Source organism: Sulfurimonas sp. (assembly GCF_041563035.1).
Taxonomy (GTDB): Bacteria; Campylobacterota; Campylobacteria; order Campylobacterales; family Sulfurimonadaceae; genus Sulfurimonas.
Genome location: NZ_JBFFNS010000001.1, coordinates 230,687 through 288,357, shown reverse-complemented (window position 1 = coordinate 288,357; position 57,671 = coordinate 230,687). Strand labels below are relative to the sequence as shown.

Annotated in this window: 52 protein-coding genes (1 of these 52 cut by a window edge); 3 read left to right on the top strand and 49 right to left on the bottom strand. The window is 29.6% G+C overall.

Features of this window, described 5'->3' with window-relative positions:
- From ABZC13_RS01375 to ABZC13_RS01135, 49 genes are all read right to left on the bottom strand, one after another.
- On the bottom strand, positions 1–215 hold the start of the coding sequence (locus ABZC13_RS01375; RefSeq protein ID WP_372998883.1) for a hypothetical protein. It extends 745 nt beyond the left edge of the window; 215 of the gene's 960 nt are visible here — the first part of the coding sequence; the start codon lies at positions 213–215; the stop codon falls past the left edge of the window.
- A 9-nt stretch (positions 216–224) separates the two neighbouring features.
- Entirely contained in the window at positions 225–983 is a 759-nt protein-coding gene (locus ABZC13_RS01370; protein WP_372998880.1) for a glycosyltransferase family 2 protein, read from the bottom strand.
- A complete protein-coding gene (locus ABZC13_RS01365) occupies positions 976–1,911 on the bottom strand; it encodes an NAD-dependent epimerase/dehydratase family protein (RefSeq protein WP_372998877.1) in 936 nt (311 codons plus the stop codon). The genes ABZC13_RS01370 and ABZC13_RS01365 overlap by 8 nt, the downstream gene beginning before the upstream one ends.
- 74 nt (positions 1,912–1,985) lie before the next feature.
- Positions 1,986–2,828 carry an NAD-dependent epimerase/dehydratase family protein gene (locus tag ABZC13_RS01360; RefSeq protein ID WP_372998874.1) on the bottom strand — a complete coding sequence of 281 codons (843 nt, stop codon included), beginning with the start codon at positions 2,826–2,828 and terminating at the stop codon, positions 1,986–1,988.
- Positions 2,829–2,903: 75 nt separating this feature from the next.
- Entirely contained in the window at positions 2,904–3,311 is a 408-nt protein-coding gene (locus tag ABZC13_RS01355; protein WP_372998871.1) for a WxcM-like domain-containing protein, read from the bottom strand.
- Positions 3,299–4,399, bottom strand: coding sequence for a CDP-glucose 4,6-dehydratase (rfbG, locus tag ABZC13_RS01350; protein WP_372998868.1), 1,101 nt, complete (start codon positions 4,397–4,399; stop codon positions 3,299–3,301). The genes ABZC13_RS01355 and rfbG overlap by 13 nt, the downstream gene beginning before the upstream one ends.
- Positions 4,399–5,178 (bottom strand): glucose-1-phosphate cytidylyltransferase, encoded by a 780-nt coding sequence (rfbF, locus tag ABZC13_RS01345; protein ID WP_372998865.1) that lies wholly within the window; start codon positions 5,176–5,178, stop codon positions 4,399–4,401. Before rfbF ends, rfbG begins: the two co-directional genes overlap by 1 nt.
- A gap of 20 nt (positions 5,179–5,198) precedes the next feature.
- Positions 5,199–6,371, bottom strand: coding sequence for a glycosyltransferase (locus ABZC13_RS01340; RefSeq protein ID WP_372998862.1), 1,173 nt, complete (start codon positions 6,369–6,371; stop codon positions 5,199–5,201).
- Positions 6,364–7,131, bottom strand: coding sequence for a class I SAM-dependent methyltransferase (locus ABZC13_RS01335; RefSeq protein ID WP_372998859.1), 768 nt, complete (start codon positions 7,129–7,131; stop codon positions 6,364–6,366). The genes ABZC13_RS01340 and ABZC13_RS01335 overlap by 8 nt, the downstream gene beginning before the upstream one ends.
- Before the next feature lie 59 nt (positions 7,132–7,190).
- Entirely contained in the window at positions 7,191–8,336 is a 1,146-nt protein-coding gene (locus tag ABZC13_RS01330) for a hypothetical protein (RefSeq protein WP_372998856.1), read from the bottom strand.
- A gap of 52 nt (positions 8,337–8,388) precedes the next feature.
- A complete protein-coding gene (locus tag ABZC13_RS01325; protein ID WP_372998853.1) occupies positions 8,389–9,195 on the bottom strand; it encodes a class I SAM-dependent methyltransferase in 807 nt (268 codons plus the stop codon).
- Between the two features lie 3 nt (positions 9,196–9,198).
- Positions 9,199–10,161: a hypothetical protein gene (locus ABZC13_RS01320; RefSeq protein ID WP_372998850.1), complete on the bottom strand. Its 963-nt coding sequence runs from the start codon at positions 10,159–10,161 to the stop codon at positions 9,199–9,201.
- Positions 10,148–11,434 (bottom strand): DegT/DnrJ/EryC1/StrS family aminotransferase, encoded by a 1,287-nt coding sequence (locus ABZC13_RS01315; protein ID WP_372998847.1) that lies wholly within the window; start codon positions 11,432–11,434, stop codon positions 10,148–10,150. The genes ABZC13_RS01320 and ABZC13_RS01315 overlap by 14 nt, the downstream gene beginning before the upstream one ends.
- Positions 11,422–12,399 carry a Gfo/Idh/MocA family oxidoreductase gene (locus ABZC13_RS01310; RefSeq protein ID WP_372998845.1) on the bottom strand — a complete coding sequence of 326 codons (978 nt, stop codon included), beginning with the start codon at positions 12,397–12,399 and terminating at the stop codon, positions 11,422–11,424. The genes ABZC13_RS01315 and ABZC13_RS01310 overlap by 13 nt, the downstream gene beginning before the upstream one ends.
- A complete protein-coding gene (locus ABZC13_RS01305; protein ID WP_372998842.1) occupies positions 12,396–13,124 on the bottom strand; it encodes a cytidylyltransferase domain-containing protein in 729 nt (242 codons plus the stop codon). Before ABZC13_RS01305 ends, ABZC13_RS01310 begins: the two co-directional genes overlap by 4 nt.
- Positions 13,125–13,134: 10 nt before the next feature.
- On the bottom strand, positions 13,135–14,445 hold the full coding sequence (locus ABZC13_RS01300) for an aminotransferase class III-fold pyridoxal phosphate-dependent enzyme (protein WP_372998839.1): 1,311 nt from the start codon (positions 14,443–14,445) through the stop codon (positions 13,135–13,137).
- On the bottom strand, positions 14,445–15,215 hold the full coding sequence (locus tag ABZC13_RS01295; protein WP_372998835.1) for a cytidylyltransferase domain-containing protein: 771 nt from the start codon (positions 15,213–15,215) through the stop codon (positions 14,445–14,447). The genes ABZC13_RS01300 and ABZC13_RS01295 overlap by 1 nt, the downstream gene beginning before the upstream one ends.
- A complete protein-coding gene (locus ABZC13_RS01290) occupies positions 15,215–16,132 on the bottom strand; it encodes an aldo/keto reductase (RefSeq protein ID WP_372998832.1) in 918 nt (305 codons plus the stop codon). The genes ABZC13_RS01295 and ABZC13_RS01290 overlap by 1 nt, the downstream gene beginning before the upstream one ends.
- Positions 16,119–16,649 carry a GNAT family N-acetyltransferase gene (locus tag ABZC13_RS01285; protein ID WP_372998829.1) on the bottom strand — a complete coding sequence of 177 codons (531 nt, stop codon included), beginning with the start codon at positions 16,647–16,649 and terminating at the stop codon, positions 16,119–16,121. The genes ABZC13_RS01290 and ABZC13_RS01285 overlap by 14 nt, the downstream gene beginning before the upstream one ends.
- Positions 16,642–17,721 carry an N-acetylneuraminate synthase family protein gene (locus ABZC13_RS01280; protein ID WP_372998826.1) on the bottom strand — a complete coding sequence of 360 codons (1,080 nt, stop codon included), beginning with the start codon at positions 17,719–17,721 and terminating at the stop codon, positions 16,642–16,644. Before ABZC13_RS01280 ends, ABZC13_RS01285 begins: the two co-directional genes overlap by 8 nt.
- A complete protein-coding gene (locus tag ABZC13_RS01275) occupies positions 17,721–18,614 on the bottom strand; it encodes an NAD(P)-dependent oxidoreductase (protein WP_372998823.1) in 894 nt (297 codons plus the stop codon). The genes ABZC13_RS01280 and ABZC13_RS01275 overlap by 1 nt, the downstream gene beginning before the upstream one ends.
- Positions 18,604–19,608, bottom strand: a complete 1,005-nt coding sequence (gene pseB, locus ABZC13_RS01270) for a UDP-N-acetylglucosamine 4,6-dehydratase (inverting) (protein WP_372998820.1) — start codon at positions 19,606–19,608, stop codon at positions 18,604–18,606. The genes ABZC13_RS01275 and pseB overlap by 11 nt, the downstream gene beginning before the upstream one ends.
- 75 nt (positions 19,609–19,683) lie before the next feature.
- Positions 19,684–21,189 carry a hypothetical protein gene (locus ABZC13_RS01265; RefSeq protein WP_372998817.1) on the bottom strand — a complete coding sequence of 502 codons (1,506 nt, stop codon included), beginning with the start codon at positions 21,187–21,189 and terminating at the stop codon, positions 19,684–19,686.
- 1 nt (position 21,190) lies between these two features.
- Positions 21,191–22,198: a class I SAM-dependent methyltransferase gene (locus ABZC13_RS01260; protein ID WP_372998814.1), complete on the bottom strand. Its 1,008-nt coding sequence runs from the start codon at positions 22,196–22,198 to the stop codon at positions 21,191–21,193.
- On the bottom strand, positions 22,199–22,852 hold the full coding sequence (locus tag ABZC13_RS01255) for a PIG-L deacetylase family protein (protein WP_372998811.1): 654 nt from the start codon (positions 22,850–22,852) through the stop codon (positions 22,199–22,201). It abuts the gene before it with no gap.
- Positions 22,845–23,852, bottom strand: coding sequence for a hypothetical protein (locus ABZC13_RS01250; RefSeq protein ID WP_372998808.1), 1,008 nt, complete (start codon positions 23,850–23,852; stop codon positions 22,845–22,847). Before ABZC13_RS01250 ends, ABZC13_RS01255 begins: the two co-directional genes overlap by 8 nt.
- The gene (locus ABZC13_RS01245) at positions 23,849–24,898 is read right to left on the bottom strand and encodes an N-acetylneuraminate synthase family protein (protein ID WP_372998805.1); all 1,050 of its coding nucleotides are present in this window, start codon (positions 24,896–24,898) and stop codon (positions 23,849–23,851) included. The genes ABZC13_RS01250 and ABZC13_RS01245 overlap by 4 nt, the downstream gene beginning before the upstream one ends.
- Positions 24,891–25,616 carry a WbqC family protein gene (locus ABZC13_RS01240; RefSeq protein WP_372998802.1) on the bottom strand — a complete coding sequence of 242 codons (726 nt, stop codon included), beginning with the start codon at positions 25,614–25,616 and terminating at the stop codon, positions 24,891–24,893. Before ABZC13_RS01240 ends, ABZC13_RS01245 begins: the two co-directional genes overlap by 8 nt.
- Positions 25,609–26,286: a cytidylyltransferase domain-containing protein gene (locus tag ABZC13_RS01235; RefSeq protein ID WP_372998799.1), complete on the bottom strand. Its 678-nt coding sequence runs from the start codon at positions 26,284–26,286 to the stop codon at positions 25,609–25,611. The genes ABZC13_RS01240 and ABZC13_RS01235 overlap by 8 nt, the downstream gene beginning before the upstream one ends.
- Positions 26,286–27,359 carry a radical SAM/SPASM domain-containing protein gene (locus ABZC13_RS01230; RefSeq protein ID WP_372998796.1) on the bottom strand — a complete coding sequence of 358 codons (1,074 nt, stop codon included), beginning with the start codon at positions 27,357–27,359 and terminating at the stop codon, positions 26,286–26,288. The genes ABZC13_RS01235 and ABZC13_RS01230 overlap by 1 nt, the downstream gene beginning before the upstream one ends.
- Positions 27,359–29,041 carry an asparagine synthase (glutamine-hydrolyzing) gene (gene asnB, locus ABZC13_RS01225; RefSeq protein WP_372998793.1) on the bottom strand — a complete coding sequence of 561 codons (1,683 nt, stop codon included), beginning with the start codon at positions 29,039–29,041 and terminating at the stop codon, positions 27,359–27,361. The genes ABZC13_RS01230 and asnB overlap by 1 nt, the downstream gene beginning before the upstream one ends.
- 3 nt (positions 29,042–29,044) lie before the next feature.
- The gene (locus ABZC13_RS01220) at positions 29,045–30,340 is read right to left on the bottom strand and encodes a UDP binding domain-containing protein (protein WP_372998789.1); all 1,296 of its coding nucleotides are present in this window, start codon (positions 30,338–30,340) and stop codon (positions 29,045–29,047) included.
- Positions 30,341–30,436: 96 nt separating this feature from the next.
- Positions 30,437–31,516: a hypothetical protein gene (locus tag ABZC13_RS01215; protein WP_372998786.1), complete on the bottom strand. Its 1,080-nt coding sequence runs from the start codon at positions 31,514–31,516 to the stop codon at positions 30,437–30,439.
- A gap of 11 nt (positions 31,517–31,527) precedes the next feature.
- Complete coding sequence (locus ABZC13_RS01210; protein ID WP_372998783.1) at positions 31,528–32,988, bottom strand: MBOAT family protein; 1,461 nt, start codon at positions 32,986–32,988, stop codon at positions 31,528–31,530.
- Positions 32,978–34,672, bottom strand: coding sequence for an ATP-binding cassette domain-containing protein (locus tag ABZC13_RS01205; protein WP_372998780.1), 1,695 nt, complete (start codon positions 34,670–34,672; stop codon positions 32,978–32,980). Before ABZC13_RS01205 ends, ABZC13_RS01210 begins: the two co-directional genes overlap by 11 nt.
- Entirely contained in the window at positions 34,673–35,926 is a 1,254-nt protein-coding gene (gene tviB, locus ABZC13_RS01200) for a Vi polysaccharide biosynthesis UDP-N-acetylglucosamine C-6 dehydrogenase TviB (RefSeq protein WP_372998777.1), read from the bottom strand.
- Between the two features lie 4 nt (positions 35,927–35,930).
- Positions 35,931–36,968 carry an SDR family oxidoreductase gene (locus ABZC13_RS01195; RefSeq protein WP_372998774.1) on the bottom strand — a complete coding sequence of 346 codons (1,038 nt, stop codon included), beginning with the start codon at positions 36,966–36,968 and terminating at the stop codon, positions 35,931–35,933.
- Between the two features lie 2 nt (positions 36,969–36,970).
- Entirely contained in the window at positions 36,971–38,173 is a 1,203-nt protein-coding gene (locus ABZC13_RS01190) for a glucose-6-phosphate isomerase (RefSeq protein WP_372998772.1), read from the bottom strand.
- Between the two features lie 11 nt (positions 38,174–38,184).
- Positions 38,185–38,976, bottom strand: coding sequence for a DNA ligase (locus tag ABZC13_RS01185; RefSeq protein ID WP_372998769.1), 792 nt, complete (start codon positions 38,974–38,976; stop codon positions 38,185–38,187).
- A gap of 4 nt (positions 38,977–38,980) precedes the next feature.
- Positions 38,981–41,110, bottom strand: a complete 2,130-nt coding sequence (locus ABZC13_RS01180) for an STT3 domain-containing protein (protein ID WP_372998766.1) — start codon at positions 41,108–41,110, stop codon at positions 38,981–38,983.
- Positions 41,107–41,916, bottom strand: coding sequence for a glycosyltransferase family 2 protein (locus ABZC13_RS01175; RefSeq protein ID WP_372998763.1), 810 nt, complete (start codon positions 41,914–41,916; stop codon positions 41,107–41,109). The genes ABZC13_RS01180 and ABZC13_RS01175 overlap by 4 nt, the downstream gene beginning before the upstream one ends.
- A 3-nt stretch (positions 41,917–41,919) precedes the next feature.
- Positions 41,920–42,981 carry an aminofutalosine synthase MqnE gene (gene mqnE, locus ABZC13_RS01170; protein WP_372998761.1) on the bottom strand — a complete coding sequence of 354 codons (1,062 nt, stop codon included), beginning with the start codon at positions 42,979–42,981 and terminating at the stop codon, positions 41,920–41,922.
- Positions 42,982–44,943, bottom strand: a complete 1,962-nt coding sequence (locus ABZC13_RS01165) for a bifunctional aldolase/short-chain dehydrogenase (protein ID WP_372998758.1) — start codon at positions 44,941–44,943, stop codon at positions 42,982–42,984.
- 61 nt (positions 44,944–45,004) lie between these two features.
- Positions 45,005–45,652: a hypothetical protein gene (locus ABZC13_RS01160; protein ID WP_372998755.1), complete on the bottom strand. Its 648-nt coding sequence runs from the start codon at positions 45,650–45,652 to the stop codon at positions 45,005–45,007.
- A gap of 3 nt (positions 45,653–45,655) precedes the next feature.
- Complete coding sequence (mtnA, locus tag ABZC13_RS01155; protein ID WP_372998752.1) at positions 45,656–46,729, bottom strand: S-methyl-5-thioribose-1-phosphate isomerase; 1,074 nt, start codon at positions 46,727–46,729, stop codon at positions 45,656–45,658.
- Positions 46,719–47,945, bottom strand: a complete 1,227-nt coding sequence (gene mtnK, locus ABZC13_RS01150; protein ID WP_372998749.1) for an S-methyl-5-thioribose kinase — start codon at positions 47,943–47,945, stop codon at positions 46,719–46,721. The genes mtnA and mtnK overlap by 11 nt, the downstream gene beginning before the upstream one ends.
- A 14-nt stretch (positions 47,946–47,959) precedes the next feature.
- Positions 47,960–49,159: a methionine adenosyltransferase gene (gene metK, locus ABZC13_RS01145; protein WP_372998746.1), complete on the bottom strand. Its 1,200-nt coding sequence runs from the start codon at positions 49,157–49,159 to the stop codon at positions 47,960–47,962.
- A gap of 75 nt (positions 49,160–49,234) precedes the next feature.
- Positions 49,235–50,797, bottom strand: coding sequence for an autoinducer-2 kinase (lsrK, locus tag ABZC13_RS01140; protein ID WP_372998743.1), 1,563 nt, complete (start codon positions 50,795–50,797; stop codon positions 49,235–49,237).
- A 4-nt stretch (positions 50,798–50,801) separates the two neighbouring features.
- Positions 50,802–51,089: a putative quinol monooxygenase gene (locus ABZC13_RS01135; protein ID WP_372998740.1), complete on the bottom strand. Its 288-nt coding sequence runs from the start codon at positions 51,087–51,089 to the stop codon at positions 50,802–50,804.
- 225 nt (positions 51,090–51,314) lie between these two features.
- On the opposite strand from ABZC13_RS01135, the gene ABZC13_RS01130 reads away from it, so the two are divergent.
- From ABZC13_RS01130 to ABZC13_RS01120, 3 genes are all read left to right on the top strand, one after another.
- On the top strand, positions 51,315–53,825 hold the full coding sequence (locus ABZC13_RS01130) for an HD domain-containing protein (protein ID WP_372998736.1): 2,511 nt from the start codon (positions 51,315–51,317) through the stop codon (positions 53,823–53,825).
- On the top strand, positions 53,826–55,640 hold the full coding sequence (gene glmS / locus ABZC13_RS01125) for a glutamine--fructose-6-phosphate transaminase (isomerizing) (protein WP_372998733.1): 1,815 nt from the start codon (positions 53,826–53,828) through the stop codon (positions 55,638–55,640). It abuts the gene before it with no gap.
- Between the two features lie 122 nt (positions 55,641–55,762).
- A complete protein-coding gene (locus tag ABZC13_RS01120) occupies positions 55,763–57,616 on the top strand; it encodes a GGDEF domain-containing protein (RefSeq protein WP_372998730.1) in 1,854 nt (617 codons plus the stop codon).
- Positions 57,617–57,671 lie beyond the last annotated feature (55 nt).

Genomic DNA, 57,671 nt, shown 5'->3' with positions numbered 1-57,671 from the left:
GAAACAGAGTAAAAATTAACGCCAGAAGTAAATCTAAACTCAGTACCTCTAAGCGATTCATTATAAAAAATCAATTGATCTCCCCAAGCGAGCAAGGATTCAAAGTATGTAGTATTACTAAAATCTCCATTAATAATAAAATAAATAATCATATTAGTACTAAAAATAAATACAAAAATAATAACAGTAATGTATTTGGAATAATTTATTTTCATTAAGTTGCCTTATTTGTTTTTTAGTAACTTTAATAAATCATACCTATTATTATCTATAATAAATTTCAAACTATAATACATAGATTTTGCGTCTTGTTTACCAATAATATTTCTATCTGAGGCTGAATTTACAACAATCCTATACATTAATAATTCTTTATGTAAAAAGTCGAATCTAATATTTTCATTATTTAATAATTGCAACCACAAATAATAATCTTCAACAGATATACAGTCTTCTTCTTCATTAAACTTTTGAAATATTTTTTTTACTAATATCACAGAGGATGTATATATAAATTTATACTGCAGTAATGCTTCCAAGTTATATTTTCGAGATTTTTTTAAATAATTTTTTAAATAATTTAATTTGTTAATACTCTTAGAATTTTCATCAATATTAGTCGCGCTTGTGCTACTAATATTTAAATTATTTTTATTCATAAAATCAAGTTGAATATCCAATTTGGTAGGTTTCCAGATATCGTCTGCATCCAAAAAAGCAATATATTTGCCCTTGGATTTTTCCACACCAATATTTCTAGGTCTTGCAGGCCCTCCACTATTATAATCTAGTTTTATTAATTTTATTCGTTTATCATTAATAGCTTCAACTACTTTAACACTATGATCAGTAGAATAATTATCTACTATAATCATTTCCCAGTTTTGGTATGTTTGATTAAGAACACTTTGTATAGCTTCAACAATAAAAACTTCAGCATTATACATAGGTGTAATTATTGAAACAAGTACTTCATTATTCATTGATGTTTTCCAGTAAATCAAATATTTTATTAACTTCTTCACTCATATTATCAATTATAGTAAAGTTTACTATAGATTTTAATTTGTCATTTTTAACAAAAATATCATCATAACTCATATCATCATTTTCATTTGTCTCTATTTTTATATCTATTTCATATCTTTTTTCATACTCATTTTTGACTAAATTAGCCAATGCTAGTATTTCATAGCTTCTATTTGATGATAAGTTATATATATCATTTGTAGCCTCTTTTTTAAGAACTTTATCTACTATATTAGCCACATCACCCATATATATAAAATCTCTTTTTGCTTTACCATTACTTTTTATAACTATTTTACCATTATCATAAGCTGATTTAGTTAAATCATTTAGTACCAAATACCACTTATTAGTATCTATAAAAGTTGGTGCTCCATAACTATTAGTAACCCTTAATATTGAATATTTTAAATTATTCATATACCCAAATTGCTTAACATAATATTCTGCAAACAAATGTGTAGAAGCATAATCGTTTTTTGGGTTTAGTTCACTACTTTCTGTAACAATTCCACTACTTATTCCATAAACATGAAATGTACTGAAATATATAAAATTTTTTATGTTCTTTTGACTTAAAATTTCCAGTAAATTTCTAGTACCAAGCGTATTTATCTCTAATGCATTTTTTGGATAATCTAATAAATAAAATTCATTAAAACTTGCTGTATGTACACAAAAATCTATATCAAAGTCAAGTTTTTCTTTTAATTCATCTAAATTTGTTATATCAGCTTCAATAAGTTGATATTCAATATTTTTTATTTTATTTTTTGCTTTTCTTGAGAGGATATACACTTCATAACCAAAATTGTATAAATATATACTAATCCAACTGCCCAAGTTTCCAAGGCCACCTGTTATTAAAACTTTACCACTCATTAGGAATACTTCCCTTTGGTATATTTTTATAATCACGAAGTGTAGATATCTTAATAAGTTCAATATTTATAGTACTAATTATAGTTTTCATCTATTTTAAGCTCATTAATTAAAAAAGTTTCAACATCTGTAAAGTTATTTATATCAATAATTTCATTTAATAGTGTTATATCTGCTATTGAAACACTTATTTCATCATTTTGTATATTATTAATTTCAAGGACAATTCCAGCACTCTTTAAAATACTTAAAAAATCAATAACCCTTCTCCCATTTCCGTTAGCAATATTTAAAATATTTGGTAAATTATCCACTGTATAAATTAAATTTTTATACACATTTACTACATCATCTATGTAAATGTAATCTCTAATAGCTTTACCACCATTTATAATATTTAATGCTTTATTACTTAAATAACAATTTTTAATCTTGTTGATTATTGAAAACTTATCATCTCCACCATACATATTAAATACTCTCGCGATTGTATAATTTATTTTATACTCTTTACAAATTCTTTTTATCAACTCTTCATTAGAAACTTTTAATGCACCTTGTAAATTCATGGGTTTAACTTGATCATTTTCTGAACAAAATTTATTATTTCCATATACTGAACTACTACTAGTATAAATAAGCTTATTTATTATTATGTTATTGCTGATGAAGAATGATAATATTCGAGAAGTATTTAAAATAGATTTTGTTATATAATTATCAAAATCTTGATTATCATTTAAGAATGTAGAGGCTTGAAAATTATTTAAAATAACATTTACTCTATTGTCTTGGCAATATTTTAAAAGAGAATCCAAATTATTTTCAATTTCTGATGAAGAAATCAACACACAATCATTAAATTGTTCAGATATTTTGTTCGAAAGATTACTTCTTTTTCCTATAATTAATGTCAATTTAATTCCTTTTGAACATGTTGAAATATGGAATTTTATAGCAATTATTATTTCTTTTATAGATTATCATTTCATCTACCATTTATATATAATATCATCCAGCTTAATGCTATCAGCTTCATTAATATTATGTTCAATTGAGGCCAAGTTTAATAACATATTATTCTTTCCGACACCTTCAAATGCCATCCATAAGTTAGGTTTAATTGTAAGTCTTTGATAGTTATTTTGAGAAAGTTTTACACTAAAAAACTCATTTGTGGAATCATCATAGATAACAAACTTAATTTCACCAAAAGGTACTACTAAATTTAAAACCATTTTTTTATGTTTTTTCCAACCTTTGATATCACCTTTATTAATTGTTGAAAAGTAAGCCTCTCCAAACCCATCAAATCCAATATCACTTTTTTTCATGGCATGAAATACATTACCTTTAGGATTATATATTTGTTTCAGAGGTGTTAAAATTACTCCGTCCAATTTAGCTCTTTATCTTTTGCCATATTTTCATATTCGGAAATCTGTTCTAAAGTTTTTTCTAAAATATTTTTATCTAAATTGTAGAAGTCATAATACCACTCACTCGTAAATCTGACAGTATCCTTGTACTCCAAATTTGCTTGCCATTTCATAAAGTAAAGTGCCTTATCACAATTTAATTTTAATAATCCTGCTTCATGAAATGGAATATTATCAGTAACTATAAAGGCATTATTGATATCTTTATGGTGCCAATACTTGCTCAAATCTTCAAGTAACTCTATCACATTATGATTTTGCTCTGCTCTTGGTCCAAAATTAAAAGCTTCTCCATTCAAAGAATCATCTTCATACAATAATTCTCCTAAATTAAGATATCCGCTTAAAGGTTCCAATACATGTTGCCAAGGTCTAGTAGATTTTGGACTTCTAATCTCTACACTACACTTTTTACTCCATGCTTTCATACAATCAACAACTATTCTATCTCTAGCCCAGTCTCCACCACCAATAACATTACCGGCTCTGCCAATAGATAGTTTTATGTTAGAATCTTTATGTTTAAAAAATGAGTGATAATATGATTTTATTATTAATTCTGCAGCGCCTTTCGAACCACTGTAAATATCCTTTCCACCCATTTTATCATCTTCTTTATATCCCCAAACCTGTTCAACATTATCATAAGCTTTATCGCTAGTTATCATAATCGCAGTACATTTATGATTTGAAGCTTTAAGTGCCTCTAAAATATTTGCAGTACCCATTACATTTGATGATATTGTATCTATTGGATCACTATATGAAGTTGACACAATTGGTTGTGCCGCAAGATGAAATAAAAATTCTGGCTGTTCTGATAATATGATTTCAATAATTTTTGATAAATCTCTAATATCTTCTCTATAATCTTTTATTTCATCTTTTAATCCTAGCTCTTCAAACATGGAAGGAGTTGTTGGAATATCTTTAGAAATACCAATAACATTAGCTCCTAATTTTAAAAGCCATGTAGTTAGCCAGGTTCCTTTAAAACCTGTATGCCCTGTAACTAATACTTTCTTGCCATTATAAATATTATTAAACACTATTTACTCCACACTTTCCAAGGAGCCTTGTTTTCATTCCAAAGTTCATTTAAATCGTTTTTATCTTTTAGGCTATCCATTGGTTTCCAAAAACCTTCATGTTTATATGTAAATACTTCCCCATCTCTTGCTAAATTCTGAAGAGGAGTTTGTTCAAATATTACACTAGGATCATCAGTAATATATTCAAATACTTTTGGCTCACATACAAAAAAACCCGCGTTAATCCAACCTCCATCACCTTTTGGCTTTTCTAGAAAATTTGTAACTTGATTATTATCTTCAATATTTAATGCACCAAATCTACCATCAGGCTGAGCTGATGTCATTGTCATTAGTTTACCATGTGATTTATGAAATTTCACTAACTCTTCTATATTAATATCAGACACACCATCTCCATATGTAAGCATGAAAGGTTCATTTCCAATATAATCTTGTGCTTGTTTAATCCTTCCACCAGTCATAGTATTTAGACCTGTATCAAGTAAAGTTACCTTCCAAGGTTCACTTGAATTATTTAATACTTCCATCTTATTGTTTTTCATGTCAATCGTCACATCACTCTGATGAAGAAAATAATTTGCAAAATACTCTTTTATATAGTAACCTTTATATCCCAGAAGAACCACAAACTCATCAAATCCATATATTGAATATATTTTCATAATATGCCAAAGAATTGGTTTACCCCCTATTTCAATCATAGGTTTAGGTCTAATCTCTGTTTCTTCACTAAGCCTAGTTCCAAAACCACCCGCTAGTAATAATACTTTCATGTTTTTTAATTCCTTCTACTCTATTTATATAAAGTGAAAATTTTATTATTCATAACTTCAATAGAAAATAAATTTTTCAATTTATTAAATGAATAATCTGTAAAATTTTCTTGCGTAATCTGATTTTCTATTAGATAATTTATTTGTTTTACAATTTCATCAATATTGTCGTTGGAAACCAATAATCCACCTTTACTGTTCTCAATTTGTTCAGGAATTCCACCAATACAGCTTGCAATAACTGGAACTTTATATGACATTGCCTCACTTATAACATATGGCAAACCTTCTTGATCAGAAAGAAATACTAACAAGTCAGAAAATTGATACACCTGTGCAATATCTTCCATCCAGCCAATAAATACTACTCTTTTATCAATATTTAATAATTTTGCCTTTTTTTCTAACATTATCCTACTCGGACCATCTCCAACTAATAACAAATTAATATTACTGTCCAGCTTTGTCATAGCATCAAGTAACAAATCTTGCCTTTTTGTTGATCCCAGTAACCCAACCATCGTAATCCATATATTATTATCTTTTTTAATCAATATATTATGACATTTTAACATATTTATTTTATTTATATTTTTTGGGACATTTACTCCTGTATAAATAACATTGATTTTTTTAGATCTAATCTTTGCATTTTGAACTAGTTCTAACTTTATTTTGTTAGAATTTGGCATATAGAAATCAATATACTTATCAGTAAAAAAATCTATTTTTGATTGAATAAAACTAAATATTTTATTGCTATACAAAGGTGTTGTTGAACTTAAAATTGACATACCAATTTTCTCAAATCCCATTCTTCTTGCTGCTATTGCAATTGAAAATGAGCTTAAAGCTCCAGGATATCCTCCATTTACTATCATTAAATTATTGTACTCACGTAGATTATTCAAAATCTTTTTTAATATAAAATAATTTACTAGTATTGAAAAATAATATGTTATAAAATTAAATATTTTAATTATATTATTAGATTTTAATTTTGTATATTCAAAAGAATAAAGTTTTACAACACTATACGTTAAATTATTTTTTTTTGCAAAATCAATAATACGATTATTTTCGCTATTTATTATTATATGAACATCAAATAAATTAAATTTTAAAAAATCAAATATAAACCTTTCTAACCCTCCAGGAAAATAATTTTCTGTATATAAAATTATTTTAATCATTTTTAACAATAAGAATTAGATAACTTGCTATATATTTATTATTCGTATTATTAAAAATATAAGAAAAAGATTTAACAAAAGCTTTAAAAAAGAACCTTACTAATGAATTTTTAATATTATTTGTATTAAAAAGTGCTGGTTCAAATCCACCAATATAATCAATGAAGATTTCTTGTTTATTCTCATTTTTAATCATGTTCCTCATTATCCCTTTGTCCATCATATTTATGTTATGATTTTCTATAATACAAGATCCAGAAATTTTATCAATAAATAATTGTATATAGTAATTAATTCCGCGAAAATTAGGAAATCCTATAGCGACATATCCATCTTTTTTCGTATATTGTAAATGTTTATTAAAGATATCCTCATAATTATCAAAATGCTCAAGAAAACCAAAGGAAGTCACTACGTCATATTTTGGAACAGGTAATTGAGTTAAAAAATCAGCAGTAATAATATTAAACTTACTTTCTGGTATTTTACATACTAAAAGGTTTTCTCTTGTCTTTTCTGCAGCAATATCCACATATTCAAATCCATCTACTTCATAGTTTAATTTTTCATATAAAAAAATCAACCACTTTCCTGGTGCACATCCTATTTCTAATGCTTTTTGATTTTTATTAGCAACTGGAATGTAATCAATAATAGTCTGTCCAATTACTCTATCATTTTTAAAAGTCCAATCTAATTTATTTGGTAATTTTATTTCACCCCAGTAGTCTTTCCAAAACTTTTTATCAGTAATTTCCACTTTTATCCTTCTATACGTAATTAGTTTTTATTGTCAATTTTAAAAAATTTCAAGAGCTATTAGGTACCGATTAATTCATCTTCTATTATCTTAAATACACTCTCTAAATCATTTTCATATGTCAAATAGTTGTATTTATAATAATTATATTTTCTTTTATTATTTAATTCATCTTTTATATCTTCTATCTTTAAACTATTTAGGTCATCTATTGGAATTATTTTTTTATTTAATGCCTTTGTAAAACTACATGGAAAATCATAAAAAAAGCTAATCTCTTTCATAGTAAAAAATAATATAGGCTTGTTAAAATATATTGCGAACATAATAGCAGAAGAGCCTTCATTAATTACAAACTCACTACTTTTTACAAGAGAAGGTGAAGAATCGAAAACAATTTTGTACCCATGAAAAGTCTCTTTATTTAAAAATATTCTAGATTTTGGATGTGCCGATATTATAATTTCAACACTCATATTTTTTTCAATCCATTTAAAAAAATTAACTAATTTTTTTTGATAATCTATTATATTTTTATCTTCATCCTTCCCAAATATATCTTTAAATATGACTGAATCACTCGCATTTATTACATCAGTATCTAAAAATACACAATAAGGTTTATTACTATAAGAATTCGTAGTCATACACATTTCGTAATCCCTACCATGACCATGAATTTTTTTTGTTTTTGGTCCAGCTAAAAAAGGATACACTAATTCATCTTTTGGTGCACCTGTAATATAGATATCAGATTCAAAAGTACCTATCCCATACCTAAATAAAAATTTTCGAAGAACAGGCGCAATAGCTCTTTTAAGATTGTTTAACACTCCACACGGGGCAGAAGTAAGAGGGATACTTCCACTAACATAGGTAACAAATTTTGCATTCGTGTTAATCCTCATTTTATTTAATAGTTTTACTCCTTCAGGAGTTGTTCCAAAAGAAAAAATATAATCATTTTCAGATAGATTATTTATAAATTTAAATAAGTCATTAAGTGTTTCAGGTTCGTAAATATTATCAAATTTTGCATACTTTATATTTACTGCTTCTTTATATCCTGGCAATAAAAATTGATGTGTTTCTAAAATAGAAACATCAAAACCTCTTTCCTTAAAATAATTTATACCTAAATATTTATAATCTCTTTCTATAAGAGGTAACAATGGTATAAATACTATACGTGTTAACCTAAACATTATCAACCTTGTTATTTTTTTATATCTACCAATTTTTTGATTAATATATTATTTATTTCTTACATACAAGAACAAGTTTGTCACTTTTGCCATCAATATATACATATTGCTTAAAATTAGAAAATATTTTAATATCTACAAAACCTGTATTGTTCAACCAATTAGTTAATTCTTTTAAGTTAAAAATCCTTGAATTTTCTTCTTTCTCTTTTACATTACAATCTTCACTAATGTATTTAGACTTAATATTCATAATAGTTGGGCTCAATAATCTATGTTCCCAAAGAGCTATAAAGTTTTCTCCCTTATTTACTACAAATTCTTGAATTATATCCAAATCAGAAGAATTTATTTGTTTTACAATATTTGCAAAAAGACTAACTTCTAATATGAGATATCCGCTTTCATGTAAAGAATCATATATATTATTTAAAATATCAACAATTTCATTTTCATTATTATATAATCCTATATATGAGAATGTATTATCTATACATGTTATTAAGTTATATTTATCATTCTCAAACAAATATTTCCCTATTTCTACATTATGATTTTTTACTTTGAAAAAATCTTCGTCTTTTTTCCATTTTTGCGCAAAATTATATCTACTTTCAGATAATTCTACACAATCAGAAAATTTCAATACCTCTTTATTATCCAATAGATAAGACAAGGCACTACTTCCTGAGCCAATATCCAAAAGTTTAATATTTTCAGTTATAAAATTATTAATTAACAAATATACATCTATTTGTTGTTTTAATCTATTTTTTCTATATTCTTCTAATGACTCTTTATCATATGATTCCAAACTTTCTACATTTTGATAAGCTTTTTTTATTATATCTTTCATCATATTCTATTCTCCGTCTGTGATTATTTTAAATATATTAACTAATTTTGATTTATTACCTATTCTTTCTATCTTATTTTCCAATGTCAACTCAAAAATATCTTTTTTATAATTTAGTTGCAAACTAAAACATTGTTTATTTAATAGCAACGCCTCATAAAACACTGATGTCATACATCCAAATACAACTTTTGAATAGTACAATATTTCCTGTGTTGATATTTCATCTTTAATTACATAAATTTTACTATTAATTGGGATATATGCGTCGTATTTGTTTGTTTTTTCACTAGGATGTAATTTTATAAAAATAGGGGTGTTTGTATTTTTAAACACATCAATAAAATCACTCATTATCGTAAATTCATCATATCCTAAGGTATCACCAAATTGTTCTTTAATATACTCTGTAAAAAACACTATATAATTTTCTATATTCCCTTTTATTAACTCATTTGTAATTAACGGTGGTGTTTTATAATACTTTTCGTAAATATAATTCCAATAAGGGTTTTCATACTCTTCCAGAAGATTATTTATTTTCTTATCTTTTGATACTTTAAGATTATCAGTTGGTATTAAAATCCTATGTGGTAGGAATTCTTCAATATCCTCTATATTTAGCAAAAATCTATCATCAATACTTCTTGCAACATCTAGTAAAGATATTATTTGAGCAACTTTATCTTTTCTAGCTATTTTAATAATTTCTAACTCATAATTACTTGATACACCTGATAATCCAGTAATAACAATATCAGTCACCTTAAAGTCATAGTTATCATTATCTTTAATTTGCGCTATGTGTATCATCTCTTTTTTAAATATATTTATAGCAGGCCCTGTTGGATAAGCTGTAATATTATAATATTCGCTATTATAATTAAAATAGACATACGCAAGCACAACATTTGCAGATGCGGCATCATGTGCAAATACTTTAATATCTTGTGTACTATTTGAGTTCATCAATATTATCACAAACTTTTTTATATGCTTTAACTATATCTAATACGTCTTCTTCTTTAAGTGAAGATTTTACAAAATCATGAGTCCACAACTTTTTGTTATGCATATCTTCTACAACTGGACAAATACCTCGGTCATAACTTACATTTTCGTTGAATGGAAAATCACCATTTGAATATACTACTCTCTTTTGAAACATGGGAATTAAATATATTGGTTTAACATACCCGCCATATATTGGTACACCTTCATCCTCTCTCGTTCTAACTGGTGACAATTCTGCACGTACTGCATCAAGAAAGACTTCTCGAGTAATCCCTGCTTTTTCTTCATTAAATTGAAAAGCTTGTACATAGTAGGAATGAGTTCTATTTTCTAATTGTGTAATATCAATATATTTATATTTATTCAATGCAGTATTAAACATTTCTGCATATTTTTGTCTTAATACTACCTCGGCTCTTAATCTTTTAATTTGTACTCTGCCAATAGCTGCTTGAATTTCTGTTAGTCTAAAATTAAAACCTAACATATTTACTAGATCTGTTTCACTTTTTGCTTCCACAATCGATTCTGCATGATTTCTGATCATTTGCATTTTTTCATAAAGGACTTGATTATTTGTTACACACATACCACCTTCTCCTGTATGTATATGCTTATGATAATTTAAACTATACACTCCAATATCACCTATAGTTCCTGCCCTCTGATTTTTATACATAGCATATGGTGCTTGTGCAGCATCTTCAATCACAAATAGATTATATGTTTTAGCTATTTCCATTATTTCATCCATATCAGCAGGACATCCCATTATATGTACAACAATAATAGCTTTTGTTTTTTCTGTAATATTTTTTTTGATAGAATCAATATCAATGTTATAATGATTCGAACTAATATCAGCAAATACTGGTGTAGCATTCCAAACTAAAGGAGCAGTTGCAGAGACAGACATACTGTAAGGAGAGACTATAACTTCATCACCATAGCCAATACCGCATGCCCCTAAAGCTACATGTAGTCCTGATGAATTCGAGTTAACTGAAACCGTATGTTTAACACTAAATTCTTCACTCCACTCTCTTTCAAAAGCTTGAATTTCATTACCACCATAAAAATCATCTTCCCAGCAACCCAAAAATTTTGACAAAACCCCACTATCCATGACCTTATTTACTGCATCTTTTTCCGCTTGTCCTATTGAATTGTATGGCTCAAATAACTTAGTTCTTACTTTTTCACCACCATTTATTGCTAATATTGACATTTAATTTCCTTGTAAATTTTATTTAAAAAACCTGTTGTTTTATTTTCATCATTAAAAGATGATATATTTTTTAAGTCATCTTGATACATTTTAGTAATATAGTTATAAAGATTTAATATAGAAAATTTATAATTAGTTTCTATACTACTGCATTTATTGTCCAGCATTTTATATCCATCATAATCAGGGTCATCTACAACATAAGAGATGTTTAGTAATCTTCCAAAATCATCTATTTTAATTCTTGCGTCTTCGAATATCAATTCAATTTCAAATATACTATATTTTGTTTCATCTCCACCTATAAAATAAACACTAAACTCATCTTTTTGATTTTGTACTTTCATAAACAAATCATATGTTTTATCTTCAGAACTATAGTCATCTATATTATCTAAAATCTTCACATCTTTTATTTGTAAATCATTGAAAAAATAATTCATCAAATCTATATTATGTGAACCATTATGTTTCAATCCTTTTGCATATTTATTAATCACTTTTAATGGCTTTCCATAAATACCTTTTGATATATTATTTTTTATATCTATTAATAATGGTTCAAATCTTCTAAAATAATTTACAATAATTTTATCTTCTATCTCTTCTGGTAAATTGATATCTTTAGAATTATCAAATAATGGCTTTTCTATAATAAAATACTTTATATCTTTTTTCTTAAAGTCATTTAAACAGCTATAGTGTAAATAAGTTGGTAAGGCAATGACAAGAACATCAATGTTTTTATCCAATATACATTTCCAATTATTGTAAAAATCAGCTTTAGGAAACATATCAGTGATTTTGTCTTTATATGTATCTTGCACATCTACAATATATTTTAATTCAAAGTCATCATGCAAATATATAGCTTTAGCGTGAGATAATGCTGACTTTTCATTAACAGACATATCATATGTATATCCAATATTTCCAATACCCACTAAAGCGACACTAAATATCAATTCAATCCCTTTCTGCTAACATGTGCATTAATCTCCACTAAGTACATATTATTTTTTAAATATTCTATATAATCTAATGTGCTAAAATCAATATTATCAAAATAATTAAATATATCTTTTATTAGTTCATAATCTTCTTTTTCATCTAACGTCACGGCTAACGTAGGCCAATAGTATTCATCTTTAGCTTCTACTGTATAAATAGAATACTTTTTATTTTCATACAAATACTTTGATACATGTTCTCTATCCAAAGGATCTAAAGTAGCATTGTCTGCTTCTTCCAATACCTTCAATGAAAACACTTGAACATCACTACCATCGGGAAATGTTCTTTTATAGTTATTAGAGACATAATCATATTTATTATCTAAGAATACTTCTACACATTGGTCAATTAGTAATGGATCAATCAATGGACAGTCTCCAGTTAATTCCACAATTATATCTGTACCAACACTTTTATGTGCTTCTACAACTCGACTAAGAACATCATTTTCACTACCTCTAAAGAAGTCAACATCTAACCGTTTTGCTAATTCAACTATAGAATCATCATCTTTATTAGTTGTTGTAGCTAAAACAATCCCATCAATAAGTTTTGAATTTTTAACTCTTTTAATCATAACTTCCAACATACTCATATTATCTAAAGCATTCATAAGTACTTTACCTGGAAGTCTTGTGGAAGTCATTCTACATTCTATACTTGCAATTATTTTCACAACAAATTCCTTAAGTTAATCTTTTAAATCCACCATGACAAACTTCACTTTCCAAAAGTTCTTTGACATTACTATCTTTTATAGCTTTTTCTATAAGCTTAAAAACACGATTAACAGATTTTAAATAATCATTTATATCATCATCTTTATGTGCAAAAGATGCATAATAACCAGTGGTGGATAAAAAACCATTTTTCAACATTTCTTGTATGAAGAGAGTCTTTATCTCTTTGTCATTTTCATAATTGAAAGAAAAATAACTTAATGGTTTAATACCCATGATTGATATATTTAAATTATTTTTACGTGCTAGTTTTTTCCACCCATTTTGTATCATAGTACCATTTTTATCAAGTATTTTTTCTACTTTATTTTCTTTATATTTTTTTATAGTTTCAAGTGCTGCGACCAATCCAATTTTATCTGTCCAGTATGTGCTACTTATAAAAGAATCTTGCGCGGCTTCCATTACTGAACTTCTACCTATTACTGTTGCCATTGGATAGCCATTAGATAATGCTTTTCCAAATAATGCAATATCTGGTTCTACATTAAGCATTAGGTGACTACCACCGAGACAAAGTCTAAATCCAGCGCTTATCTCATCAAATATAAGTACAATGTTTTTTTTCTTAGTTACTTCTCTGATATGTTCTAAAAATCCAGCATCTGGATAAGTATTTCTAAGTGGTTCCATAATAACAGTCGCAATTTTACCATCATGTTTTTCTATCAAATCATCAAATGATTTTTTATCATTATAAGCAAATGGAAAAGATGTACCTTTTAACCCCTTTGGAACTCCCAATGGACTAAGTCCTGGGAGTAGATGCCCTTCAAGATTTTTGTCATCACCCAAATTACTTGCTAGGTACCAATCATGCCAGCCATGATAACCACAAAAAAGCACTATATCTTTTTTTGTACTGGCTCTTGCAATTCTTATAGCAATAGTTGCACTTTCCCCTCCACTTTTAGTATATCGTACCATTTCAGCCCATGGATGAATTTCACAAAGCTTCTCAGCCAACTCGACCTCTTGAGGAGCATTTAAAGTACACATATTAGAAGTATCCACAGCCTTTTTAACTGCTTTATTTACATCTTTATCTGCATAACCAAGTACATTAGCACCAATACCCATATAGCTGAAATCTCTGTACTTTTTATCATCAAGATCCCATACTTTACAACCTTTTGCTTTACTATAATAACTTGGCCAATTATCAACACCATACATTTCTGGTCTTTTAGATAGTAATTGTGTTCCACCGGGAATTATAGTTTTTGCTTTTTTATATAAGTCTTGTGATTTTCCCATTATATTCTCCCTTCTTCTTTTAGTGATTTTTCTAAACCTTCATCTCTTTTTATACTAGAGTTTATAAAAAAAAGATTTGGATTCCTCGTCATATATGATATGACATCAAGATATGTAAAATCATTATTAACTGGATACAAGTTTTCCAAAATATCTTTTATCAAATCAAAATCATTTTGTTCATCTACTGTTAATCTTAAATTAGAAAAATCATTTTTAGCTTCATAATTAAACTTTTTAAACTTCTCACTATTTTTTATATACAGCGTTACATGTTCCCTATCTGATTTTAAAGTTGCATTATTAAAAGCATATTTCAGTGCTTCAAACGTACAAATTTCTATATCCATACCATCAGGATAAGTTGGCACCAATGTATTAGATGCATAATCAATATCATTATCCTCAAAAGACTGAATAACTTCATCAATAACTTCAGTGTCTATAATTGGGCAATCCCCAGTAACTCTTATTATATTTAAATCATCAATATTTTCTTTATCTCTAAACTCTTTTGCACATTCATAATATCTTGATAATACATCATTTAATGAACCTCTAAACACCTCAATGTTATATTCAGTTCCAAAATTCTCTATTACATCATCACTTTTATCATTTGATGTTGCGATAATGAGCTTATCAATCTTTTTAGATTTTAAAAGTCTTTCACATTCATAGGCTAAAAGCTCTTTATCGTTTACTTTTTTTAAGACTTTATTTGGAAGCCTTGTCGAACTCATACGAGCTTGTAGTATTGCTAAATTCACTATTTACTCCATTTTGATGGATTGTAAATATATTCATCTATATTTGATAGGCTATTAGTTAAATATTCTATAGTTTGACTATCTAGTTTTGGTAAATTATTGTAATTATTTATATTTTCAGCAGCTTGTTTTAAACTATCACATCCAAACAATAAAATCGAATTCTTAGCCATTTGATTAACAAAAGATAATGCTAGCTCATTTTTAGTGATATTTAATTTTCTTGCTGTTTCATCTATTATATTTAAAGATTGTTTAGCACTATCTAGATGTGTAGGGATACTATATTTATCCATTAAAATTAAACCTTGTAAATAAACACTTCTTATAAACACTAGCTTGTTCTTTTCTTTAGCTTTCTTAAGCCAATTATTCTTAATTGCTCTTTGGTCAAGTAAGTTAAATGGTATTTGTATGATATCTACATTGTCATTTTTTAATGCAAGATTAAATTCATCATTTGTATATATAGACACACCAAAATATTTTATTTTGTTTTGTTTCTTTAGCTCACATATAAGTTCTGTATCTTTTAAGGACCAATTTTGTATAGCCTCAATATTATGTAATAATAAAGCAAATAATGTATTAGATGATAAATACTTTAAAGACTTTTCTATATTCTGTATAGATAGTTCATGTTCAACTTGAAAAAAATCAGATTTTATTTTAGATATTATCATAGTATCTAAATCATTACCCTTTAAGTAGTTTCCTATCTTCTCTTCACTATTTCCATACATAGAGCCTGTATCAAGGCAATTAATATCTTTAGACAATACATATTTTAATATTGTATTTACTTCTTGTTGAGACACTTCACCATCTTTATTTGCAATACCATAGTTCAAACCAAATTGAACAGTTCCTAAACATAGTTTAGAGATAGTATGATTATTCCAATTAAGTGTTTTCATAATTACTCAAAAGTGAATAAAATAAAGAATTATGCCATTTGCCATCATACCAGTAAGTCTCTCTAAATTCTCCATCTAGTGAAAATCCAAAAGTATCAAAAAAGTTCTTTTTAGGTTCATCAATACTATATATTTCAGCCCATAATCGATGCAAATTCAATATATTAAATCCGTAATCTCTCATTAATTCTGCTGCTTCTATTGCATATTTTTCATCGATGTAAAGATTGTCATAACCTAAATATATTGAAAAGTCTGCACTTCTGTTAACCCAATCTATATAACAAAGTCCACATGCACCCATCAGTTCATTTGTATCCAATTTAATAATTGAAAACATCTTGTGGATAGAGTTTTTTGCAATAACAGATTCAAACCACTTTTCCTGATTTATACTATTAATCTCATTAGTTTCTCTAAAATACTTTCTTAATTCTGGATTATTTCGCCATTGCATTAATTGCGGTAAATCATTTTTTTCAATAGCTCTTAATCCAATATTTGTGCCACTAATCATTTTTAATATCACTCCACTTTAAATCTGCACCTGATACCAGATTATTGTTAAGTTTCTTATCAATAATCTCATCTATCTCATAAGGTAAAATTGAACCTTTTGGCGCTGGTCTTAAAACTTCCAACATACTACTTTTGATAATATCACCTTTTTTCAAGTCTGCTGTCGCTCTTAAACAACGTCTTTGTAATATACACGTTTCCATTTCATTATCTTCAACTTTTTTTATAGATCCTCCAAGCGCATATTCCAACTCCCTTGTTCTAGCAACCATTTCTCTCCAAGTTTTTGGATTCATTGAAAATTTATGGTCAGGTCCTTCTAAATCATTACTATTGGTAAAATGTTTCTCAATAACTTTAGCTCCAAGTGCAACTGCTCCTAAAACTGTAGTATGTCCTAATGTATGATCGGATAAACCTAATATTGCGTTTGGAAATAGCTGTGCATACGATTTTAATACATTAAGTTGAATATATTTAAAGTTTTCATCATTAGCAGTATAGTTTGTGTTGCACTGCATTAAAACAATGTCATTATTAACCTTTTGAACTTTTTGCATTAATTCTATAACTTCATCTAATTTTGACGCGCCCGTAGCAATCAAAATAGGTTTTTTATAATTTGCCATTTTCATTACAATATCATGAAATGTGATATCTCCAGAACCAACTTTATAAGCAGGTATAAATTTATCAATAAAATCAATTTCATTTATATCATAAGGAGATGTAAAAAAATCAATATCAGCTTTTCTACATGTTTCAAAAAGTGTTTCAGTCCAATTTAAAGGTACTTCAGCATCCTCGTAAACCTCATAAATAGACTTTTTCCAAGCTTTTTGATGACTTGCTTTAGAACCAAGATTTTTAAAACCATAATCACTCACAATCGTTTTTGCTTTAAAATGTTGAAATTTTGCAGCATCAGCACCGGCTTCCTTAGCCATATATATCAAGTCTTTTGCTTTTTCTAAATCACCATCATGATTTGCCGCAATATCAGCTATAAAGTATGTTTTTGAATCTGCATTTATTTCACTATTCCCTATCTTAAAATTATTATTATTCATTATTTTCCTTTATATTCACAATATAATCTATCTAAAGTTTCATCAATTGTAGGCATTTTTATATTGAGAACATTTTCTATTTTAGAAACATCCAAACCCAAAGTCAATGCTCTTCTCAAACTACTAGTATCATTCTCATTTATTTCTGACTTACTTATACTATCAGTTGTTAAGCTAAACTTACTTGCTGTTTTGATACCAAAATTGTACTTATCTATTACTTCAGTAGATGATATATTATATATACCTTTTAATTTTTTATCAAAACATTTAAGTAATATATCACCCAACTCTCTAACGCTTATTGGTGATGTATAAAAATTTGAAAATAAATTTATACTCTTTTTGTTTATCATTGATTTAATTAACCATTCAAAGAAAGAATCTACATTATTATTTCTAAAACCAATAATATTTGTTCTAACTACTAGTGTTTTATGATAGTTTTTCAAAACTTCTATTTCAGCTTCATATTTTGTTTTAGAATAATAATTTAAAAATAAAACTTCATCTTTTTCATTATGTTTTGTTTTTAAATCATTATAATAATGATCAGTTGAGATATGTATAAAATATATATCAAGCTTACTAGATATTAAAGCTAATTCTTTTGCTATTCTAACATTTACATCATAAGCTAAAGAAAAATTTTCTTCACACAACTGCAAATTAACTAGTCCTACCGCATTTATTATAATATCTGGTTTCCAAGATCCAAAATGCTTAGTTAGATCTCTCTCTAAAAAACTAAAATTTATAATTATATTTTTTGAATTATCAATATTCATGGCATTCATTCTTGAAAAAGAAATTACATCATGACTCGAGTATAACTTTAACAAATTAGACCCAAGTAATCCTGTACCACCAATAATTGCTATTTTATATTTCACTACTATTTTCCATAAGTACTTGTAAGAAAGATTCTTTAGTAAACCAGTCATTATTGTTTCCAGAATTATACTCAAATCCACTCTTCACTACATTGCCTTTTTCGTTAAGTTTATTGACTAAATAATCTGATTTAAAAAGTATCTGTATGCTAGGTTTAATAACAAAATGATCATCAAATTCTAATGTAATATGACTATCATCAGATGGGCACATGACTTCATGTAATTTTTCCCCAGCTCTAATACCAATTATTTTATGAGGTAACTCAGGAGCTAAAAATAATGCTAAATCTGTTATTTTAATTGAAGCTGTTTTAGGGACAAATATTTCTCCACCATGCATTCTTTCAAAACTTTTAACTACAAACTCTACTCCATCCGAAAGTGTAATTAAAAATCTTGTCATTCCTGTATCAGTTATTGGTAATGATTCGGATCCTTCTTTAATTAATTCTTGAAAAAATGGTATAACAGAACCTCGGCTACCTATAACGTTTCCATATCGAACTACTGCAAATTTAGTTCTATGATTTCCAACCATATTATTTGCTGCAACAAAAAGTTTATCTGAAGTTAATTTTGTAGCGCCATAAAGATTAATTGGGCTTGCTGCTTTAGCAGTAGATAAAGATATCACTTTTTCAACATTATTATGTATTGCAGCTTTTATTACATTTTCACTACCCGTAATATTTGTTTTTACACATTCTACTGGATTATACTCAGTAATAAAAGTATTTTTCAATACAGCTGTATGAATAACAAAATCAACTCCACTCATTGCTTCTTTCAATCTTTCAGCATCTCTAACATCACCGATGAAGTATCTCATACACTCATTATTAAAAGTTTTAGACATCTCATGTTGCTTGATTTCATCCCTACTAAATATAATAATTTTATTGGGTGTATATTTAGATAAAATAATTTCAATATATTTTTTACCAAAACTACCAGTTCCACCAGTTATTAATATATTTTTATCATTAAACATCTTACTCACCTCTCCACAAATATTTATTATTTTACTATATCTTTACTTCTTTAATTATAACCATATATTGCAAAGTTATAATTTACTTTTTTTAGATTTAATTATTTCTTTTTCTATAATGTTACAGATTTTTTCATGTAAATTTTCTTCTTGGTTCATCATTGATTTTTTCTTATTTTTATAATAATTATCTATTTCATCGTTATCATTTTCCAATAAATACAATAACTTTTCTTCAAATAAATCATAATTATCATCAACAAGCATACCTATTTCATTTTTATCTGAAATATTAAATGTTGGTTTAGGATTCAATTTATCAATATTGACATTTAGCACCTTCTTATTTATTCCCAATGATTCTACGCCAATAGTAGTTGCATAATATATAATGACATTTGAATTCAAAACAGCATAGTATGAATTTTCATGTTCTGTATCATCAATAGTAATATTTGACTCTTTAAGCATTTTGTCATAAGTTTGTAAGTTTTTTAATAATATTTTATCAGTAATATTCGATCTAGGTTCTCTAACCCTATATCCAACTTTGAATTTAGGGTGTTCTCTTGTAAACCTACATAAATATTCCATATTTTTCCTATAACTTCTAGGTTCGACTCTTGGATTTTTTTCAAAAATATATTCTTCCATATATAGAACATCATATATATTTTTTTCACTGTTTAACTCATATGTTTTCAACAAAATATCATTATTTAATGTACCATATGTTAATTTATTTGAGCAATTCATTTCAATTTGTGCATCAATATTTTCTTTTCCAAAACCTATGTAGTAATCACAGTAAGTAAAACAATCCCCATCACAATTTGTAAGATACCCTTGTCTATGTCCATTTTGTATCAAAATGGTTTTATCAATATTTTCTTTATAAAAATAATATCTCATTGCATTGTAACCATTATCATTTGCACTTAACAAAACTCTAGCATTTACTTCGTTCATATCAGTTCTAGATGATGCAATATTTTTCAATAATCTTAAAATAATATTTACCATATTGAAATTCATTTTTTTTGATAAATTACTATATATATAAAATTTCAATATTTGTTTTTTAAATATTTTTAAACTAACAGCTTTTGTAAAATATTTACTATATGCAGATGTAGACGTATCTATTATTAAAATATTATTATTAATATCTTTTGATAAAATATTCTTTCCTGTAATAATTAAACCAACGGCATGCTCTCCCAACAATTTATAAAATAATTTATAAAACTTGTCAGCATTAAGAGTCCAATAATCAAATATTACATCAACTTTTTTTATTTTATTCTTATCTTTATCTTTTTTACCAAAAATACTTAAAAGTAAAAAATAAAACATGACGCCATAATAAATTAAAAATGATTTTAAAAAGCTATACTTGTTTAAATTTGTCATCCTTGAATTATCAAATGCTTCAGATAGCATATTTTTAATAGTATCTTTTGTTATTTTGTGTGGTATATCAAAATCTTTATATAAGATATCTTCAATAATTAAAAAGTTAGGTTCATTTTTATTATAAAATTCAGTTAAATTTTCATAAATACTTTTATTTTTACCCAAATTATAATTCTTTTTTATTTAAGGAAAATATTGCAAATAATCTATGTCCCATAAGGTTATGATGAATCCATTCAGGGGTAATATTAGGATATTTTTCTAATGGAGTTTCTCCAGAATAAGGATCTTCATAGTTCAGGTAATTAACTGCTGTTCTAATTTCAGAAATATACGTCTGTGCATGTAGAAGTTCAAATCCAAAATTTTCTAAAAACTTTGTCATTGTCTCTAAAGAAAAAAATGTTACATGCTGATCACCTGCAAAAGTTGAACTTTTTTCCCTCAACAATGAAGTGGCGAATCCATTTATATTAGGTACTTCAATGATTAAAAGCGATTTATCGTTCATATTTGAAATTATATTTTCAATAAAATTTTTTGGATTAACAATATGTTCCAAAACTGTCCAAAGAGTAACAATATCAAATTTTTCTTTAAATTTTATATTTTCTATCAATTCTCCATAAACCGCAATACCTCTTTTAGAAGTTAATTCTTTTGCATAATTATTAAGTTCTACCCCTACTGGTTGTAAACCTCTTAATTTAGCTCTTTCTAAAAATAGTCCTGTACCACATCCAATATCTAAAATATTATTTGGCGTATTAAAGTGTTTTAAAATTTCATTCAAACAATAGTCAAACCTTAAAATATCAAGTTTGTTATCGATTTGTGCATTAATCATTTTATGATGTTCGTCATTTAATTCATTTAATTTATAATATTCTTCAACTACATCATCTTTTAAAACCTCTAAAGTGTAAATCATATTACAATCTATACACTTTACATGAGAAAAACCTAACTTTTTAAAAATTAGAATGTATTTATCTGAATCACAACAAGGACAAGATCTAATATCATATATTCCTTCGAGTAAGTTATTGTTAATATCAATTAAAGATTTTCTAAATTCTAATTGTTTACTTGCTAAAACATCTCTTTTTGTATTTTTAATAAATTCTTTTACACCAAACTTCAATGAACCATCAAAATCATTTTTATTTATCATCTATAGCCCTATTAATATATTCTCGCATTCAAATGCTTCTGCATATTTAACACCTACCCGTGCACCTCTACTTACAGCTAAAGATTTTATTATTTCTTCAGAGAAATAATCACCAGAGGTTATACTTGAATCCTGTTGTGTTTTATATGAATCAATAGCCATTACCTTTGCTTTCAATGCTTCTTCTGTAATCTCAAAAAATATATTTGGGAGGAAACCATCCGTTGCATTTACAATTTCGTAAGACAATCTTGTAGTACGACTAAAAGCTTTTTGAGCACACTTATTTACTGTTCTGTGATCTTGGTGAATGTCATTTTCACTGGTTGTTATTACAATATCTGGATTAATTAAAGACTTTACCCTATACATCTCTTCTAATATTTCTTGTCTATATTCAGGAAAAAGTTGTCCAGGTATATTTTCTGAAATAAATAAGTTACTTTTTGGTACATTTAAAAATTCTAAAGATTTATACTGTTCATCTAAATCTCTAACTTCTTGAATACTGCCTTTGGAATCTTTTCTATCTTTACTAAGAGCTAACACATAAATTACACTATCATTTTCGAGAGTTTTAATTAAGCCTGCACATCCAAACTCTATATCATCCATATGTGCTGAAATACATAAAATAGTTTTATTTTTAAACATTTTTATTGCCCTCATCTATTAAATTAACAATTCTACTTACTCCGCTTGATATATTATATTTTTTCATATTATTATGCAGTTCTTCTCTTATTTCAAAATTTGTAACAATATTCTTTAAATTCTCTATTATATCATTTTTACTTGGATTAAAACCATTATAAAGTGCAAATCCCAACTCTTTAATTATGGTTGCTGTTTCATCCTCAAATGCTTCATTCACGTAAACATACATTGGAATTTTTAATGCTGCGATTTCCCACATTGTTGTTCCACCAGCAGTTACAACTAAATCAGATTTTTTAATTAATTCAAATAAACTAGATGGTTTATAATTAATATTTATATTAGTGTTTTCTGAAGCAATTTTTTCTATCTCATATATATTATTATTAGAGAATGCGGGACCAATAACCACTTCAATATTATATTTACAACCCAAATTTAATAATATACTCAATAAAAAAGGTGTTTTTTCTGATGTATCAGACCCACCTTGAGTTAATAATATATTTTTAACCTCGCTACCAATCTCTTTACTAAAAACACTATATTTACTGTTCATTATTATATATTTATAGCCTTCATGAAGTACTGTAAAATTTTTATATTTTTCTTTCAAATTATTATTATGATAATACATAACATTAAATATCATATCACACATAAATGAACTTTCATCTGTATTATCAAAAGTTATTATTTTCACATTGTTCTGTTTTAAATTATCAATATACTGCATAGAAGTATCTAAAATATCTAGAATAATTAAATCTGGAATAAAAGTACCTATAATTTCATATATATTAAAATATTTGTCACCCTCAAAAGAAATATAATTTACATTATTTATATCTAATATACTTAAAGTACTAACGTTATGTTTAGTAACAAATAACAACTCATGACCAATAGAACTTAATTCTTTATATAAAGTTACCTGCTTAGAGATATGTCCCATACCTCTATAGTTACTTCCATCCGCTCGTATTATTATTTTCATTCTAACATATTACTCAAAAGTGGTGTTTCAGCTTTGATATCAATTTTAATTTTTTTGCCAATTACCGTATCATAATACTTAGGAGCTAAACCATTCCCCGGCCTTCTTATATCAATATCATTTGCAGTAATAACATCACCATTTTTCATGTTATTCATAACAATTATAGAGCACCTATTTGTTTCTCTAGATTTTAGCTCTGAATATGTAGGTACTTTAATTCCTGTTCCAGTTGCTAATTCAATATTTCTTGTATATGTTATTAATTTTTTAAATTCTTCTTTAGTAGAAGATAATTTATGATCAGGACCGGGTAATGTTTTATCGTATGTAAAATGTCGTTCTATTACACAAGCACCCATTACTGATGCAGCAAGTGAAATCTCAATATCTAAAGTATGATCAGAATAACCAACCAAACAACCAAATTCATTTTGCATACTTAACATTGCATTTAAATTTACTTCATCATAAGCACACGGGTAGTTAGATACACACTGTAGTAAAATTAAATCTTTAAAGCCAGTACTGTGTATTGCTTCTACACTATCTCTGATTTCTTGCATAGTAGATAAACCAGTTGATAGTATCATAGGCTTCTTTGTCTTTGCAATTTCTATCAATAATGGGATATGTGTTAGTAAATCAGAACCTATCTTATATATAGGTATATCCAATTCAGACTCCATAAACTCGAAATCTTTTATATGTGATGGAGCAGAAAAAACTGTTAATCCAATTTTTTTTGCATATTTAACTACTTCAATTTGTAGTTCTTTTGATATTTCAGAGCTTTTAAAATTATCATATTGACGAGTAGGATTATCCTTATTAAAACCTATATAGTTATTTTTAGTAGTAATTGTCTCTGCCTCAAGTGTTTGAAACTTAACACTATTAGCACCAGAGACTTTTGCATCATCTATTAACTTCTTTGCTTCTTCAAAAGTAGAAAAATTTCCACCTATTTCTGCTATAAAATATGTTGGTGCTGCCTTTGATACAAGAGTACCATCTAAATTTATTTCCTTATTAAAATCAAACATTTTTTTCCTTATTCATTGTATTTCCATAAATTAATTGTAATCCATTCTCTCCATGATTAAACAACAAATCTATAAATGCCATTCCAGGTAAATATTCATCAGTTAGCTGGCTATACTTAGGCTCTTTAAAATCTTGGAAGGATACTTTAATTGTATTTATTTCCAATAGGTCAACATCTATCCCGCCAAACTTACCTGAAAAATACTTATTTGAATTTAGAGATTTTAATATATTTAAAATCAATTCAGATGATTTTCCATCATTACAAATTTCTGATGCTTTCAAAAACTTAGTATTTAGTCCAAAAGATACTTTCATAAAATTAATAATATCTATATTTAAATCAACCAAATATTTATGTTTCTTATATAAAATATCTTTTAAATCATTAAAATAACAATTAAAATACTTGGATTTATTGTAATTATACTCTATAGACTTCAAGTATTTATCTATCCAGTTACCAGAATAATCAATTTCAACTTCATTGATTTTTTGTTCATATTTTCCTTTTGTAATAACTGGCACTGTTAACCATAGAAATCCATCTTTATTATTAACTCTGATTTTATTCCTATTCTCAAAATGCCTTTTTTTAAATTGTACATTATCTAAAAAAATTAGATAATCTGACTGAGCTATCTTATCTAGATACCCTAACCAAGGTAAATGTTCTGGCTGAGTAATGCAAACAAGTTTGTTAGATAAATCAAGCATTTATTTCATCCCATATCTTTATAATTTCTTCACTCTCTAATTCTAAATAATTATATTTGGAGTAATATTTTTTTATTATCTCAAAATCCTCTTTAGTGTCTAGTGTTACTCTTACATCTTCTCTATTTAGCTCTTTTGGAGCAATAACTTCATTTATATTAAAATCACTTTTATTTTCAAATATATATTCAAGTACATGTTCAAAATGATTTTCTTTAGTAGAGTTCTTATAGCATTTTTTCAATGCATTAAAAGTCACTATTTCTTCTTGAACTCCGATAGGATAACCAGAAGTAAATGTATAGTCACATTCAAGATATAAATGGGTGGTAAACATTTTGTCAAGTAGACTTATATCAGTTAAAGGATCATCAGCTGTTGCTCTAATTATCTGAGTTGCATCATTCTCTTTAGCGCATAAATAATACCTTTCCAAAACATTATCTTCTGAACCTCTAAAATATTTAACACCAATTTTTTCTAAAAGTTCACAAGTTGAATCATCGTTAGAAGTATTTGTTGTTGCTACTATTAAATCATCAGCTTTTGAAAAAGTTTTCAATCTTTCTATTACCCTTTCTAAAACAGTTTTACCATTTAAATTCATGAGAATCTTACCAGGTAATCTAGAAGAATTCATTCTTGCTTGTAGTATAATTACAGTTTTCATCATGAGCCTATTTTTTGGCTTCTATTTTTATAATTATCTATTCTAAATATTTTACCTTTTATAACAATCTCTTCATAATCTCTTTCCCTTGGCACTTGACATTGTTTACATATATCATACTTATCTATAGCGTTATTACCTATATGGTCTTTTCTAAACTCTTGCATTTTTTCACTATGCCATATTTCATGTACACTCATTGTATTTGCATCACCTATGCATATACTTCCCATCTGATCATTTGCACAAGCCATTACTTTGCCATTAGAGTCAATAACTAAACGCTGAAATGGCTGATGACATTTAAAATTAGTTACATATTCAATATCTTTTAGCTCATCTAGAGATAAATAATCTACCAATGGATTAGTGTATATTAAATCTGTTAATGGAGTAAAAACATCTAGATATTTGTTTACATTTTTATTCACTGCAGGCCAAATACCTTGTATTTTAACAGCAGGTTTTATACTAGTATTTTCATTTTTAATTTCAACTATATTCCTCAATGCTTGCTTAATTTCATCAAATTTAATAGGTTTTCTAATTGATTCATAAACTTCATCTACACCATCAACTGAAACTGTAATCCAATCTATACCAGCTTCCACCATTTGCTTTACAAAGTTCTTGTCTATAAGTTTTTTTCCAGCAGTTAATGTAGATACTTCCTTAATCCCCTTTTCTTTTGCATATTTAATGCACTCTATAAAGTTTTTGTGTAAAGAAGATTCTCCTCTTAGACTTAAACGAATAGAATAAACATTATTCTGAGAAATCTCATCAATTACTTTTTTAAATAATTCAAAAGACATCAAACTAGCATTTACTTTATTTTTAAAGTCATCTGTAATTGTATAACACATAGGACAGTTTAAATTACAAACTGAAGCCAATTCTAAATCTACATGCAATGGATAATCAGCAACGATATTATTTGTTGGATTATAGTCCCATTCGTATCTATTCTTTTTGTACTCTTCTTCGTAACCATACGATCTTATCTCATTAAATCTATCTTCTCTTTCTTCTGTATCAATGCTATGTTGCACATTATTAATTTTTTTAGACATTATTTACTTCCCTTAAAAAATGTATTTTTCCAATCTGAATATACCATATCTTTATACTTAGTTCTGTCATATTTATTTCCTTCATTTGGAAACCATAAATTAAAAGGCATTAAGAATCCTCTCTTATCTTTTCTTTCTACTACAGATTCTGGTAAAAACTTTTTTGCTATTTTTTTAATGATATTTTTTGTTATACCATTTTCTATTTTATATTTCTCTGGCATAGAAAATGCATATTGCATTAACCTATGATCTAAAAAAGGTGCCCTATTTTCTACAGTATGAGCCATACTCATTCTATCAGCCATTTGTAAAATAATTTGCAATGTTGAATAAAAGTCAACATTTCCCATTGCATGAATAACATTTTTATCAAAAAAAGAAAAACTTGGTTCTACAATCGATTTCATGTAGTCCATATATTTATCTTGAAATATCTTTTCACTTCTATTTATCAACTTAATATACCTATCAGAAGGTTTACCATAATACTTACCTATCAAATAATCATAATTTTCCAATGCATCTAAATTATATATTTGCATATCATGATGTAATAAATGGTATCTATGATAACCACCAAACATCTCATCCACGCCTTCACCAGTTAATGCAATTTTAGTGTCTTTTGAAACTGCTTCATAAGTCATGTAAAGATTAAATCCAGTCCAAGTAGCCGGCGTATCTAGATGATATGCTACTTCATTCCGATACTTCATAAAATCTTCTTTCGTTGGTTCTATAATTTGTAATTTTTTCCCTATTTTTGTAGCGATAGCTTCTGCGTACTCAATTTCGCTAAATTCTTTGCCAAGTCCTCTATATGTTGTTGAATAAATAAAATCAGGCTTGGCAATAGCAGCTATTAGACCACTATCAATGCCACCACTCACTAAAGCACCAAAAGGATACTGTCTATTTTTTGTTCTTAGTTCAATAGAGTCAACTATCAATTCTGTCAAGTCTTTCTCTATCTGTGCAATATCATCTTTTACATAAATTAAATTATCACAAATGCGCCAATAGTTTACAATCTTCTTTTTATTAAAGTTAAACTTTACATATTGTCCTGGTTCAATTAATTTAATGTTTTTAAATAATGTATCTTGTCCAAAACAAGCTTCAAACATTTCATATGAATTACAATGTTGTTCCTCAGCCCTTAAAATACTAACAATAGCTTTTATTTCACTTGCATATACGACTTTTTCGTGGTCTTCATAATAATATAAAAATTTTTCACCAGCTTTGTCTCTAACTAAATAAAGTTCATCTTTGTTTGAATCAAATAATGAAAATGCATACATGCCATTAAATTCGTTTATGATATTTATACCATAATCTTCATAACCATGTAGGATGTATTCTGTATCAGTGTTAGATTTGAAAGTATGTTTATTTTTTAATGATGATTTTAAATCAAGATAATTATATATTTCTCCATTATATACTAACGAGATAGTATCATCTTCATTCGTATATGGAATAATATCCTTCTTTGTACTAACAATTGATAATCTAGACATTCCTTGCACAGAGTTTTTCAGTCTTCCAAATTCTTCTTGATCATCTCCTCTATGCCTAATCTCTTTAAGCATTTTAGGTAATTTATGTTTATAGTTTTGACTTTTTAAATCTTTATTATTTTTATCAAAGTAGTAAATACCAACAACACCACACATACCTTATAAGTCCTTAAAGCAATTTGCTTGCCCAATAGATTTATAATTATAAATTTTTGTTTCTATGCTTGAAAAACTTCCATTATCTAAAAAATACTTCGTTTGTGCGAAATTACTTATAAATACTTCCATATCTAAAAACTTTATCCAACTATGTTTTGTTCCAACTATAACGCCTTCAATATCATTCTGAATATTATCTATATCACTAACAATATTTACATTTGTTATAGAATTTAATTCATAGCTATCAAAAAATGGATCATAAATAAAAACTTCAAAATTACTTTCATTTAAATATGTTGCTAATCTTAAATATGTACTGAATATGTCTTGTTTTACATCTTTTTCCGACGAGACGCCTAAAATAAGTACTTTTTTAATATTATTTTTTGTTAAATCATCCTTAACTACTGTAATCATTGACATATCAACTAGAATACTTTCTTTTAATAGGGATAAACTATTCTGGTTCTCAATGCTATCAAGCAACACTCTACTTGAAACAGGTATAGCAAATCCATTAGAACCTATTGAACTGCTTAAATCAATCCCTTTATGTTCTTGAAGTAACTTAAAAACTTCATTTATATTAATTTCAGGAAACGACAATAGTATTTGATTTGCAAAAGATTGGTGCAAATGTTCTAAACTATTTTCTACATGTTTTATAATTTCAAGAACTTCATAATCTTTAGTGATTATATAATTTTGCCCAATATAACTATAAAAATTTTCTACCTCAATTAATGACAAATCTGATATGGCAGACAACATATATGTGTTATCTTTTTTTAAATCATCAAGACTTTTAATAACATCTTGTCTTACAACAAAAGACAAGAAAAAATCTTTATCGATTTCCATACCACTACTACTAAGTTTTGGAAGAATGATATTCTTAATAATTTTGGGATACAACGTAGATTCTATAATGATATGTATCTTGTTATTTTTTATTTTCCTGAAACTGGAAATTATTTTCTCCAATAATTCAACATTTGGCACTCCAGCATCCTCTGTTGGAATACATATAAGATGTGTATTAATGTCTTGCATCTGAAACAATTCTGTATCGCTACAAAAATTGACTAATGATTTTTTAGATTTATAGCTATTTTCAGTTAGAAATAAATTATCAAAAAAGTCATTAAACAATTTAACAGAGTCTTTCGAATCACGCCTATCATCTTTATAATCATATACATAACAATCTATATAATTATCCACCAAATTTGATAAAGTTGTGTATCCTAAATACCCTAATCCATATATTGCTACTTTTTTACTATTTATCATTAATTATTCCTTCACATGATCCAATACTATCTGTATAAAATCGATGTATTATACTTAATATATATTAATATTTCACCCTTATATTCATATATATATTTAATGTTCTTTATTTATGCTTTTATTTTTAAAAATTCTTGTGTAAACAATATCTTTTCCATGCATACCATCAAAAAAGTCTTTACTAGTCAACTTATACTTATGTGGATTATAAGAACCAAATAATTTTATATTATATTTCTTTGCAAAATCAAATAAATATTTTTCTACTTTATTAATGATCAAATATTTTTCATTGTCTAATAGTAAGTCGTAAGATATAGGGTTATAAGGTGGTAAAAAGAAAACCACATCTACCCCTCCATCTTTTAAGTATAATACAAATTCTTTAAATAATTCCAGATTATTTAATTTTGTAAACCTATCCAAAGCATAGACCCTACCTTTAGTATATTTTATAGCGGCTTCTTCTACTATTATATTGCTTGGTCTTCTATACTTATACGGGTATTGTATTGAACCATCCAGTTCTGTAATTCTAGCATCTATCTCAATTGAATTAACAATATAATATCCCTTTAATTTATTGTTCACATTATCCATAAAGAATTTAAAATTTTCTATTAAATATTCTATTGAAAATAATTTATTAATATATTGTGGTTTTAAATCAATGTTTTGTTTATTGTTAATATTGCTTATTAATTTATTATAATCATCAACAATAGATAAATACCCATTTTGTCCACTATACTTATTAAAGATCCATGGATCTATCCCTAGTACAATATGCTTTGGAAGTTTTCCTTGATTGTCTATATGTATTGACACTAAAGCTATAAAATCTTCCAATGAAGCACCTGACACTGAATAGTTATGAAACTTTTCATTTTGCTTTAAAAATGTTCTTTTCCTTAACTGCATTGTTCTTGATGAACCAATTGCAATCCAATCAATATCATCTTTTATATTTTCAATGACTTTTTTTTTAAAAAGTCTCTCATCAAAGTTTTTTAATCCTGCAATCATATTACCACTGGCTAGATCTTTTGCAGCCTTATCTAAATAGCCTTTGTCATTTAATATTCCTAATGAATCAGTTAAATAATTAAATCCACCTACCATTGGAATAATAATTAGTATTATTATCCATATTTTTATCCATTTTTTAGCGTTCATATTATTATCCATTAAAAGTTAAAGTATAAAAATTCAGATACTTTATTTAGATATAGTGCACTTATAACAAAAATAAAACTAGAAAATAAAACAGTTTTATAATTGAGTTTAAAGCTATCTGATTTTTCTATAGAGTTTCTAAATCTAAGTACTAAAACTAATACAACAAGTAACCAAACTACACTCCACTTACTACCATGAATATCTTCAAACATTCCACCAAATGAAATGCCATATTCACCTAAAAATGACAGTTTACTTTGAAATACTGGGTGTAATACAATATTATCTAAACTAAACATAGAGCTCAAGACTTTCAACGCATCGCGCCACTCCTTAGCCCTAAAGAAAACCCAAGCAATATTGATAAAGTTAAAAGTAATAAGCCAAGCTAACCAACTCCAAAGTTTAAATTCTAGTTTACCCCAAGCTTTGTGAATAACTAAAGCAAATCCATGTAAAAATCCCCAAAACACAAATGTCCAGCCTGCGCCATGCCAGATTCCACCGAGTATAAAAGTTGCCATTAGATTATTATATGTTCTAAAGTTTCCTTTTCTATTCCCACCTAAAGGAATATATATATAATCTTTTAAAAACCTACTTAGTGTAATATGCCATCTTCTCCAGAAGTCTTGTATGTTAGTTGCTTTATATGGGGAATTAAAGTTAATTGGAAGTCTGATATTAAATAGTAGTGCTAAACCTATTGCCATATCCGTATAGCCACTAAAATCAAAGTAAAGCTGAAATGTATAAGAAAGACTAGTAACCCAAGCTTCTATAAGATTTAACACTTCTGCGTTGTCAAACCCATTTGTAGCCCAAGTGGCAAATGTATCTGCAATAACAACTTTTTTAAATAAACCTATTGAAAATATAAAAAGTCCAGTAGCTATGTTCTTATAGTTTTTGGCTAAGTTCCAGCGGGAAGCAAACTGAGGCATCATCTCAGAGTGGTGAACAATAGGACCTGCTATAAGTTGCGGAAAAAATGTAACAAAGAGTGCATAGTTTAAAAAGTCATATTCACTAGTCTCACCTCTGTAACTATCAACTAGATAAGCTATTTGCTGAAAAGTAAAGAATGAGATAGCTAATGGTAATGCTAAATGCAGTAAAGGTGCTGAGCCGTCAAATGCTAAGTTAAAGTTCTCTAGCAAAAAGTCACTATATTTAAAATATCCAAGTAATGATAAATTAGCAATTATTCCAAAAGTAAGTAGGGCTTTTTTACTTATTTTTATTTTTTTTAAATTCTCATTCAGACTATTTCCAATTACATAGTTAAATAACATAGAGGAAAGAATAAGAGGTAGATAAGTAATATTCCACCAAGAGTAAAAGAATAATGAAGCAAATACTAAAAAACCTTTTGCACTAGTTATAAGTCTTTTATTTAAAAAATAAAAGTATATAAAAAAAGTAAATGGTAAAAAGAAAAATATGAATTCGTAACTATTAAATAGCATTCTCAATATTACCATTTCTTATTTTATATACTTTTTCACATCTTTGTATTGTACTTAACCTATGAGCAATTATTAGTAATGTTTTATCTTTACTAATATCATATATTTCATCCATAATCTGTGATTCAGTTTCATCATCAAGTGCTGAGGTCGCTTCATCAAGCACTAAAATTTCTGGTTCTATATATAATGCTCGTGCTATTGCTATTCGTTGTTTTTGTCCACCGCTGAGCATAATGCCACCCTCACCAACAATAGTATCTAGTCCATCTTTTTTTTCTAAAAAATCATAGATTTTAGCCTGCTTTAAACATTCTATAATTTTTCCTTTGTCATATTCACTATAAAATGAAACATTCTCTCCAACAGTACCATCAAACAGATAAACAGATTGAGGAATGTAACCTATTTTACTCCTCCATGATTTAATATTTCTATCATCTAGTTTAATGTCATCAACACTTATTGTTCCATGGTGTGGCTTATAAAGCCCAATAACTAAATCAACCAATGTGCTCTTTCCGCTACCACTTTCTCCTACAAATGCAATTTTGGAACCTTTATTAATTTTTATATTTATATTTTTTATTATAGGCTTATTTTTTTCATATTCAAAGTTTAAATTTTTAATAATTATTTCTTTGTTAAATGATATGTTATCTTCCCCCAGGATTTCATTATCGTACATCAAATCATTATGTATTATATCGAGTGCTTTATATGTAAACAAAATATTATTGTAACTATTTAATATTCTATTAATTGATGGCATAAGTCTATAAAGTGCTAATACGAACATAGAAAGAAGTGATAAGACTGTGGAAATATCATCTTCATATTTCCAAACCAGATACAAAACTATACCAATTATCAGACTAAAAGCAATTGCTTCCAATAGCAATCTTGGTATCTGTAATAAAGTTTGTGCAATTATATTTGTTTTAGAATAATTATAACTTGCATTAGAAAAATCTTTTAGCACAGTATTATCAGTGGCTTGAAGTTTTATAAACTTAAAATTTCCGAAACTTTTGTTTATTATTTCATAAAAATTCTCTTGAATCTTAGCTCTGTTAGTACCTTGCTTTTTAATTTTGTTAGATATTGTTTTAATCATAAGAATAGCATTTATTAATAAAAATAGTGTTAGCAATAGCGTAACTTTGTAATTTACATATAACATCAATCCATAAATTAATACCACTACAAATATTTCACTAATCATAAATAACACTGATGACAATAAACTTGTTAAATTAGAAGCCTCTGTTACAATTGATTTTGTTAATATTGATGAATTCTTTTTTACAAAATTTTTATATGACATCCCCATATAATTTTCAAACAATCTATATGCTATAAGATAATATCTACCATAAGAAAATTTCGCTAGAAGATATGCATAAAATATGTTAATAGCACTTCTAAATATGTAAAATACAATCAATACAATTCCGAAAAGCATAACAAAATTAACATCTGTTTTTAGTTGAAATAAATTATAAATATACATATAATATTTATTTATATGTATATTATTAAAATCCATTGCAATAGACATAAAAGGCATAATTGCTGAGATACCAATCACTTCAATTATAGAAATGAATATAGAAAAAAATATTAATAATAATAAAAATTTCTTATCTCTCCTTGTTAATATATCTCTTAACTTATTTAACATTTATAAATGACCATCAGAATCATTTAAAATTGACTTTATATCATAAACAACTGTGTTACATAAATTTGAGAAGTCTAATATTTTAAATTCGTTGTGAGCAACTGCCAAAACTATTGCATCATACTTTGACGATTCTATATTTTCTTGAAGTTTAAGATTGTATTCTCTAATAACTTCTGCTTTATCCACCCATGGGTCGTATATATCAACATTACATCCGAACTCTCGAAGTTCTTCAATTACATCTATCACTCTACTGTTTCTAATATCAGGACAATTTTCTTTAAACGTAATACCTAGAACTAATACTTTTGATCCTTCTACTTTATGCTCTTTTTTAATCATTAATTTTATAACTTGATTAGCCACATAAATTCCCATATTATCATTTAATCTTCTACCTGCAAGTATTATTTCAGGGTTATATCCTACACTTTGTGCTTTGTGTGTTAAATAATATGGATCAACACCTATACAATGACCACCGACAAGACCAGGTTTAAATGGTAAAAAGTTCCACTTAGTTCCAGCAGCTTCTAAAACATCATTTGTATTAATCCCAAGTTTATTAAATATAATTGCTAGTTCATTTACAAATGCTATGTTTATATCTCTTTGAGAGTTTTCTATTACCTTCGCTGCTTCTGCTACTTTAATAGTTGGAGCCAAATGAGTACCTGCAGTGATAATACTTGAATACAAATCATTTACTATTTTACCTATCTCAGGGGTACTTCCTGCTGTCACTTTTAATATCTTTGTTACAGTATGTTCTTTATCTCCTGGATTTATTCTCTCAGGAGAGTATCCACAATAGAATTCTTTGTTAAACACAAGAGATGAAAACTTTTCAAGCACAGGAACACACTCTTCTTCTGTTGCTCCAGGGTATACTGTTGATTCATAAATGACAATATCATCTTTTTTAAGGACCTTACCTACTGTTTCGCTAGCTTTTATAAGTGGTGTCAAATCAGGTCGTTTATTTTTGTCTATCGGAGTTGGTACTGTTACTATGTAAACATTACAATCTTTAATATCTTCTATATCACAAGTGAATTTTATATTATTTTGTAGTGCTTCTTGTAATTGCTCTTCATTTAATTCTAATGTTTTATCATAGGCACGATTAAGTTCATCTATTCTAGTTTTATAAATATCTAAACCGATTACTTGATATTTACTACTAAAAGCGTGAGCCAATGGAAGACCCACATACCCCAAACCTATCACACATATCTTATAGTTTTTCATTATATTATTCCGAAATCTGTTTTAAATTTTCTATATACCACTTAATTGACTCATGAAGACCTCTATCAATATCATGTGTTGGTTCATACTGTGTTGCTTTTTTTAATTTATCTATATTAGCATTGGAATGTCTGATATCTCCTGCTCTAAACTCTCTGTAAACAGGCTCTTTAGTCACAAAATTTTCTAAATTTTCTTTAAGTTCTCTACTGATAGAACTGTAAAGTTTATTAAGTGTTAAGCGTCCACCAATTCCACCGTTAAAAACTTCTCCATATGCTTCTTTTGTTGTAGTTGTACCACAAAGTATATTTGATTGTATGACATTTGCAATATATGTAAAGTCTCTGCTAGTCTCTCCATCACCATTAATAAAAACATCTTCATTATTAATGAGAGAACTTAGCCATTTTGGTATTACAGCCGCATATGCACCATTTGGGTTTTGTCTTTTTCCAAAAACATTAAAATATCTTATTCCTATAGTTTCTAAACCATATGTTTTATAAAAAACTCCACCATATAATTCATTTGTCATCTTAGTTACAGCATAGGGGGAGAGTAAATTCCCTGTTCTTTCTTCAACTTTTGGAAGCTCCATGGAATCACCATAAACTGAGCTAGAAGATGCATATACAAATCTTTTTACTCCATTATTTTTAGCAGCTGTTAACATATTTAAAAAACCGGTAACATTTGAAAGATTTGATGTTATAGGATCATTAATTGATCTAGGTACAGATCCTAATGCAGCTTGGTGTAAGATAATATCTACACCTTTTGTTATTTCATAACAAGTTTCATAATCTTTAATATCACCCTCTGTAAATGAAAAACTTCTCCACTGCTCAGATGTTAAATTATTTTTTATATCTTCAATGTTATGCTGATAGCCTGTAGAAAAATTATCCAAACCTATAACTTTTTGGTTTAATTTTAAAAGGGCTTCTGCTAAATTGGAACCTATAAATCCAGCAACTCCAGTTATAAGCCACGTCTTTTTATTTCTTAACAATTCTTCTTTAACTTCATTAAACTTCATAATTATTTATTCAACTTTTCTTTTAATATAATCTTTCCGGCTTCAACGCCAGGTTGGTCATAAGCATTAATATACATAAACTTAGCACATATAGAGGTAAGCAGTTCATACTCATACATAAGAGCCGATATTGCTTTCTCACTAACATCATCTATTGTAATAACATCACACGGAATATCATTTAAGTTATTTATAGATTCAATTGTAGCATCTGCTTGCTGATTTATAAGTGAAGAAAACTTAATATTATCAATATAACCTAATTCTTCTAATCCATCAAGTTTAGTATATGGGATTTTTAAATCACTATCGAAGTCGTCTACTTTTATAACCGTTACTGTCTTATCTCTTCTTCCCTCTACTATAAGCTGTAAAAAAGAGTGCTGATCTATTGGCCCAATTATTCCAATAGGAGTAAGTCCTTGCCTAGTACTATTTATATCAACCTTGCCTAAGCTTTCCCCCCAAAGTTGTATATACCATTTATTAAAACCTTCAAGTCTTGAAGAGTAAGAGAAGACTACATTTATATTAAAGCTATTTTTATATTCCACAAAAAATCTAGCTTTTTTAATAAGTCTGTTATAAACCTCTTTTCTCTCAAAAAAAGAAGCATATATTTCTTTTGTACCTTCTAGAAGTTCATCTATGTCTATTCCAACTATAGAAAGAGGAAGTAGTCCAACAGCACTAAATACAGAAAATCTACCACCTACATCTTTTGGTATCTCAAAAGTTTTTATATTATTAGTTTTTGCATAAGTATTAAGTTTGGAATCATGCTCAGTTATCACTAGAGTATTGTCTTTATCACACTTTACCAGAGAGTTTATATACTTAAATATTGAGACCGTTTCTATAGTTGTACCTGATTTAGAGATAACAATAAAAAGTGTATCATCTAAATCTATAGCTTCAACTTTTGACTTTATATCTATAGGATCTGTTGTTTCTAGGAAATAGAGTTGTTTAGTGAGTGTTTTTGAGTGTTTTAAAAACTTATATATTGCATAAGTTCCGAGAGTACTTCCACCTATACCGATTACGACAATATTTGTCTGTTTAACACTTTTCGCATACTCTTTAAAAAGGGTAGTATCTTGATGAACAAGATTATAATAACCTATACTTTTTTTCTCTTTTTCAATCTCATTAAAGACATCTGCATCTGATATACTTGGATTAAAGTTGTGTTGGTATTTCATATCTCTTCTTTTTAGTATCTTTCATGTAGGAACACTGGGAATCTAGGATTACCTTTTGAAGTCAGTCCATAATATTTAAATGTTATTATAGCACCTATTTTTGGTGGATTTTCTCTTTGATAATTATTTAGACCACTTCCAATTTTAATAACTTGCATATTTTTCATTCTACAAGACAGTGAGCCAACCATACCTTCATATTTGCCTTGACCATCATTGTGTCCTATTACTTTACACTCTTCGTCAATATAACTCTTTACTTTTAAAGCCTTGTCATCTCTACCTGTATAGTAGTTTAGACTTCCATCACGAACAACAACTCCTTCTCCACCTTTTTTCTCTATACTTTTTAAGAAATTATCTAAATGCTTTTTATCTATAATTTTTATCTGTTTTATTGTTTTTATGTATTTGGTAGTTTTAACACTTTTTAGTCTCTCTAAAAGATTCCCTTTTGCATCTGGAACTTCAAAAATATTATAAGTTAGATTTTTCCATCCGCTGTGAAGCTTTTTTTTATTTACAATTGAGGATACATTTGAGAAATCACTTCTCTTAGTCCAAAGTTCTCCGTCTAACTTATGTTTTGGAAAATCTTTTGTAAAGAAAATAGGAGTTGAAAAAGTTTTTCCAGAACGAGAAATTAGTTTTTCTCCATCCCAGAAGGCTCTAACACCATCAAGTTTTTCACTCATATACCAAGAAGTCACATTCATATCTTTACTATACTTATTTAAAAGCAAAAGTTCAGGCTTCTGTGCAAAAAGAGATGAAAAGAGTAGAATAACTAAAAGATATCTCATCTATTTATATCTTTAGTTTATACACTTTTGCGTGTGGATTTGTAATAACTTTTTCAAATAAAGATTCATTATAATCTTCTAAAACCATAAGTTGTATATAAAGTGAATTATAAGTCTGTTCATCTATAATTAGAAAAGTCTTATAATCCGCCATAAAGATCAAACTCAGTTGTGCAGTAAAATCAGATAGTTTACTATTTTTTTGAAGTTTCATATCTTTGTCATAGAAAGTTTGTACTATCCTTCGTAGAGTTGCTTTCTGATTACCAATACTTAAAGTGTTATCTAGCTTATTAAAAGAAACTCCATTTCCAAGCTCTATAATGCCATTTGAATCTCTAAAGTTTCTGCTAATAAAGAAAAAAGGAGCTTTTCCTTTTTCACCGGTCATTAGATCTAAATTTGAAAACACGTTTACTGTTGGAAAAATATTCAACATTCTATATGGAAGATAAAAATAAATATCTCTTGTTTTATTTGGCAGCTTTATATCTGTCTCTAGTGATAGTAGAAAATCATTTGCGTCATTAAAGCCATACGCTTTTGTCATTTCTTCTATATTTGTGAATAGTTTTACTTTTTGTGAGTCTTCTAAACCTTTATTTTTTTCTGCTATCTCAAAAGATTTTTCAGTATATTCCACATCTAATCTAGCCATTTTAGAAGCTATTTCTTGTGGTTTATTTAATATAAAACTAACCGGAAAGTTAACACTTCCGCCATGTTTACTTCCATCTATCAGTGTTTTTATATCCGAATAGTATCGTATTGGATATCCATAATCCCACCAAGAAATAGCATAATCTTCTCTATCGGCAATATCTTTTAATTCATCTAAAACTTTTACTTCATCAGAATTAAATACGGTAGGAACCTTATATGAGTCAATATGCTTATAGTTTGGATATAAAATAGCTAACGTGAAAGCTATCATACTTAGATATTTCAGTTTTTTTGTCGGCATCTTTACTGAAAGTTCAGTTATTAAAAAAGCCGCACCAAACGCTAAAACAGGTACAGCATAAATAGTGAACCTAAGTCCTCCGACAAGAGCTAAAAACCCTAGTCCAATCATTGGAAGTCCAAAAAGCATAATCCGGTGCTTATAGGTTAAGTATATGTATCCAACAATAGATAAGATAAGTGTAATAGTATGTCCACTTATACGATTTGCAAATGTTTCAAATGGAATCTGTCCAGCTTCTCTAATTGTCTGAATTACGGAGTAGAAATGAAGTTTTAGCCCATCTTCACCTACGCTTACTACATCTGTAAATATATAAACTCTCAACTTCCCCCAAATTGGATTAAATCCACCACTAGCAAAAAACAATAAAATAGAAGTACCTAAAATATAATAAATATACTTTTGAAATTTTTCTTGTTTAAAAGCGTAAAATACGCCAATAACAATAGGAAAACGTATAAAGCCTTCTATGTTTAACATAGCAAACATCATAATGGCTAAGAGTTTATAGTTATAAAGATTTTTTCTATCAAAAACTAAAGCATAAAAAAGTATCAAACCAAAAAATGCAAATTCCAAAGCGTAACTTTGAGGATACCACCATCTGTATACTAAAATATCAAGTGCAGTAATAAGCAGATACTTATCTTCATTTGTCTGAATTGCCCAGATTATGGACCAAAGCAAAAACATTGGAAGGACTATATTTAACATATCGGTATCATAATACCCGGCCATAGTCCGGTTATAATAACTCCAGGCAATAGATGCTAGAAGAGCCGCTATAAAACCAAGCTCTAAATTTTTTAGACTCTTCGCAATTAAGATAATTGGAATAACAACTAATGATCCTAAAACAACTGACATATAAAATATAATTGTCTCAAAAGAGAAAGGTAGTATGTAAGCAAAAAAAGCTGTTAACAGAGATGGGGCTGTTGTTGTTGGAGAGTAGTCATTATCCTGAGAAACACCGCTAAGTATATCTCTAGCCCCTTCAGCCCAATAATACCCATCATTAGTATTTATCATAAACTGCCCATTGAACATAAATTGTTCAAACCCACTAAACTGATAAACCCAAATCATGCGCATGGCTACTGAAAATATAAATGCGATTGCTATATAACCAATAGTTAATTTTGTCTCTGTTGATATATTATTCAATTTTTCAAATCCTCAATCTTTTTTTCATAATTATTAATATCTTGCATTTTATCATGTTTTTTAGCACCTTTGAGAAGTAAGCTGTATTTTTCAATCAACATGCTTTTTATTAACTCTTCTTTAGACTCAGATATCTCTAAAAGTTTCTCCAAAGCCTTAACTCTAAACCTGTCCATTCCCCAAAACTTCATACTTAGTTGGTCTTCATCTCCACCATATTTTGTGATTAGTTTTTTATCAACAAGTCCTATTTTATTGTCAATAGCTATCCTCAACCACAAGTCATAATCTTCACAGACTTCTAAACTCTCATCAAAAAGCCCTACTCTCTCAAGTAAGTCTTTATGAATCAGCGTTGCAGATGGAGCAATAATACAGTGCGAAAGGCACTCTTTAAAAATATTTCCGCCAAATTTACGATACCGTTTAGGAACCTTCAGTTCTTTAGCATCTCGTATCCACTTCTCATCTGTATAACTCATCTGTAGTTCTGGTTTATTTAGATGCAGTTCTAGATGCTCTTGAAGTTTCTCTGGATGCCATTCATCATCTGAGTCTAAAAACGCTATCCATTCAAAGTTTGCTTTTTTAATACCTAAATTTCTAGCACTAGAAACTCCCGCATTATTTTGATAAAAATACTTCGCATCTGGAAAAAGTTTTAATATTTGTGAGGTTTCGTCAGTTGAGCCATCATCTATAATGATGACTTCTTTTGGTTTGTGAGTTTGAGCATATACAGATTCAAGAGCACGTTGAAGAACGTTATATCGGTTATAAGTTGGAATTACAACCGATATCTCCATTCTTTACCACTCTTTTATTTCGTTATATACGCTATCTCTCTCAACTGGAGTAAAACCGCTGTTTTTAATAAGTGCTACAAAATCTTCTAAGTTTACACCGTTTGCACTCTTAGCTCCGGCTGCCGAGTTTATAGACTCTTTTTCTATCGTTCCATCAAGATCATTTGCTCCAAACTCTTGGGCAACAAGAGCTAAGCTTACAGTAGAAGTAACCCAGTAAGCTTTTAAGTTTGGAACATTATCTAAAACGATACGACTGATTGCCATAGTCTTTAAAATCTCATTTGCAGTCATAAACTCTGTAACTTTAAGGTAATTATTTTCAGTCTGATAAACAAGAGGAATAAACGCATTAAAACCTTTAGTCTTATCCTGAAGCTCTCTGATTCGCATCATATGATCTATTCTATGCTCTCTCTTCTCAACATGTCCAAAAAGCATAGTAACGTTTGACATTTTTCCACGTTCATGCCATTTTCTATGGATTTCTAACCATTGATCAGACGTCACCTTGCCTTTACAAATATAGTCTCTAACTTTTTCATCAAAGATCTCAGCTCCACCGCCAGGCATAGAATCAACACCATTTTCTACCATCAAGTCCAGTATTTCATCATAAGTTTTACCATACTCTCTTGCTAAGAAATCAACCTCAGCAGCAGTAAGAGCTTTTACATGCATATGAGGATAAGCATCTTTAATCTTTTTAAATATCTCCAAGTACCATTCAAGTCCTGTATCAGGATTGTGAGCAGATACAATGTGAACCTCTTTTGCCCCTCGACTATCAACATCTTTTACAATCTGCATAATCTCTTCATGAGTCATAGTGTACTCATTTGGATTTTTTCTATTTGCGGAATATGCACAAAACTTACATATATCTGCACACTTATTTGTAGGATTTATATGACGGTTTATATTGAAGTATGTCTTATTTCCATGAAGTGCTTTTCTTTTAGCATCTGCCAGTTCACCCAACTCGAAAAAGTCCATATCGTAAAGGCTAAGAGCTTCATCAAAGTCGATTCTCTCACCGGCTAAAATTTTATCTTTTAATGTCATCTATATTATCCTGTCACTTCCGCCGTCAATAGCCACTTGTGAACCAGTAGTTTTGGCAAATGGCTTTCCTGCCATTGCACATACCAATTCTGCCACGTTTTCTGACTTTATTTCAGTTTTCAGTACATTGTTTGTTTTGTACTCTTCTACACTCATTCCATATGCTTTTGCTCTATTTTGAAGAACTTCATCTGTCCAAATCGCTGTATCAAATACTGCATGAGGATGCAGAGTATTTACTCTAACTCCATATTCACCAAGCTCCAACGCTGCGATTCGTGCAAGTTGTGTTTGTCCTGCTTTTGCCACAGAGTAAGCTGCCGCACCTTTTCCGGGAGCTGGAAAGTTCTTAGATGCTACCATTACAATTGAAGCATCAATTCCAAGTTTTAAGAACGGTGCTGTCTCTTTTATAAGTTTTTGATGAGATGTAAGATTGATATTCATACTCTTATCCCAGTTATCATCACTAAGTGAGTCAAGATTTTCACTTGGAGTAAAGATACCTGCATTACTTACAACTATGTCAATTCCGCCAAAGTTTTTAACTGCAACTGAGACTGCATTTTGGATATCTGCACTTGATGTTAAATCTGTCTTCACACCTATAGCATCTGACTTTGAAAAGATACTCTCCACTTCAGGGTTAATATCTAGAACAACTACAGCAGCTCCTCTTGCATTTAACATCTGGGCGATTGATTTGCCTATCCCACTTGCTCCACCTGTAACTAGTGCAACTTTACCGCTAAATTCTGGCGAAGAACCACCTTTTTTCAGTTTTGCCTGTTCAAGTTCCCAGTACTCAACTTCAAAGATCTTTGCAGCGCTTAAAGCTTTGTATCCACCGAGTTTCTCAGCTTTTAAAATAGCCTCAAATGTATGGTCATTTATATCTTTGATGATATTTGCTTCTTTAGCATTTTTACCAAAAGATAGAGTTCCGTTGTTTTTTAAAATTGCAAAGTTTGGTGCAGGATTTAGAAGAGTCTCATCCGATTTATTATCTTCAAAATACTGAGTGTACTCTTTTACATAAGATGCTAAATCAGCTTTAAAATCTTCACCGATGATTGCAGGTACTCTTTTTGTTCTAATTACATGGTCTGGAGTCAGAGGACCTTGTGTCGCAATTTTTTCAATATTTTGTTTTGAAAAGTTTATAGCTTCATTTGAGTCATTGAGTATTGAGATTGTCGCACAACCTTTTAGCTCTGACATCTCACGTCTTATTTTTGCAAGTTCTAAAAGCTCTACAGTCGTACTATCTTCGCTTACTTCTAAAACAGCACCATTAGATGCTAGGTACTGCTCAGCTTTATCTACTAACTCTATAGTCTTCTCATAAGATTTTTTAGCGTCATCGTTGAAAGTAAAGAGACCATGATTCATAAGAACCATTCCCTCTAACTCATCCCAGTTTACATCTCTAGTCATATCATAAATCAGTTTTGCAAGAACAAAACCCGGCATAATATAAGGAATAATCAGAACCTTATCACCGTAAAGCTCTTTTATTTTATCTTCTCCACCTTCTGTATTTGTGATAGTTACAACTGCATCCGTGTGAGTATGGTCTACAAATTTATAAGGAATAACTGCATGCAATATAGCTTCAACAGATGGGTTTGGAGCAGAAGGATTTGTCATAGCTAAGCGCTGGTATTTAACCATATTTGTATCGTTTAACTCTTTTAACTCAGCCATCTTAAGCAGCATCTCCATCTTAACAGGAGCAAAGCCTTCAGCTTCAATAGTCGCTAAATCCCAACCACTGCCTTTTACATAAAGGATATCTTCCGTCTCACCAAAAAGGTTTGTAGCAGTAGATTTTACAGATGTATTTCCACCGCCATGCAAAACTAAAGAGCTGTCACGTCCAAGTAATCTTGATGTATAAACTCTTAAATCTAAATCTGTTTTAAACTCGTTTGCTTCTTTGTCGTTGTATAAACTATTCATATAATTTCCTATTTTATTATATTTTAGATATTTAATTAAGTTAAAAACTTAACTTTAAAAATTATTCTAATGCTTTTCCATTAACATGCTCAATTGCCATCATTGGTAATATCAATGGTGATGAAACTACTAGTAAAACAGTGGTACCATAAATAAGTGCACCATCTTCTGCAACTGTAATTGGTGTCAATAATGCCCTTCCCGTATTATAAAATGTTGTTGGTTCTTCTTCTATATAAATATTATATTTATTATTAAACTTATATTTTGAAATAATAGGTTCTTTAGGTAAATACCTTACACCCTTCATACTTCCAGAATATTTATATGTAAATATTTTTTTAGAAGCTCTCTTGGATGTTTCAAATCCAATTTTTTCCAGCCAAATATCATTCTTACTTTCTTTATCATTTGTATTATAAAATAAATTATATTTTCCTTGAATAGAATTATTTATGTCAACTTTAAAATCTTCAAAGACAGGTTTGATATTTTTTCTTTTATTTGATAATAATATCTCTTTTAATTTTTCATTAGTCGAAAATATATAATGATATTTTTCTCCTAAAATAACTAATTTTGATCCATCTTCTGTTATTAAAAACTCTTCAAATGTTTCTTTATATTTTGGATCTTCCCATAGTTGTATTGTTGCACATCCTGAAAAAAGAACACTGAACAGTAAAGCTATACTTATTATTTTCATCATTTATTACGTTCTCCTGTTAAACTTCCATTCTATCTCTTCATAATATGCTTTACAAACACCTTTATCAGTTATCAGTCCTGTAATGAGTCTTGCCGGTGTTACATCAAAACCGTAGTTGATTGCAGGTGAATCTTTTGGAGTTATAAGAACTTCTCTCACCTCTCCATCAGAATCTACTCCACGCATATATTTAACCTCATCTTCACTTCTTAACTCGATTGGGATTTCTTTTACACCGTCTTTGATATCAAAGTCAAAGGTAGATGCAGGAATAGCAACATAAAAAGGAACATCGTTATCAAATGCCGCAAGTGCTTTTAAATATGTACCTATCTTGTTTGCCACGTCACCGTTTGCACTTACACGGTCAGCTCCGGTTATTACCATATCTACCATACCGTGCTGCATCAGATGCCCGCCTGTGTTATCTGCGATGATGGTATGATTAACTCCGCTCTCTGTTAGTTCCCATGCAGTAAGAGAAGCACCTTGGTTTCTAGGTCTTGTCTCGTCAACCCATACATGAACATCAATGCCTCTTTTTTTTGCTTCATAGATAGGTGCCAGTGCTGTTCCTTCGTCTATTACGGCTAACCAACCTGCATTACAGTGAGTTAAGATATTTATACGAGTCTTATTCTTCTTCTTTAAAATATCTTCGATTATATCAGCACCGTATTTAGCAATATTTTGACTCTCTAGTGCTTCTTCATCATTAAGTTCAATTGCATACTTTTTAGCATCTGGAACTAAGTTAGTAGAGTCTTTTAAAAGCTCCATCATCTTATCTACCGCCCACATAAGGTTTACCGCAGTTGGACGTGATCCTCTTATAAGAAGAGCCTTTTCTTTTAAATCATCGTAGCTCTTTACTTCGTTGCAAGCAGTATAGATTCCAAATGCTGCAACACTACCTATCACTCCGGCACCACGAACTGTCATATCTTTGATGGCAAGAACAACTTCGTCCGTAGTCTTTAAAACTTTTGTCTCATAAGAAAATGGGAGTTTTGTCTGGTCTATTACTTCTAAAAAATTATCATCATTGAGCCATAAAGCTCTATATTTACCTTGCACTTTTTATTATCTCCAATATCTCATCTATCGCTTCTATTTTGTCATACTTCATTACAAATTCTCTTGCAATTTTTAAAACCAATGCTTCTGCATCTCGACGCATTTTTTTATCTTCTATGCCTCTTATCTCTGCAACTCCGGCAACACCAAACACACGTCTTGCCATCTTACAGCCTGCAAAACCTACAGACTCCTGAATAATTGATTTTAAAAACTTCTTTCTGTATCTATGAGCTGTTTTATCATCTATATAGCCGTCTATTAGAAGAGCTGACTCTTTTTGGACTTCCCACAGTTGTAAAAACTTACTCTCAAAAAGCTCTAATATCTCTTTAATAGTCTCAAGCAGATACTCTTTAAAATCTTCATCTTTAGTAACTATAGTGTGGTGAACATAGTTATTTGCCAAGTTTGCTACCAATGCACCAATATCAAATCCAAAAGGTCCTACAAAAGCAAATTCTGGGTCTATCACATATGTTTCTTCTTCATTTAGCATTATAGAACCAGTATGCAAGTCTCCATGAATCAAAGCATCTGGAGCAGTCATAAACTTATACTTAAGGTCTAAAACTCTCTCTTTAAACTCCATATCTGCAAATAATTCTTTAGCCAATTGATTATCTTTAACATTGTCGGCATCATTTGTTTCATTCTCCATATAAGCAAATGTAAATACAAAATCTTCTGTTAGTTTGCACAGCTCAGTATTTGAATTAAATTCATCGATAAGTTTACGTTTTGATGTAGAATCCAAATAGAGAGATGAAGTTTTAAAAAGTGTCTGGGCTAAGTAAGTAGAGATATGTTCACTAAGGTTTGGGTATTTCTTTGCATCTGTGAGACCGCCTCTTAAGATGATATGCTTACCAAGATACTGCATAACTACAATGGACATATCTTCACTTACATGGTAAAGCTCTGGAACTAAATTCGGAGCAATACTCTTAAACTTTGAGAGTGCTCTTATCTCATAGGTCATACGTTGGCGGCCTAGAGCGAACTCTTCGCCGACGCATCTCAGATATGGAACAGCCTGTTTGACTATGAGAGCTTTTTTTGAGTCAGTTGTGGAGCTTACAAGATAGACATAATTTAGGTTACCATCACCAATCTCATCTGCTTTTAAATCATCACTACCGAAATAGTTCATGACTTCATCAACACTCTTAAGATAAGAGATAACACTGTTTACATCTAACTCTTTATACTCCATATCAGACTCCGAGATTATTTTAGTTTGTTAAATACTTCCAAAGCGTCTAGTTTTTCCCAAGGGTAATCACTCTGTCCAACTTGACCGCGGGCAGCAACATCAGCATAAAGGAAAGTTTCAGCACTCGGCTTATCTAGTCCAAATTTTGCAGTAATCCAGTTTGGAGTCAATGAGAAGTTTTCACTTACAAATGTAGAGAGCCTATCATCATCAAGACCATCGCAAACTGTTCCGTATGTATCAACAGATACTGAAGTTGGTTTAGCTACACCTATCGCATAAGATAGTTGAACTGAACATTTTTTTGCAAAACCGGCAGCAACGATATGTTTAGCTACCCATCTACCAGCGTATAGACCACTTCTATCAACTTTTGTGTAGTCTTTTGAAGACTGAGCCCCACCGCCAATAGGAGCATAACCACCGAAGCTGTCAACAATTAGTTTTCTACCAGTAAGACCTGAATCATGCAGTGGAGAGTGACTTACATATCTACCAGTTGGGTTTAAGTGAACAATAGTCTTTTTAGGATCATAAAGATCTGTTGGAAGTCCAGCATCATCTATTAGACCTTGAAGCAGTTCTCTTACTTCAGTGATATCCATATCTTCATTTGATGGAGCAGACACAACAATAGTATGAATTGACTGAGGATTACAGTTTTCAAAGTTCTCTTTGCTTCCATAATCAAGTGTAACCTGTGTTTTAATGTCAACACCAAGTTTATGATTATGCTTCAACGCATAGTGATAAACTTTATCGCTTAAAACTCTAGCGTAAGTGATAGCAGCAGGCATATAATCAGCTGTCTCATTTGAAGCATATCCAAACATGATTCCCTGATCACCAGCACCTGTCTCACCATCTTCTTGATCAACGCCCTGATTTATATCAGGTGATTGTTGATTTAAAAGTACTTGAACTTTAACTTCCTCTGGAAATAGACATTGTTCTTTTGTAAAAGCACTTTTTCCGTCATACCCGATACCGATAAGAGCATCTTTAACAATTTGTGTATATTCTTCATCACTCAAATTAGCTTTAGATGTAACTTCCCCACCAATTATTACATGATTACCGGCTACAAAAACTTCACTTGCAACTCTACTTTTAGAATCAGCTATTATCAGTCTGTCAACTATACTATCAGCTATAATATCTGCACACTTATCCGGGTGACCTGGGGCTACTACTTCACTTGTAAATAAATACATTTATTTCCTTGAATTATTATCAGTCTAAAGAGATGTCTCCCTATAAACTAGTTTGAAAAGCAACTTTAATCTAGGCTATAAGCCTGGTGCTTTCCACATTGAAGTTGTGATATTATCATCAACTAACTTTAGTTGTGCTTCATAAGCTTTTTCGAACTTGATTTTAAGCTCATTATATGTCTTATTGTTTTGCATATTTGGTTCATATAGTTTATCCCATACGACTAGTTTTTTTGCTGCATCTGCGATAGAGTCGTAGATACCAGCACCTACACCTGCTGCCATTGCTGCACCTAGTGCTGTTGCTTCTGTAACACGAGGTATCTTTATTTTACAACCCGTTACATCAGCTAAGATTTGAGACCATAAAGCACCTTTACTTGCACCACCGGCAAAAACTATTGTGTCAAATTCTAAGTCTGTAAACTCTTTGATTTTATCGAGGTTTATACTTGAGACTATCGCTGCATTTTCCTGCAGACTTCTAAACATAGATGCTCTGTTACAAACTTGGGGATCGATGCTGAGATTTAAAAAGCTTGGACTCGCGTGATACCACTTTCCATATTTCATTGAGTCTGAGAAAATCGGGATAATTCCGTGTGATCCTACAGGAATATTTTTAGCTTTTTCTTCTAGAATAGCATAAGTGTCTACACCCTGCTCTTTTGCTTGGAGCTTCTCCATTTCACAAAAGGCATCTCTGAACCAACGCATAACCAGACCGCTAAAAAAAGTTATGCCTTCTGCTTGGGATTGTCCAGGAATTACATGAGGATTCACTCTTATACTCATGTCTTTTGGAGGCTCTGTGTTACTAGGAATGTTTACAACCTGCTGCCAGAATGAACCGCCAAGAATTGCAACATCACCTACTTCTACTACACCTAATCCTGCTGATCCAAGTTGAACGTCACCGCCGCCCATAACTACTTTCGTATTTGTTGATAGTCCTGCTATGGCTGAAGCTTCTTTAGTTACATTACCAATAGGAGTTCCAACTTCTACACAAGGTACAAAAATATCATTTTTTAGTCCAATTTTATTAGCCATCTCTGGCATCCAGTCACGAGATTCTAAAGAGAATATCCCCGTCGTTCCACCGTTACTAGGATCAGTTGCAATTTCACCGCAGAGTTTAGCTAGTATCCAATCTCCAATCATAGAGATTTTACTAACTCTCGCATAAATTTCTGGTCTATTATTTTTAAGCCACATGATTCTAGGAAGTGCCCCTAAAGCAAAAGTTTGTCCAGATGCTTTGTAAAATTCTTCTTCAATTCCAGCAAAATTTTCTTTAAGATACTTAACTTCTTTATCAGCCCTTGCATCTACGTTTGCAACTGCCCAAAGCTCTTGTCCGTTCTCATCATAAAGAACGATGCCCTCACGCATACTTGTCGCACTTAAAGCAATAATATCTTCGCCATTTAAGTTTGCATCTGCGAGTGATTTTTTTACGCACCCAATTACGAGTTTCCAGTTACTTTTAAAATCAAAACTCATAGATTTTGGCACATTATCTTCTTCTAGATGCGTCCACTCCTCTTGTGCCACAGATATTTGATTTCCCTCTGTATCAAATATTACTGCTCGAACACTTCCAGTTCCGGCATCTATAGCCATTAAATAGCTCATAGTTTTATCCTAAGATCTCTAGTTCATCACTATATTTTTTATCACAAAACGGCTCATAGCTTGATTTATATACTGCATAGTGTGAAGATGCTTTGTGACCATCAAGTGCCGCTTCATCTCTCCAAGTCTCAACTGCCATAAATTTTCTAGGGTTATTTTCATACTGATATATATCATATAAAATACATCCGTCTTCAGCTTTACTTGGGATTACCATTGCAGTTAAAAGCTCTTTCATTTTTGCTTCATCACCCTCTTTTGCTATAAACGTCACTCTTTTTGTAATTGTCATTATTTGTGTCTCCATTTGCTCATATTTTAATCCAAAAGATTATATCTAATTTGTTATAACTACACTATAATAATAAAATAATTTAAATAAAATCGTACTAGTACGATGGGCTTTCTGCCAAAGAAAACCAAGTGTTAACGTAACTAAAGGAATTACTTCCTTTGGCGTACTAAAAAAGATGGAGGGTTTCCTTCATTTTGTGAAACAAAATTAAGGGATAATAGTTTGGACATACTGCTACAAATAGAAGACATCATAGAGAAAAATGGCTCTGACTTTGAGCTTTCAAAACTTTTTAAAGCTTATATAAACGAATACAAATCATCTCTTCCACAACTTTTTGAAAGTTCCCAAGGTAAAGATTTTTTAGTTAAACATACAAAGAAACTAGACTCAATTATTTCTTTGATGTATAAGACAGTTCTAAGACGCGTATTTGGCAACTATTTGCCTATGAGAAGTTCTATTCCTGTAGCAATAGTTGCACTTGGAAGTTATGGACGCGAGCAGTTATGTGTTCACAGCGACATTGATCTTCTTATCGTTTACGAAGATGTAGACGGTTTCAACACTCAGTTAATCATTGAAAAACTCTTCTATCTAGCTCTGGATGCAGGACTTAAACTCGGTCACAGAGTTCATGAGACAACAGACCTTTTTAGAGCTGCCGGTGAAGATATCACTATACGAACTTCACTGATGGAATCACGTCTGATCACAGGTTCTCCTTTTACTTGGCATGCAACTCAAAAAGAGCTTAATAAAATAAGACTTCACAATCAAAAAGAGTTTATTCTTGCCAAAATTGATGAGGCTCAAATTAGAAGAAAAAAGTATTCAACTTCAATGCAGCCGAATATAAAAGAGAGTGTTGGTGGATTAAGAGACACTCAACTTCTTCTTTGGATAGCACAAACTATTTATGGCGTTGAAAGCTTAAGAGATTTAAGCCAAAAACTTTTCACTGATGATGAGTATAGAGAGTTTAGAATAGCACTAGAACTTCTATTTCGTGTAAGAAGTGCTTTGCATCTTATAACAAATAAACAAGAAGACAGACTAATCCTAGAACATATGCCGCAGGTTTCAAAGATGCTAGGCTTTAAAAATGAACAGAAAATGCTAACTAAAGTTCTTCATGCTCAATGGCGAATCAGTAACTTTACTCAGATCTTTGCTAAAAAAATGGTGAGACCATACATAGCCGATATGAGTTATGTTAAAAAGTTTAGAAAAAATCGTCTAAGCCGCGGCATCTACCTTTTAGATGACAGATTATTTGCATCTTATAAGTTAAAGATTCAACCAATCAATTCTCTTTTGAAACTCTTGATATCACTGCCTGATAAGTTTTACCACTTTGATGCAGGTTTTTTGAACCAACTAACATATACAAAGATATCCCATCCTCTTACAAAAGAAACCTATATGCTCTTAAAAGAATTACTCAGAAAAGATAATATCTACAGCTTTTTAAAACTCTTTTACGATGCAGGAGTATTGCATGAGTTATTCTCTAACTTCAGAAAAGTTCTGCATCTTCCACAGTTTGACGGATATCATCACTACCCTGTTGATTTTCACTCTATCAAATGTGTCGAAGCACTGGAGAATATCGAAGAACCTTTTATCAAAGAACTTCACAATGAGCTTAGTGCAGATGAAAAACTTCTGCTAAAAATTGTTGTACTTTTTCACGATACAGGAAAAGGTAGAAAACAAGACCATAGTGAAGTTGGAGCAAAACTTATAGTTCCTTTTGCTGGTAAGATAGCTCTTGGTGAAGAGCTTCTTGAGAGAGCTGTGACACTCATTAAGCATCACATCCTTATGAGTAATGTAGCTTTTAAAGAGAATATTCACAATGAAAAAACTCTATATAAGTTCATGTCTAATGTAAAAGATACAAAAAATCTAAAACTTCTATATATACTCACTTATGCAGATATTAATGGTGTCGGTGGGAATACATACAATGCATTTAACTCTAAACTTCTTCATGATCTATACACCAGTGCCTTGGAAGTCTCAGAAAATAGTGACAGAATTACGGATGCTTCTAAACGAATAACTATAGAGAAACGTGTTAAAAATTCTGACGCTTTTAAAGAGTTGCCAAAACTTCTCCAAACAAAGTTACTTCGTGTAGAATCAAATCTATTCTTTTTTAAACACTCTCCCATTGACATCGTAAAAATTGCAAAAAAAGCAAAAGAGACAAAAGAATATGACTTTACTATAAATGCAAAAACTTCTTTGAGTATAGAAATATATAGAAAAGTTCCACTAAATGTTGGTTATCTCTTAGCGGCACTTAGTCACTTAGATGTTGCATCTATGGAAATTTTTACACTCTTTGACGGTATCAAATATTTCAAAATAGAATTTATTGAGAATGTAGCTGGGAATGAACTTGTAGAAGTCAAAGAGATAGTAAACAATGCATTTGACATGAACAGACATGTGACTATGAAAGAGGTAAATATTGCTAAAAAAGAGATTGTAATCGATTGTGAACACTCGTTAACACATGCAGAGGTTAGTATAAATACAAAAAATCAGATTGGACTTTTAGCTTACATTATGGAGTGTTTTGAAGAACTTGGTATTAATATTGTAACTGCGAAGATTCACTCTACAAAACATAAGGTGCGAGACAGCTTCTTAATGGAAAAACAAAACGATATATGCAATAATGTCGAAAAAATTTATGAACTATTAACAAAAGGCAACTAGATGTGTGGAATTGTTGGATACCTGGGCGAAAAAAATACTAAAGAAATTTTACTTGATGGGCTTAAAGAGTTAGAATATAGAGGCTATGACTCAGCAGGAATCGCTGTTTTACAAAACGGTCAATTTTCAAACTATAAGGCTATCGGCAAACTTGTAAACCTAGAAGAAAAAACAAAAGATTTTACAACTAGTGGTTTTGCCGTAGGTATAGGTCATACCCGTTGGGCTACACATGGAAAACCTACAGAGCTAAATGCACATCCACATCTAGGTGAGAGCTCTTACGTTGTTCATAACGGTATTATAGAAAACTATGCTACGCTAAAAAAAGAACTCCTTGCTGAGGGAGTCACATTTTTAAGCCAAACAGATACTGAAGTAATCGTTCACCAATTTGAAAAAAATCTAAAGACTGAAGAAAGTGCTTTTGAAGCTTTTTCAAAAACAATAGAAGAGTTAGCTGGAGCTTATGCTGTACTATTAACTACAAAGTCTGAACCAGATACTATTTTCTTTGCAAAACACGGTTCACCTATGCTTGTTGGTATCAATGATGAAGATGAAAAGTTTTTTGCTTCTTCAGATACTCCTCTAATTGGTCACGCTACGCAAGTAAACTATTTTGAAGATGGTGATTACGGTTTTGTAAGTTCTAAAGAGATCGCTATTTTTGATAAAGATGCCAACAAGAAAAAGCCTATTTTTACAAAACTTTCTCAAAATAAACTCTCAGCTCAAAAAGACGGTTACCGCTTCTTTATGGAAAAAGAGATCTATGAGCAGAGTGATGTTATAGCAGATACTCTAATGGGAAGACTAAGCGATACAGAGATAGTGTTTGACGAATTTGACAAAAGTCTATTTGACGGAATAAATGAGATTAAACTTTGTGCATGTGGAACTTCTTATCACTCAGCTTTAAGTGCTTCTTATCTTTTTGAGAGATACTCAAAAATCAGAACTTCTGTAGAGATTGCAAGTGAGTTTAGATATAGAGAACCTATTATGTGTAAAGACACTCTGTTCATAGTTATTTCACAGAGTGGTGAGACCGCTGACACTCTAGAGACACTAAAAATGGCAAAAGAGGCTGGACTAAAAACTTTAGTTATCTGTAATGTAGACAATTCATCCATGGTTAGGCTAGGAGATGCGACAATACTGACACGAGCAGGAATAGAAAAAGGAGTGGCTTCAACTAAAGCTTTTGCAACTCAGGTTACAATTTTTTGGATGCTAAGTCTTTACATCGCGAAGCTTCGTGACTCTTTAAAAGAAGAAGAAATAGTAAGACAGATTTCACTTCTTCGTGAAGTTCCTGCTTCCGTAAAGGTTACAGATGAGATGCATGAGAGACTCAAACGTCTATCTAAGAGATATCTTCACGGTCATGGCTTCTTTTTCATAGGTAGAGATATATTTTATCCATTAGCATTAGAAGGTGCTCTTAAATTAAAAGAGATCTCTTATTTACACGCTGAAGGATATCCGAGTGGAGAGATGAAACACGGTCCTATTGCATTAGCAGACCCAGAACTATTTACTATTGCCCTGCTTCCAGAACATCTTCATTATGAAAAATCTAAAAGCAATGTAGAAGAATTAAGTGCTAGAGATTCTACTATTTGTGCTATTAGTTCACTAGAGTTTGACAAGGCTGATGACTTTATTCAGATTTCTAAATGTAAAGACTATATGTTAGAATTTTTTGAGATGATGGTAGTTGTTCAACTACTTTCTTTAGAAATATCCGTTAGACTTGGGAACGATGTTGACATGCCGAGAAATCTTGCTAAAAGCGTTACTGTTGAATAAAAATACTTAACGAATTAAAACAATATATATAAATTAATCATATATTTGATGCTTTCACTTTAAATTTATTTTTTATTAGATACCATCTACGGTCTAATTTAATTTAACAAAAGTGAATCTGTATGAGAACAAAATTAAAACTCCTTTTTATAGTAGCTATTATGCTGCTTGGTTTAACAACTGCTACAATCATAAACATATCATTAAATTTTAGAGACTATAGTATTAAAAGTGCTATAGATAAATCAAAGATGACTGCAACTATCGTAAAAGATGGTCTGACTGCACACATGGTCAATGGGATCATGGATAAAAGAGAATATTTTTTAAATCAAATATCAGCAAATAATGACGCAGTGAAATCTCTATGGCTTGTAAGAAGCGAAAATGTTATTAAGCAATATGGAGAAGGCTTAAATGACGAAACAGTAAGGGACGCTATAGATAAAAAAGTTCTAAATACAGGAGAAACAGTAAGAGAGATAATAGAAAGTTCAAATGATATAACTCTTAGAGTAACTATCCCTTACAAGGCAACAGTTAATGGAGGAAACACTAACTGTTTAACATGTCATAATGTAAAAAGAGGAGATACTCTTGGTGCAATAAGCATGGAGTTTGATATTAGTGATATGCGAACAAGTGGTATGCTTACTATTTTAAAAATATTTGGAATAAACATGCTATTTTTAGTTATTGTTCTTTTCCTTCTCAACCACTATGTCACTCCATATATGAGACTATTCTCTAACTTACAAAATGGTATTAAAAAAGCATATAGCGGAGACTTTACTCATAAATTTGAAACTACTGTAGGTGGGGACGCTAAAAGTATTGTAGAGCAGATGAATACGCTATTTTCAAAGATGCAAGAAACATTTGGAGATATAAAATATAATCTTGCAACATTTATACCTCAAGGATGTGTCTCTTCAGCTGATCCACTGCATGAAGCAAAAACGATTATTAATGAACTCTCTGATGTATATAAATTTAAAAAGACCATAGAACTTGATGCTTCTAAAGATGAAGTTTATACCAGAATAGTTGATATACTAAAGTTAAAGTACAATCTGAATAACTTTTCACTATATGAAGTTAATAATATAACGCATGAGAGAAAACTATTTTTCTCTACTGGTGATAATGCTCAAATATGTCAAGAAAAAATCAATAAAAATGCTGAAGATTGTAGAGCATACAGGACTAAAAGTGTAACTATCTCCAGTGAGTTTCCAAATCTATGCCAATCATGTTTATCAGAAAAACAAAATTATGTATGTATACCGTTTACAATCAATAATGATGTGTCTTTAACAATATCTATTACGGGGAACAGTGAAAATGAGATAGAAGAGTTTACTTCACATATAACTAGTATTAAGCACTATTTTGAAGCTGCTAAGCCTGTAATAGAAAGTCAAATACTAATGGAAAAACTAAAAGATACCTCACTTAGAGATGGAATGACCGGTCTTTACAATAGAAGATTTCTGGAAGAAGTAATCGATAAAATCATGCATCAGGCGAGTAGATCAAAAGAGACTTATTCTGTTATGATGTTGGATGTTGACTTCTTCAAAATGGTTAATGATACATATGGCCATGATGTTGGGGATAGAGTTATCGTTGAGATTGGTAAGGTTTTAAAAGAGACTATTCGTGATGCAGACCTAGCTATCAGATATGGTGGAGAAGAGTTTGTGGTAATGCTACACAATGCAAGCGATGAAGGAACTCAAGACGTTGCGAGTAAAATTCACTCTGCATTTGCTGCACTATCTTTTGATGTCGGAACTGGTGAGACAATGAAAAAGACTATGAGTATAGGTATCTCTAAATTTCCTAAGGATGGAGATACTATTTGGAAGTGTATTAAGTTCGCTGACACTGCTCTATATGTTGCAAAAACTACTGGTAGAAATAAAATCGTTAACTATGAAAAAGAGATGGGCGAAAGCGAAGATTTACGCTAAACTGTTCTCACCAAAGCTTTGACTCCTTTGGAGTCAGAGAAAACTTCATGCAAAC

Bases quoted from the DNA above. Each gene is read 5' to 3' on its own strand.
- metK (WP_372998746.1), bottom strand. From the start codon at position 49,159: ATGTATTTATTTACAAGTGAAGTAGTAGCCCCAGGTCACCCGGATAAG.
- ABZC13_RS01245 (WP_372998805.1), bottom strand. From the start codon at position 24,898: ATGTTTGATTTTAATAAGGAAATAAATTTAGATGGTACTCTTGTATCA.
- ABZC13_RS01185 (WP_372998769.1), bottom strand. From the start codon at position 38,976: ATGAGATATCTTTTAGTTATTCTACTCTTTTCATCTCTTTTTGCACAG.
- ABZC13_RS01215 (WP_372998786.1), bottom strand. From the start codon at position 31,516: ATGAACGCTAAAAAATGGATAAAAATATGGATAATAATACTAATTATT.
- ABZC13_RS01165 (WP_372998758.1), bottom strand. From the start codon at position 44,943: ATGAATAGTTTATACAACGACAAAGAAGCAAACGAGTTTAAAACAGAT.
- ABZC13_RS01195 (WP_372998774.1), bottom strand. From the start codon at position 36,968: ATGAAGTTTAATGAAGTTAAAGAAGAATTGTTAAGAAATAAAAAGACG.
- ABZC13_RS01340 (WP_372998862.1), bottom strand. From the start codon at position 6,371: ATGATTAAAATAATTTTATATACAGAAAATTATTTTCCTGGAGGGTTA.
- glmS (WP_372998733.1), top strand. From the start codon at position 53,826: ATGTGTGGAATTGTTGGATACCTGGGCGAAAAAAATACTAAAGAAATT.
- mtnK (WP_372998749.1), bottom strand. From the start codon at position 47,945: ATGGAGTATAAAGAGTTAGATGTAAACAGTGTTATCTCTTATCTTAAG.
- ABZC13_RS01315 (WP_372998847.1), bottom strand. From the start codon at position 11,434: ATGTCAATATTAGCAATAAATGGTGGTGAAAAAGTAAGAACTAAGTTA.
- ABZC13_RS01370 (WP_372998880.1), bottom strand. From the start codon at position 983: ATGAATAATGAAGTACTTGTTTCAATAATTACACCTATGTATAATGCT.
- mqnE (WP_372998761.1), bottom strand. From the start codon at position 42,981: ATGACATTAAAAGATAAAATTTTAGCCGGTGAGAGAATCGACTTTGAT.
- ABZC13_RS01240 (WP_372998802.1), bottom strand. From the start codon at position 25,616: ATGCTTGATTTATCTAACAAACTTGTTTGCATTACTCAGCCAGAACAT.
- ABZC13_RS01300 (WP_372998839.1), bottom strand. From the start codon at position 14,445: ATGGGAAAATCACAAGACTTATATAAAAAAGCAAAAACTATAATTCCC.
- ABZC13_RS01255 (WP_372998811.1), bottom strand. From the start codon at position 22,852: ATGTTTAAAAATAAAACTATTTTATGTATTTCAGCACATATGGATGAT.
- ABZC13_RS01220 (WP_372998789.1), bottom strand. From the start codon at position 30,340: ATGATAAATAGTAAAAAAGTAGCAATATATGGATTAGGGTATTTAGGA.
- ABZC13_RS01280 (WP_372998826.1), bottom strand. From the start codon at position 17,721: ATGAATAATAATAATTTTAAGATAGGGAATAGTGAAATAAATGCAGAT.
- ABZC13_RS01330 (WP_372998856.1), bottom strand. From the start codon at position 8,336: ATGTTTAGGTTAACACGTATAGTATTTATACCATTGTTACCTCTTATA.
- ABZC13_RS01190 (WP_372998772.1), bottom strand. From the start codon at position 38,173: ATGAAATACCAACACAACTTTAATCCAAGTATATCAGATGCAGATGTC.
- ABZC13_RS01325 (WP_372998853.1), bottom strand. From the start codon at position 9,195: ATGATGAAAGATATAATAAAAAAAGCTTATCAAAATGTAGAAAGTTTG.
- ABZC13_RS01160 (WP_372998755.1), bottom strand. From the start codon at position 45,652: ATGATGAAAATAATAAGTATAGCTTTACTGTTCAGTGTTCTTTTTTCA.
- asnB (WP_372998793.1), bottom strand. From the start codon at position 29,041: ATGTGTGGTGTTGTTGGTATTTACTACTTTGATAAAAATAATAAAGAT.
- ABZC13_RS01290 (WP_372998832.1), bottom strand. From the start codon at position 16,132: ATGAAAACACTTAATTGGAATAATCATACTATCTCTAAACTATGTTTA.
- ABZC13_RS01205 (WP_372998780.1), bottom strand. From the start codon at position 34,672: ATGTTAAATAAGTTAAGAGATATATTAACAAGGAGAGATAAGAAATTT.
- lsrK (WP_372998743.1), bottom strand. From the start codon at position 50,797: ATGAGCTATTTAATGGCTATAGATGCCGGAACTGGAAGTGTTCGAGCA.
- tviB (WP_372998777.1), bottom strand. From the start codon at position 35,926: ATGAAAAACTATAAGATATGTGTGATAGGTTTGGGGTATGTGGGTCTT.
- ABZC13_RS01365 (WP_372998877.1), bottom strand. From the start codon at position 1,911: ATGAGTGGTAAAGTTTTAATAACAGGTGGCCTTGGAAACTTGGGCAGT.
- ABZC13_RS01320 (WP_372998850.1), bottom strand. From the start codon at position 10,161: ATGAACTCAAATAGTACACAAGATATTAAAGTATTTGCACATGATGCC.
- ABZC13_RS01175 (WP_372998763.1), bottom strand. From the start codon at position 41,916: ATGGAGATATCGGTTGTAATTCCAACTTATAACCGATATAACGTTCTT.
- ABZC13_RS01250 (WP_372998808.1), bottom strand. From the start codon at position 23,852: ATGAAAATAATAATACGAGCGGATGGAAGTAACTATAGAGGTATGGGA.
- ABZC13_RS01230 (WP_372998796.1), bottom strand. From the start codon at position 27,359: ATGTCTAAAAAAATTAATAATGTGCAACATAGCATTGATACAGAAGAA.
- ABZC13_RS01210 (WP_372998783.1), bottom strand. From the start codon at position 32,988: ATGCTATTTAATAGTTACGAATTCATATTTTTCTTTTTACCATTTACT.
- ABZC13_RS01285 (WP_372998829.1), bottom strand. From the start codon at position 16,649: ATGATTAGTGGCACAAATATTGGATTAAGAGCTATTGAAAAAAATGAT.
- ABZC13_RS01135 (WP_372998740.1), bottom strand. From the start codon at position 51,089: ATGACAATTACAAAAAGAGTGACGTTTATAGCAAAAGAGGGTGATGAA.
- pseB (WP_372998820.1), bottom strand. From the start codon at position 19,608: ATGTTTAATGATAAAAATATATTAATAACTGGTGGAACTGGTAGTTTT.
- rfbF (WP_372998865.1), bottom strand. From the start codon at position 5,178: ATGAAAGTATTATTACTAGCGGGTGGTTTTGGAACTAGGCTTAGTGAA.
- ABZC13_RS01235 (WP_372998799.1), bottom strand. From the start codon at position 26,286: ATGAAAACTGTAATTATACTACAAGCAAGAATGAATTCTTCTAGATTA.
- ABZC13_RS01120 (WP_372998730.1), top strand. From the start codon at position 55,763: ATGAGAACAAAATTAAAACTCCTTTTTATAGTAGCTATTATGCTGCTT.
- ABZC13_RS01260 (WP_372998814.1), bottom strand. From the start codon at position 22,198: ATGATAAATAAAAATGATTTTGATGGTTCATTGAAGTTTGGTGTAAAA.